We start from the raw sequence: 57,671 nt of genomic DNA, 5'->3' as shown, positions 1-57,671 counted from the left end.
TACGCCAAGCGAACTCCGGCGAGCGGCTATCCGACAAACGGCCTCGCCAGCGTCGCGACAGTCTCGTGGAGTGGCCTTCTCAACATCGGGACCTGCGTTGTCACCTCCCAGCCGGTCAAACCCAACTGGTACTATACGCAGGTCAACTACGACGTCAGCAAGTTCATCACCGGCGTGCCGGTCCCGGATCCGAGCAAGATCACCGGAACCACATCGGTTTGGCAGGGCTGCATCGAGGAACGAAACACCAACCAGGGGGCGTCGACGTTCGACCAGAGCAACCTGCCGGCGGATCTCGATCCCGATCTGGTGCCAACCAACGACGACACGCGGTGGCGGCCGATGTGGCCCGATGTGATCTATTACCGGGGCACCGGCACGACCGCGGTAAACACCGGTGTCCAGTATTCGGGCGACAGCACGACGCCTTACGGCGACTATTACGTGAAATCGACCGATCAGCAGACGACGTCCTATACGAACATGATCGCGAACCCGAACCCCGCGTGGAACAAGAATATCTCAACGGGCTACGTATCGTGCGGCAAGCGGGCGCAGCGTCTGAAGAAGCTCACGCGCGACGATGTCGACGACTATGTCAACGCGGACGACTTCAAGGCGCAGGGCGGTACCTATCATGACACCGGGATGATCTGGGGAACCCGGATGATCTCGCCGACCGGCATCTTCGCCGCCGATACCGCACCTTGGCCCGGTCGAGCGGTGCCCAACCGCTACATCGTGTTCATGACCGACGGCGACATGTCGCCGAACTACGAACTGTACGGGATGTACGGCATCGAGCGCTACGACAAGCGCGTAACCGGCGGTGATTCGACGGAGCAGCTGGACGATCACAACGCCCGGTTCCTCGCCGAATGCGCCGCGGCAAAAGCGCGCAACATCCGGGTCTTCGTCGTCGGCTTCGGGCAGACGCTGACCTCGCAGCTTTCTGCCTGCGCATCGCCCGGCCAGGCCTATTTCGCCAGCGACAACGCCGCCTTGCAGACCGCGTTCAAGACGATCGCCAACCAGGTCGCGATGCTGCGGGTCTCGAAATGAGAAAGCTCCGGTCAAACTGGCACATTGGCACCGACCGGCGCGGCGTGACGGTGGTGGAATTCGCCATGATCCTGCCGGTCATGCTGGCGATGATCATGGGTTTGGGGGAATTGATGTACCAGGCGTACGCGCAATCGATCCTGGAAGGGGCGATCCAGAAGGCGGGGCGCGATTCCGGAATCCAGGGCGGTGCCGACAATGCGGCGGCGATCGATCAGTCGGTGCTCACCATGGTGAAGGTGATCTCGTCGGGTGCGAAATTCGCGAGCGCGCCCGACAGGAAGAATTATGCCACCTTTGCCGCAGCGAAGCCCGAGCCGTTTACCGACACCAATGGCAACGGCGTGCGCGACGCGAAGGAGTGCTTCGACGACATCAACGGCAATGGCTCCTACGACACCGATCCCGGTGTGTCGGGGCAAGGCGGCGCGAACGACGTCACGCTCTACACCGTCAAGGTCACCTATCCCCGGCTGTTCCCGGTCGCGAGCTTCTTCGGCGCGTCGCCGACGCAGACGATCGTCGCCAAGACCTTCCTGAAGAATCAGCCCTATACGACGCAGTCCGCCGCGACGGTGAAGAACCTGTGCACATGACGCGCGCATCGTCCCGCCTCGCCGCCGTCCTGCGCCGGCTTCGCGACGACCGCTCGGGGCTGGCCCTGCTCGAGTTCGCCTTCACGGCACCGCTGGTCGTCACGCTCGGCCTGTACGGCGTGGAGACCGCGAACCTCGCCATCACCAACCTGCGCGTCAGCCAGGTCGCGCTCAACCTTGCGGACAACGCGTCGCGCGTCGGCGTGCAGAGTTCGCTGGTGACGCAGCAGCTTCGCGAGATCGACGTCAACGACACGTTTGCGGCGGTCAAGACGCAGGGGCAGGCCTGGGACCTGACCACGCGGGGCCGCATCACCCTGTCGAGCCTGGAAGCGGACACGACCGGCAAGCAGACGATCCACTGGCAGCGCTGTCTCGGGCTCAAATCGGGCGTGGGGTATGATTCGGGCTATGGCCGCACCACGATCGTGGCCGGCATTCCTTCCACCGCCGAGAACAGCGCCGCCGCCTATGATCCGGCCGCGGGCGTCAATACCAGCACGACCGGCGTCGACAACGCCGCGCTACACCCGGGCAGCGTGATCGTCGGTGGCATGGGGGATACCGGTGCGAAGATCGTCGCCCCGAACAATTCCGGCGTGATGTTCGTCGAGGTCAACTACGACTACAAGCCGGTGGTGAGCAGCGGGTGGCTTCCGAACGGCGCCGCGAAGATCCGCTATATCGCGTCGTTCATCGTCCGCGATCGCCGCGATTTCGGCGAGATCTACAATCCGTCGCCGGTCGCGACGCGCATGACCTGCGACAAATATACGAGCTGACGTCCAGTCGCGGCAGGGCGCCGCGACTGGACGACCGTCTCAGGCCTTGTACGTGACCTTCTTCGCTGCCTTCACGACCTTAGCGACGTCGACCAGCATCAGCTTTTCGAGGTTCGCCGCATAGGGCATCGGCACGTCTTCGTTGGTGACGCGCAGCACCGGTGCGTCGAGGTCGTCGAAGCCATGCTCCATCACTACCGACACGATTTCCGAGGCAATCGAGCAGGTTGCCCAATTTTCCTCGACGATGATCATGCGGTTGGTCTTGGCGAGGCTCTTCAGGACCGTCTCGGTGTCGAGCGGGCGCAGCGTGCGCAGGTCGATGACCTCCGCGTCGATACCCTCTTCAGCCAGCTTCTCGGCGGCTTCGAGGCTGATGCCCACGCCGATCGAGTAGCTGACGATCGTCACGTCCTTGCCCTCGCGGACGATCCGCGCCTTGCCGATAGGCAGGACGTGGTTGTCGAGCTTGGGGACGTCGAAGCTGCGGCCGTACATCAGCTCGTTCTCGAGGAACACGACCGGATCCTCGGTACGGATCGCGGCCTTGAGCAGGCCCTTCGCATCCGCTGCATCATACGGCGCGATCACGATCAGGCCGGGGACGCTGGCATACCACGCCGCGAAGTTGTGCGAATGCTGAGCACCCACGCGCGACGCGGCGCCGTTGGGACCACGGAACACGATCGGGCAGCGCATCTGGCCACCCGACATGTAGTTGGTCTTGGCGGCCGAGTTGATGATGTGGTCGATCGCCTGCAACGCGAAGTTGAAGGTCATGAACTCGACGATCGGTCGGAGACCACCCATCGCCGCGCCCGCGCCGATGCCGGCAAAGCCGTATTCGGTGATCGGCGTGTCGATCACGCGACGCTCGCCGAACTCCTCGAGCAGGCCCTGCGTCACCTTGTACGCGCCCTGATACTGCGCGACTTCCTCGCCCATCACGAAGACGCGGTCGTCCTCGCGCATTTCCTCGGCCATCGCGTCACGAAGGGCTTCGCGGACGGTCGTCTTGACCATCTCGGTGCCCTCGGGGATCGCGGGGTCGGAGATGCCGACCTTCTCCGCCGACGCGACGAGCTGCTGCGTGCCGCTCTCGGCCTTGGCGGGTGACGCACCTTCGGGAACCGGGGGTGCCTTGTCGTCGGACGGCGTTTCCTTCGGCGCGGCGTTGGCCGCATCGCCGGAGCGCGTCTCGGCCGGCTTAGCGTCGCTGGCGCTCTCGCCCTCTTCGAGGATCGTCGCGATGACGGTGCCGACCTTCACGTTGTCGGTACCCTCGGGCACGGCGATCGAGCCGATCGTGCCTTCGTCGATCGCCTCGAACTCCATCGTCGCCTTGTCGGTCTCGATCTCGGCGAGGATGTCGCCCGACTTGACACTATCGCCTTCCTTGACGAGCCACTTGGCCAGCGTGCCCTCTTCCATCGTCGGGGAGAGCGCGGGCATCTTGATCTCGATCGCCATCAGTACGACTCCACCAGAACGTCGGTATAGAGCTCGGCGGCATCCGGCTCGGGAGTCTGTTCGGCGAAATCGGCGGCTTCGTTCACGGTCTTCCTGATCTGTTGTTCGATGGACTTGAGGTCCGCCTCGGTCACGCCCTGCGCGTCGAGCAACGCCTTCACATGGTCGATCGGATCGGACTTGTCGCGGACCGCCTGGACCTCGTCGCGCGTACGGTATTTGGCGGGATCGGACATCGAGTGGCCACGATAGCGATAAGTCTTCATCTCGAGGATGATCGGACCCTTGCCGGCGCGGACCCATGCCAACGCCTCCTCGGCAGCACCGCGGCAGGCCAGCACGTCCATGCCGTCGACCTGGATGCCGGGAATGCGGAAGCTCTCGCCGCGGCGATACAGCTGGTCCTCGGCCGAGGCGCGGTTGACGCTGGTGCCCATGGCGTACTGGTTATTCTCGATCACGAAGATGATCGGCAGCTTCCACAGCTCAGCCATGTTGAAGCTCTCGTACACCTGGCCCTGGTTCGACGCACCGTCGCCGAAATAGGCCATGCAGACGCCGCCGTCGTTCGAGTATTTGTGCTTGAACGCGAGGCCGGTGCCGAGCGACACCTGCGCGCCGACGATGCCGTGGCCGCCGTAGAATTTATGCTCGGTCGAGAACATGTGCATCGACCCGCCCTTGCCCTTCGAGATCCCCGAATTGCGTCCGGTCAGCTCGGCCATGATCACCTTCGGGTCGATCCCGTAGGCGAGCATATGGCCGTGATCGCGGTAGCCGGTGATCACCGAATCGGTATCGCCGTTGAGCGCGGACTGCAGGCCGACAGCGACCGCTTCCTGGCCGATGTACAGATGGCAGAAGCCACCGATCAGGCCCAAGCCATAGAGCTGGCCCGCTTTTTCCTCGAAACGGCGGATCAGCAGCATCTGCCGATACATTTCGAGCAGTTCGTCCTTCGACGCCTCGTACGGCTTTGGTTCGGCCGGTCGTTCGCGGTTCGTAATCGGCGGTTCGGCGATTGCGCGTGCTGGTGGGGGGGTCTTGGCCACGATGTGGGAAACCTCGTTTTCCGTAGGGGAGTTGAGGGAGCCTATAGGCGCGGACGGGGCGGAACATCAATTCCCGTCTGGGGTATGTTAGTTTTGGGGGCGTGGGATGGGGTGCCTTGCGCCTGTCGGAGGCACCCGTTCCCGGTAGGCCACCACCCCGGCGAAGGCCGGGGCCCAGTTGGGAAGTCGGAGTAACGACGCGCAGTTCTCAGTTAGCGACGTTCCCCAACTGGGCCCCGGCCTCCGCCGGGGTGGTGCCGACGTAACGGACGAGTGGTGGCGACCGCACTGATGCCAAACACGTCAGCCCCCGCTTCCTTGTTCTCCCGCGAAGGCGGGAGCCCAGGCTGGGTCCCCGCCTTCGCGGGAGAACAAGCTTGCTTCGTTTATGACGCTATCCCCACCCCAAGCAAAGCTCCGGTTGCCCTCCCCTCGCACCACCGCCTAAAGCCAATCGCAATGGCCACCACCGCAGACCTCCACCAGCATCCCTTACGGATCGCCAATTTCCGCGCCTATTGGCTGTCCCGCTTCACCGGCACCATAGCCGTCAGCGCGATGTCGATCGTGATCGGGTGGCAGGTCTACAACATCGCTCGCGAGACGATGGACATCCGCCAGGCCGCCTTCATGCTCGGCATGATCGGCTTCGCGCAGTTCGTACCGCTGTTCCTGCTCACCCCAATCACCGGCCTAGTCGCGGACAGCTTCGACCGCCGCTGGATCGTCCGCGGCACGACGGCTCTGCTGGTGCTGACCGCCGCGACGCTATGGCTACTGACATGGACCGGACACCTGACGCTTGGCGTGCTGTTCGTCGCCGCAGTCGCTTTCGGCGTCGCCCGAGCCTTCTCCGGCCCGGCCTATTCCGCGCTTGCCCCCAACCTCGTGCCCCGCGCCGTTCTCCCGACCGCGATCGCGATCAGCTCGATCGCGTGGCAGGTCGGCACGATCGCCGGCCCGAGCGTCGGCGGGCTGCTCTACGCGATCCACCCCGAAGTCGCGTACGGCGTCGCGACGATCCTGTTTGTCGTCGCGCTCCTGTTCATGCTCCTCATCGGCCCGGTGCCGCAGCCTGCCGCACAGACTGATCACCGCCCCCTCGCCCGCATCATCGAGGGCTTCACCTATGTCCGCCGCAACCGCCTTGTCCTCGCGACGATCACGCTCGACCTGTTCGCGGTGCTGCTGGCGGGCGCGACATCGCTGCTCCCGGTCTACTCCCGCGACATCCTGCACGTCGGCTCGCAAGGGCTGGGCGTACTCGCTGCGGGCATGGGGATCGGCGCGGCGGTCACGGCGATCTGGTTCTCGTTCCGCCCGATGAGCACCAATGTCGGCGTGAAGATGCTGATCGCCGTCGTCGTCTTCGGGCTCGCGATCCTCACCTTCGGCATCGCGACGCCTATAGTGAACCTGTTCGGCATCGCGCCCGGCACGATCGGCGGCATCCCCGTCCAGCCCGCTTTCGTCCTCAGCCTCGCCGCACTGATCGTCGCGGGCGGTGCGGACATGATCTCGGTTTATGTCCGCCAGTCGCTGATCCAGCTCCACACGCCCGACGCGATGCGCGGCCGTGTCAGCGCGGTGTCGCAGCTCACTATTTCGGCCTCGAACGAGCTGGGCGAATTCGAGAGCGGCGTGATGGCGTCGCTGCTCGGTCCGGTCGGCGCGGTGGTGTTCGGCGGCGTCGGTGCTATTGCGATCACGATCGGCTGGGCGCGACTGTTCCCGGAACTTGGCCGCGCGAAAACCTTTGATCCCCCAGAGATCCTAGAGACCGAACCCGAACACGGAGAAGCCAAGCCATGAAGGCCAACTCGATCCTCGATACGATCGGCAACACGCCGCACGTCCGCCTGTCGAAGCTGTTCCCCGAATCCGAAGTCTGGGTGAAGTCCGAGCGCTCTAACCCCGGCGGGTCGATCAAGGACCGCATCGCGCTCGCGATGATCGAGGCGGCGGAGAAGGACGGCCACCTTCAGCCCGGCGGCACGATCATCGAGCCGACCAGCGGGAACACCGGCATCGGGCTGGCCCTTGTCGCCGCGGTGAAGGGGTACAAGATCGTCCTCGTCATGCCCGAGAGCATGTCGATCGAACGCCGTCGCCTAATGCTCGCATACGGTGCGACCTTCGACCTGACCCCACGCGAGAAGGGCATGAAGGGCGCGATCGAGCGCGCGAAGGAACTGGTCGAGCAGACGCCCGGCTCGTGGATGCCGCAGCAGTTCGAGAACCCTGCGAACATCGCCGTCCATGTCGCTACGACCGCGCAGGAAATCCTCGCCGACTTCCGCGATACGCCGATCGACGTGATCATCACCGGCGTCGGCACCGGCGGCCACATCACCGGCGTCGCCGAGGCGCTGAAGAAGGAATGGCCGTCGCTCAAGGTCTACGCGGTCGAGCCCGCCGCCTCGCCGGTCATCGCTGGTGGTCAGCCAGGGCCGCACCCGATCCAGGGAATCGGCGCGGGCTTCATCCCGGTCAACCTCCACACGCAGGCACTCGACGGCGTGATCGAAGTCGACGCCGCGGTGGCGAAGGACATGGCGCGCCGCTCGGCGACCGAAGAGGGCATGCTGGTCGGCATCAGCTCGGGCGCAACGCTCGCAGCAATCCTTCAGAAACTCCCCGATCTGCCTGACAACGTTCGGGTTCTCGGATTCAACTACGACACCGGCGAGCGCTATCTGTCGGTCCCGGACTTCCTGCCCGAACAGTGACAACAGAGCTTTCTGCGCGCGGCACGGCGGTGCTGCGCGCCACTCTCGTCGGCATCTCCGCGCTGGCGATCGTCGGGCCTGCGCTGGTCGTCGCCAACCCGCCCACGATCTTCCACGCCTCGAAGCGGGTGAAGCTGCCCGCGGGCCGGGTCGTGCCGCAAGCCGAAGTGCCTGAGGTCGAGCCGGTCAAGTTCGTCGATCTCAGCCCCGAAGACGCGCGTGCGTTCAACGCGACCGTGCCGTTCTCGACCGATCCGAATCCGGCGGCGCGGCCGTTCCGCTTCGCCGGCGGCCCGGAGGATCTGGCGCGCGCGACGGACTGCATGGCGGCGGGCATCCTCTACGAGGCCGGCGACGACACGCTTGGTGAGCGCGCGGTCGCGCAGGTCGTGCTGAACCGCCTGCGCCACCCGGCCTTTCCGAAGACCGTGTGCGGGGTCGTGTTCGAAGGGCAGGACCGTTCGACCGGCTGCCAGTTCAGCTTCAGCTGCGACGGCGCGCTCACCCGCTGGCATCCGACGGAGGACGCATGGCGTCGGGCGCGCGAAGTGGCTGCGGCGTCACTGTCCGGGGCGGTGTTCAAGCAGGTCGGCTATGCCACACACTACCATACCGACTGGGTCGTGCCGTACTGGCAGTCAAGCCTCGACAAGATCACTGCGGTGAACACGCATCTGTTTTTCCGCTGGTCGGGCTGGTGGGGCACGCCGCCTGCGTTCGGCCGTCACCCGGGGACCGTCGAGCCGGTCATCGCGCAGCTTGCCGAGCTGTCGGACGCTCACAAAACCGGCGCTGCTTTGGCTGAGGCGGATGCCGCGCTGGCAGAGGCTTCGATCGCGATGGGGTTTGGCCCTGTTACCGAAACGACGTCTGCTTCCGTGGTGCCAGTCGATGGCGATACGATCCTCGTAGCCCTTCCCCGTGGCCAGACCGCCGACGGGCTCACTGCGCTCGCGGCACAAGCGTGCGGGGACAAGCCGTTCTGCCGGTACATGGCTTGGACGGATGGCAGCAAGGCGGCGACATCGCTGCCGTTGGCACCAGCCCAGACGGCTGCGCTCGGGTTCAGCTACCTGCGCGATCGGTCGAGCAATTACGAAAAGTCGTTGTGGAACTGCCGCCAGTTCAAACGCACCGATCCGACGCAGTGCATGAAGGTTCAGGCGACGTTGACGGCTGTGCCCGTGCCTGCTGCGGCTGTGCCGACTGCTCCGGCGGCTGCCGAATTGAATGGGGTGCGGCGGAAGACGGTGGTTGCCGCGCCGCCTGTTCAAACAACCCCACCGACACCTGCCGCCACGCCTAAGTAGGAGCGCAACCTGCCCCCCTCCCTGAAAGGGAGGGGTTGGGGGTGGGTCGGCCCGCTTGAGCCACAACGGCTAGGATCCGCGGAAACCGACCCACCCCCTGCCCCTCCCTTCCTGGGAGGGGGGCAGAAGGCAGCCCCGATCAAGCCGCCATGAACATCTCGGGCGGCAGCGCCATCAGCGACTCCGCGCCACCTTCGATCTTGCGACGCAGCGCGCCGGCATCCGGCAGGATCCGCTCGGCGTAGAAGCGCGCCGTGACCAGCTTGGCGTCGAGGAACGCGGTCTCGCCCTCGCCCGCAGCCTTCAACTTGGTCGCAGCGACCGCCATCCGCAGCCACATCGCGCCGACCGCGACGATCCCCATCAGGTGCATGTAGCTGACCGCCCCCGCGCCGACGTTCTCGGGGTTCTTCATGCCGTTGGCCATGAACCACATCGTCGCCGCCTGAAGCTGGCCGTTCGCCTTCTCCAGCGCTTCGGCAAATACCGCCGTCGCCGGATCGCCCTTCGCCGCGGCGACGTCGTCCGCGATCAGCTTGAAGAACGCCTGGATCCCGCGTCCGCCATTCTGCGCGAGCTTGCGCCCGACCAGATCCATCGCCTGTACGCCATTGGTGCCCTCGTAGATCATCGCGATCCGGGCATCGCGGACATACTGCTCCATGCCCCATTCGGCGATGTAGCCGTGGCCGCCGTAGACCTGCTGCGCGTTGGTCGCGATCGCATAGCCCATGTCGGTGCCGTATCCCTTGATGACCGGGGTCAGCAGGCTGATGATGTCGCCGGCCAACTGACGCTCTTCTGCGGTCTCGGCATGATGCTCGAGATCGGCCTGGAGCGCGGTCCACAGGATCAGCGCGCGCAGGCCCTCGGTCAGCGACTTGCCCTCCATCAGCATGCGGCGGATGTCGGGATGGACGAACAGCGTGTCCGCCTTCTCCTGCGGCTCCTTAGGGCCCGTCAGCGCGCGACCCTGGCGACGGTCCTGCGCGTACTGGACTGCATTCTGGTAGGCGACTTCAGCCACGCCGAGACCCTGGAGGCCGACGCCGAGACGCGCTGCGTTCATCATGATGAACATCGCGGCGAGGCCCTTCATCTCTTCGCCGACGAGCCAGCCTGTCGCCGAATCATAGTTCATCACGCAGGTCGAATTCGCGTGAATTCCCATCTTATGCTCGATCGACCCACACGTGACGCCGTTGCGCGCACCCAGCGAACCGTCGTCCTCGACGAGGAACTTCGGCACCACGAACAGCGAGATGCCCTTCGAGCTGTCCGGCGCGCCCGGCGTCTTGGCCAGGACGAGGTGGATGATGTTCTCGGTCAGGTCATGCTCGCCGCTCGAGATGAAGATCTTCGTGCCGGTGATCGCGTACGAGCCGTCCGCCTGCGGCTCGGCCTTGGTGCGGATCAGGCCGAGATCGGTACCGCACTGCGGCTCGGTCAGGTTCATCGTCCCGCCCCATTCGCCCGACACCATCTTCGGCACGTACATCGCCTTCTGCGCGTCCGAGCCCTTGGCGATCAGCGCGGCGATCGCGCCGTGCGTGAGCCCTGGATACATCGCGAACGCCATGTTCGACGAGATCATGTATTCCTGGAACGCGGTCGACACGACGTGGGGCATGCCCTGCCCGCCGTATTCAGGCTGGTTGCCGAGCGTCGCCCAGCCGCTCTCGACATACTGCTTATACGCTTCCTTGAAGCCGTCCGGCGTCGTCACCGAGCCGTCCTCGTGCCGCGTGCAACCCTGCTGGTCGCCCGACAGGTTGAGCGGGAACAGGACTTCGGCGACGAACTTGCCGCCCTCTTCGAGCACCGCGTCGACGACGTCGGGCGAGGCCGCATCGAAGCCGGGGAGGTTATTGTAGCGATCGAGGCCGACGACATGCTCGAGGACGAAACGCGTGTCGCGGACGGGGGGCGTATACTGGGGCATGGTTTATCCTTGGTTGTCCTGGGCGCGGCTCACTTCGAGGAGGGCCACGAAACTGGTGAGTTCGTCGATGGCGAGATCGATGTCGCGCTTCTGCGCGGTCAGCAGTGCGATCCGCGCCTGGCTGCGCTCGATCACGACCTGCCGCTGCGCACGCCGACCGTCGCCGAGATCGTAGAGGTCGATCATCTCGCGGATTTCGCCGAGGCTGAACCCGACGCGCTTGCCGCGCAGGATCCAGGCGAGACGCGCGCGGTCGCGGTGCGAATAGATACGCTGAGTCCCGCGACGCTCGGGCGCGATCAGGCCCTCGTCCTCGTAGAAACGAAGCGCCCGCGCGGTCACGTCGAATTCGGCGGAGAGGTCGGAGATCGTGAAGCTTTCGCGATCATGCCGCGGCTCGATCACCGCGTAGGATTGCGGGGTCGCCTGCAATCGAGGGGATGCTTGTGTCGCCATCCCCGGAGAAATAACTCTCGTTTACGTCAACGTCAATTGCCGCAGAGCAACTTTCCCTTCGTCGACCGTAGCGTCGCAGCTTCCGATCGCGACTCGCTGAGCCGGTCGACGGTCAGTGCCGCGAGCGAGGCGCGGCCGGTGCAGAGGGACTCGCAGGCTTCGGGGACTTCGGCGGGAAAGACGATCCGATCGCCGTCGAAGCGCGCCTCGAACTTGCACGCACCGAACGCGAGCTTGAGCGCATCTCCTGCCCGCTCCACGGTTCCCGATCCGGCGCACGCCTGATCCTCGCCATAGTCGACGCTGACGCCGATCTGAGCGGTCTTCTCGGTGCCGACGACGCAGACCCGGTCCGTATCGCGCGCCCACGATCCCTGCAACGGCGCGTTCGGGTCGGGCACGATCCCCGCCGTCTCGGCCGCAGCCTCGAGCCGAGCCCCCGCGCTATCCGCCACAGGAGTCGTTGGCTCCCGTCCACACCCGCCGAGCATCAGCGCGAGCAGCAGCACCCGCTTCATTCGGCCGGCACCAGTCTGCCCCCTTCGATTCGCCGGAAGAAGCAGGTGCGCTCGCCGGTATGGCACGCCGGCCCCGCCGCATCGGCGATCACCCACACCGCATCCTGATCGCAATCGATCCGTAGCTCGGCGACACGGAGCACGTTCCCCGACGTCTCGCCCTTCTTCCAGAGCTTTTCGCGGCTGCGCGACCAGAAATGCGCCTCGCCGGTCGCCTGCGTTTCCGCCAGCGCCTCGGCATTCATGTGCGCGACCATCAGCACGTCGCCCGATACGCGATCGGTGACGACCGCGGTCAGGAGTCCGGCGGAATCGAATTTCGGATCGAGCGTGAGGCCCGTGTCGCGGCTGTTTGTCATGCGCGGGATATACCCGAAAGCCGGCCCGATGCGACCAGCGGCGCGCAATGTTATTACAAACAGGCGACAAGCCGGCGATCCGCTCGTATAGGGCAGCTTCCGCACGACGTGAGAACCGGCATGCTGACGACAAACCCTTATGATGACGACAAACTCCGCGAAGAATGCGGGGTGTTCGGCGTTTCGGCCACCGATGGCGCGGCCGCGCTCGTAGCCCTGGGGCTGCACGCGTTGCAGCACCGCGGCCAGGAAGCCGCCGGCATCACGACCTTCGACGGCGCGCATTTCCACACGCACCGCGCGATGGGCCATGTCGCCGGGAACTTCGACCGCGACGACGTGATCCGTTCGCTGCCGGGCACCGTTGCCTGCGGTCATGTCCGCTATTCGACGACCGGCGAGACGGCCTTGCGCAACGTCCAGCCGCTCTATGCCGAGCTGTCGACCGGTGGCTTCGCGATCGCGCATAACGGCAACATCTCGAATGCCATGCGCTTGCGTCGCGAACTCGTCCGGCGCGGCTCGATCTTCCAGTCGACCAGCGATACCGAGACGATCATCCACCTCGTCGCGACGTCGAACTACCGCACGCTGCTCGATCGCTTTATCGATGCGCTGAAGCAGATCGAAGGTGCATACTCGTTGATCGTGATGACGCCCGAGGGCATGATCGCCTGCCGCGATCCGCTCGGCATCCGACCGCTGGTGATGGGCAAGCTCGGCGATGCGGTGATCTTCGCCTCCGAGACGGTCGCGCTCGACGTCGTCGGCGCCACCTTCGTCCGCGCGATCGAGCCGGGCGAACTGGTCATCGTCCAGGGCTCCGAAATCCGCTCGATCCGCCCGTTCGCACCGATGGCGGCGCGGCCGTGCATCTTCGAATGGGTATATTTCTCGCGCCCCGATTCGATCGTCGACGACCACTCGATCTACTCGGTGCGCAAAGCGATCGGCGCGCAGCTCGCGATCGAATCGCCGGTCGATGCCGATCTCGTCATCCCGGTCCCCGATTCGGGCACGCCGGCGGCGATCGGCTATGCGCAGCAGTCGGGCATCCCGTTCGAGCTCGGCATCATCCGCTCGCATTATGTCGGGCGCACGTTCATCTCGCCCGGCGACAAGGTCCGCCATCTCGGCGTGAAGCTGAAGCACAACGCCAATCGCGCGTTGATCAAGGGCAAGCGGGTCATCCTCGTCGACGATTCGATCGTCCGCGGCACGACCTCGCTCAAGATCGTCGAGATGATGCGCGAAGCCGGTGCGGCCGAAGTCCATATGCGGATCGCCAGCCCACCGACGCGGCATTCGTGCTTCTACGGCGTCGACACGCCCGAGCGCGAGAAACTGCTCGCGGCCAAGCTCGATCTCGGCGGCATGACCGGCTTCATCCATGCCGACAGCCTTAACTTCATCTCGATCGACGGCCTGTACAAGGCACTCGGCGAGGCGAAGCGCGCGGATGTCCGCCCGAAATATTGCGACGCGTGCTTCACCGGCGACTATCCGACGACGCTGACCGACCATGACGAAGGCTCGGAAGTCGACCAGTTCGCGATGCTCGCCGAACGCGTCATCTGATACTCCCGGAGCGTATATGACGGACAAGCCTCTCGAAGGCCGGCTGGCGCTGGTCACCGGTGCCAGCCGCGGTATCGGCGCCGCGACCGCCATCGCACTGGCGGCAAAGGGCGCGCACGTCGTCCTGACGGCGCGCACGCCTGGCGGTCTCGAAGAGGTCGAGGCGACGATCCACGCGGCCGGCGGCTCGGCGACGATTGCGCCTCTCGACTTGGCCGAGAGCGAAGCCATCGCGCGCTTGGCGACCGCGATCGGCGACCGCTGGGATGCGCTCGACATCCTGGTGCTTAACGCGGGCATGCTGGGCTCGCTGTCGTCTGTGCCGGCGATCGATCCGAAGGAAATGGCGCAGGTACTGACTTTGAACGTCAGCGCGCAAGCGGCCATGATCGCGGCGTTCAACACGATGCTCAAGAAGTCCAAGTCGGCCCGAGTGATCGGCGTGACCTCCAGCGTCGGCCGCAAGCCTCGCGCGTATTGGGGCCTCTACGGCGCTTCGAAGGCTGCGTTCGAAACGCTGCTCGGTGCCTATGGCGATGAGATGGCCGAGATCAGCGCAATCCGTACCGCGATCGTCGATCCCGGCGCAACGCGAACCAAAATGCGCGCGCGAGCGTATCCGGGCGAGGATCCGAACTCGGTCAAGGAACCGACTGTCGTGGCCGACCGCATCGTCGCGCTGGCGATCGAGGGTTTTGAAGCCGGTCACTTCGAGCGAGTAGCGTAAGCTCTACTCCGTCATTCCCGCGGAGGCGGGAACCCATATTGGCTAGCCGGGCGGCTTATTCACTAAACTTTGCCAATATGGATCCCCGCCTGCGCGGGGATGACGGTTGGGTGATAATGCGCGCTTACCGCTTTATCAGCGTAACCTGTGCCACGTCGATCCCGCCGCCGAGAAACCCGCCCTCGCAATACATCAGATAGTAGCGCCACAACGCCACGAACCGCGCATCGAACCGCGCCGGCAATCGCCCTTCCGCGACCGCCACATCGAACGCAACCCGCCACCGCCTCAGAGTCTCGGCATAGTGCAGTCCGAACCCGCGCCGATCTTCCCACGCCAGCCCACGCGCCTCGGCCAGTGCGCGAAACCGTGGTTCGGACAACAGCATCCCGCCCGGAAACACGTAGCGCTGGATGAAGTCGACGCTCCGCGAATAGGAGTCGAAGATCGCATCGTCGATCGAGATATACTGCAACGCCGCACGCCCGCCCGGCTTCAACGCGCGCGCGATCGCGTCGAGATAGATAGGCCAATATTCCTCACCAACCGCCTCGACCATCTCGATGCTCGCGACCGCATCATAGGTGCCGGTGACGTCGCGGTAATCGGTCAGCGCCACCTGCACCCCGTCGAGCCCCGCCGCCGCGATCCGGTCGTCGACCTGCCGTTTCTGCTCGACCGACAGCGTCAGCGCATGCACGCCAACCCCCGCGCGCGCCGCCATCTCGGCGAAAGATCCCCAACCGCAGCCAATCTCGAGAATCGTATCACCCGCCCGCGCGCCGGTCCGGTCGAGGATCGCGCGCAGCTTGGTCGCCTGCGCCGTCTCATGCGGTTCGGCATCGTCGAACGGCTCGGCGAAAATCGCACTCGAATAGGTCAGGCTCGGGTCGAGCCACGTCTCGTAGAAGTCGTTGCCGAGGTCATAATGCGCGGCGATGTTCTTGCGCGATCCGGTGAGGTCGTTCCGTCGCATCCGGTGCCACGCCCGCGCCGCCAGCCGCACCATGCCCCCCGACCGTGCCGAACTCCCGAGCGAGCGGCGGTTGCGCATGAACAGGTCGAACAGCGGTACCGGATCGGGGCTGGACCAGTCGCCCGCCGCCCAGCCTTCGTACCAGCCGACCGACCCCGCGGTCGCGAGCCGAACCAGCGCGCGCCAGCGATGCACGGTAACGACGGGCAAAGGCCCCGTCGCGCGCCCGCCGATCAGCCGCCGCGTACCGTCGGGCAGTCGTGCATCAATCCCGCCGCTCTCCAGCCCCGCGTCGATCCGGTCGAGCAGCCGGTGAAAAACCGGCGCGACGAGACGCGCGACCGTGGAACCTTGCGCGGTGGGCACATCATCGAAAGCGGGAACGGCGGTCATCGCGGCGCTCCATGCAACACGGGCGGCGGCTAGGAAAGAGTTGTCGACGTCGAAACGGTTGGAACGCGATCCGAGACCACAACGCGCTCCCCTTCCTGGAAGGAAGGGGCCGGGGGTGGGTAGGCCGGCTCGGGCCAATGACGGTCGACCAAGCGGAACCCGACCCACCCCCAACCCCTCCCTTCCAGGGACGGGAGCCGATCCTAGCGTGCGTGTCGCCCGGCCTCGAGCGCGCGCTCGCGGCCTTCACGGTGGCCGACGATCTTTGCCGGATACGCCTTCGGCCGGCAGCCCGACTCGTCCGGATCATGGACCGCTACGCCGGTCACCTTCGCCAGTTCAGGCACCCACTCGCGGATATAGTCCCCCGCATCGAACTTCTCCGATTGCGTCAACGGCGCCATGATCCGCCCGAACATGTTCGAATCCACCCCGGTCCCGGCGACCCATTGCCAGTTCACCGAATTATTCCCGTAATCCGCGTCGACCAGACAGTCCCAGAACCAGCGCTCGCCCTCGCGCCAGTCGATCAGCAGATGCTTCACCAGGAAGCTCGCCGTGATCATCCGCACGCGGTTGTGCATCCAGCCGGTCGCCCAAAGCTGTCGCATCCCGGCATCGACGATCGGATAGCCGGTCTTGCCCTCCTGCCACGCCTTCAGGTCCGCCTCGGCGTCCTTGCCCGAGCGCCAGGGGAGCCTGTCGAACTTGGGCCGACCGTTCGTATCGCCGTAGTCCGGCATCGTCAGCACGACGCCATCGGTGAAATCGCGCCACGCGAGTTCCTTGCGAAACGTCGTCGCATCGCCGTGACCATCGACCGCATGCCAGACCGCACGCGGCGAGATCTCACCGAAATGCAGATGCGGCGACAGGCGCGAGGTGCCCTCGATCGATGGCATGTTGCGGTCGACGTCGTAGGCCTCGACGATCGGCGCCATCGCCTTCGCGTTTTTCAACGCCTGCGCCTCGCCCGGCGTCCAGTCGCCGAATCCGGTCGACCAGTCCGGCTTGGTCGGCAGCAGGTCCCAGTCCGCCAGTTTCTCGCTCTCCGGCCATTTCGACGGCGCAGGGATCGTGCGCGGCACCGGTTCGGGATCGCCGGGCGGCATCATCTGGTTCAGCGCCTTCCAGAACGAGGAATATACCTTGAACTGCCCGCCCGACCCCGTCTTAACGTCCTCCACTCGGGCCAGATGGTTACCGTCGTGCAGGCACAATCGATCGCCAAGCGCCACCTCGGCCTTGCGCCACCAAGGCTCGTAATGCCGGATCGCATGGACCTGCTCTGCACCGGTTTCCTCCATCAGCGCCGTTAGCACCTCGACCGCATCACCGCGTCGCAGCACCAGCTTCGACCCCTTGTCCGCGAGCGCCTTGCCGAACGCGTCCAGCGTGTGGTGCAGCCACCACCGCTGCGCACCGCCCATTGTCCATTTCCCCGGCGCGTCGTCGTCGAGCACGTAGACCGGGATCACCGGCCCGGCATGCGCGGCGGCGATCAGCGCGGGGTGATCGTGAAGGCGGAGGTCCTGGCGCAGCCAGAGAAGCGTTGGAGTCGTCATCGCATCCCCAACGCAGCAAGCCGCCATCCAGCATCACGCCGCTGCGAAAGTTTCCCCCAGCGTCATGATCGCCGCCACGTGCCGCTCGGCGATCACGAGCGCATCCTCGCCATAACCACCACCCACCGTGCTCGCGAGCGGCACGCCGCGCGCAATCGCAAGGCCCGCGACCAGCCGCTCCCGCCTTGCCAGACCGTCCAAGGTCAGCGCCAACCGCCCAAGCCGATCGCCCTCGAACGGATCTACGCCAGCCTGGTACAGGATCAACTCCGGCCGGAACTCGTCGAGCAAAGGCACCAGCGTCGCTTCCAGCGTCGCCAGATACGCCTCGTCGCCGACCTTGTCCGGCAACGGCACGTCGACCGTCGAACGCGCCTTCCGCACCGGGAAATTCTTCTCAGCATGGATCGAATAGGTCGCGATCTCCGGCCGCCCCGCCAGCAGTGCCGCGGTGCCGTCCCCCTGATGCACGTCGCAATCGACGACGAGCACGCGCGCCACCCGCTCCTCGTCGATCAGCCGCGCTGCCGCCACCGCGAGATCGTTGAACACGCAAAACCCCGCGCCGGTGTTCGCCAGCGCATGGTGGCTCCCACCCGCCGTGTTCGCCGCGAACCCGTGCTCCAGCGCGAGACACGCCGCGAGCCACGTCCCGTGCGGGACGATCGCCGCGCGCGACGCCACCGCTGCAGTCACCGGAAAGCCGATCCGCCGCTCCTTCTCCTTCGGCACGTCCGCCCGGAGAACCTCGGCGACGTAGTCCTCGTCATGCACCGCTTCCAGCCACGCGGTCGGCGTCGTCTCGGCGCGGTGCCACGCGACAGCATCACCCTTTTCGAGCAGCAGGTCGCGGATCAGCCCGTTCTTGTTCCAGCGATAGGTCGAGCGCGCTGGCGCGGGCGTGACATAGTCGGGATGGTGGACGACATGGATCATGCTCCGTAGGTAGGAGCGCGACCGCCGACCCCCAAGTTGCCCGAGCCCCAAGCCCCTGCGTTGCGGAGATTATTTTGACCGACGTTTCGACCCTGCCCTACCGTCCCTGCGCCGGCATCATGCTCATGAACGCCGAGGGCAAAATTTTCGTCGGTCAGCGCAACGATTCGCCGCTGGAGGCGTGGCAGATGCCGCAGGGCGGGATCGACCCCGGCGAGGACGCCGAAGCCGCCGCGCTGCGCGAACTCGGCGAGGAAACCGGAGTCATGCCGGACAAGGTCGAACTGATCGCCGAAGCCCCCGGAGAGTTCGTCTACGACCTCCCCCCCGAATTGCTCGGCAAGGTTTGGAAAGGCAAATGGCGCGGCCAGACGCAGCGCTGGTTCCTGTACCGCTTCCTCGGCGCCGACGCCGACGTGAACATCGCCACCGACCACGAGGAATTCCGTGCATGGCGCTGGAGCGATCCCGCCGACCTGCCGCGGTTGATCGTGCCGTTCAAGAAGGCGCTCTACGAACAGGTACTCGCCGCCTTCGCGCCACATCTCGGCGCAACCGGAGCGCGCTGAGCAGTTCCCAATATGCTGCACTGCCGCTACGGAACGGCTGTGCGCCGCTTAGCCCCTTTCCTTTTCGCTCCGTTGCTGCTGGCGAACGCGCCCGATCCGCAATCGGTCATGATCCCCGAGACGATCCGCGCAATGCTCGACGCCGCGCTCGAGTCGGGCAACGAGGCCGACGTCAACACAGTCGCCAAATACGCGCGCGCCGCCGATCCGCTCAGCGGCGACGCGGTGCTGGCGATCGCCGAGAAGTGGAAGGCCGATCGCGCCGCGCAGCGCACGCAGGTCATCCGCCAAGCCAGCTTCCTCGACCTGTGGAGCGGCAAGGCCGAGATCGGCGGGTACCTGACCACCGGCAATTCCGACACGGCGGGCGGCACCGCCGTGCTCGATCTCAACCGCGAAGGCCTTCGCTGGCGCCAGAAATTCCATGCGCAGGCCGACTATCAATCGAACCTCAACATCACGACGCGCGAGCATTACCTCGCCTCGTACGAGCCCAATTACAAGGTCGACGACCGCGCCTACATCTACGGTGTCGCACAGTACGAAGGCGATCGGTTCCTCGGCTATTTCAACCGCTATTCGACCTCGGTCGGTGCAGGCTACAGCGTGATCAAGACCGCGGGGACCAAGCTCGATCTCGAGCTTGGGCCGGCATATCGCTACACCGAATTCACCGACGACACCGTGCAGAGCAGCATCGCCGCGCGCGGCACGGCGAACTTCAGCGTGCGGATCCTCAGCGGACTGTCGATCAGCCAGGTCGCCTCCGCCTATGTGCAGCGCTACAACAGCACGCTCAGCGGGACGACGTCGCTCAACGCCAAGCTGATCGGGCCGCTGTCCGCTGCGCTGTCGTACAGCGTCCAATATGAAAGCGAACCGCCGGTCGGCTCGGTCTCGACCGACACCACCAGCCGCGCATCGCTGGTCTACAGCTTCTGACTCTGTTCCCACGCGCGCCCGGTCTCGCTAGGGTTGCGCGATGAGGGGACTTTCACCGATAGAGCGCGATGCCGTCGACACGGCGGGCGCTGCACCGATGCTGGCGCAGGTCGAGGCGTGGGCGGCCGTCAACAGCGGCACGCGCAATCTTGCGGGCCTCGCGACGATGGCCGGGTTGCTAACCGACGCATTCGCCGTCCTGCCGGGCGAGATCACGCTGGTCGATCCGACCCCGGTCGACAGCGTCGGTGCGGACGGCGCGGTGTCGGCGATCGAGCACGGCAAGCATCTGCACCTCGTCGTTCGCCCGGATGCTCCGGTCCGCATGGTGTTCACCGGGCACATGGACACGGTCTATCCGGTCGATCACGCGTTCCGGTCTCTGCAATGGCTAGACGACGGTCGGCTCAACGGGCCAGGCGTCGCGGACATGAAGGGTGGGCTGGCGGTGATGCTCGCAGCACTCCGGGCGGTCGAGGCCAGCCCCCTCGCCGCGCGGATCGGCTATGACGTGGTCATCAACTCTGACGAGGAAACCGGCTCCTTCTCGTCCGCCGCGCTGCTCGCCCGCGCCGCGCACGGCAAGGTCGCCGCGCTGACTTACGAACCCGCGCTTGCCGACGGCACGCTCGCGGGGGCGCGTGGCGGCACCGGCAACTTCTCGATCATCGTCCACGGTCGCAGCGCGCATGCCGGCCGCAACCCCGAGGACGGCCGCAACGCGTTAGTCGCGGCGGCCGACATAGCGGTGCGGCTGTCGAAAGTCCGCGGGCCGCGCCTAGCGGTAAATCCGGCAAGGATCGACGGGGGCGGCCCCAACAACGTCGTTCCCGACCTCGCCATCCTGCGCATCAACTTCCGCCCCGCCACGCTCGACGAGATCACGCGGGCGCAATCGCACATCGATGCGGCGATCGCGATGGTCGCCGCAGAGCACGACGTCCGCGTCGAGGTTCACGGCAGTTTCAACCGCCCCCCGAAACCGATCGACGACGGCGCCGCGCGCCTGTTCGAACTGGTCAAGGCGTCCGGCGCGGACCTCGGCCTCGACATCGCCTGGAAAGCCACCGGCGGCGTCTGCGACGGCAACAATATCGCGGCCGCCGGCGTGCCGGTCGTCGACACGATGGGCGTCCGCGGTGGCGCGATCCATTCGACCGACGAATTCATGATCCCCGACAGCCTCGCCGAACGCGCGGCGCTGTCGGCGGTCACCATATTGCGTATCGCGGAGGGCCGCTTGTGAGCTTCAGGATCCGGGCCGCGGTCGACGAGGACCTTCAGCACCTTTACGAAATGGCCAAGCTGACCGGCGGTGGCTTCACCAATCTGCCGCCCGATCGCCGTGCGCTGACCGCCAAGCTCGAGCGCAGCCATGCCGCGTTCGCGCGCACCGACGGCCCGGTCCAGGACGAGCTGTTCGTGCTGATCCTCGAGAATACCGAGACGCGCGAAGTCCGCGGTACCTGCCAGATCTTCACGCAGGTTGGACAGAGCTATCCGTTCTACAGCTACCGGATCGGCCAACTCACGCAGCATAGCCGCGAACTGAACCGCACCTTCCGCGCCGACATGCTCACACTCGCCACCGATCTGGAAGGTGCGAGCGAGGTCGGGGGATTGTTCCTCCATCCTGGCGAACGCGCCGGCGGCCTCGGCCTTTTGCTCGCGCGCAGCCGCTACCTCTTCATCAAGATGCACCGCGCGCGCTTCGCCGACCGCATCCTCGCCGAACTGCGAGGGGTAATCGACGAGGCCGGCGGATCGCCGTTCTGGGATGGCCTTGCCGGGCGGTTCTTCGGGATGAATTTCCAGGATGCGGATCAGTTCAATGCGATCAACGGCCATCAATTCATCGCAGACCTGATGCCAAAGCATCCCATCTACACCGCGATGCTCACCGAGACGGCGCGCGCCGCGATCGGCCTGCCGCATCCCTCGGGTCGCGCTGCGATGCGGATGCTGGAGAACGAAGGCTTCGCGTTCGAGAATTATGTCGACATCTTCGATGGCGGCCCGACGATGACCGCCCGCACCGACCAGGTCCGGTCGATCGCCGACGCGCGTACCAGCAACGTGGTCGCGATCGGCGGCAACGACGGCAACGATGCCTTGGTCGCGACGGGACACCTCGCCAACTTTCGCGCGGTGTTCGGCAAGGTTCGCGAGACCGAGGGCGGCGTCATGCTGGCCGAGGATTGCGGACGGGCACTGCAGATCCGCGAGGCGGATCGCGTCACGCACGTTGCTCGACTCTGACGGTTCGGGACAACACGATATCGTCGGGTTAATTTACATTTAACCACGTTCTTGACAGTTTAAACGACGGGGATCGGCCACTGGTACGCATCTTGCTAAGTCGCTCGCATGTGGACTCGCTTTGCTCGCCTCTTCATCATCAAGACCAAGTTCGAGGCCTTCCTCGTCATCTACGGGCTCGCCTTGGGAGCGGTCGAACGCGGGATGCACTATCTCCAGCAATATCCCGGATACGGTGGCTGGATGCTGTTCGCAGCGTGCCCGATCGCGGTCTTCATGGCCGGGGGGCGGATCATCGACTCCGTCGATCCGGCGCTGAGTTCCTAGAGCTTCTGCTGCGCCAGATGCAGATATCGGGTTGAAAAGTCGGCGAGTTCCCGCAACGCGTCCCACTGCGGAAACCCGATCCGGCGCCGGTTGCGGTTGATCAACCCGTCCTGTTCGAGCGACTTGATGGTGCGATTGACGTGGACCGCGGTCAGGCCAAGCGCGTCGCCCAGCTGTTCCTGGCTCATCGGCAGCTCGTACCCGTCGGCACCGGTCAGTCCCTGCATGTCCAGCCGTATCGCGAACTCGCACAGGAAGTGCGCGAGCCGTGATCGTGCGTCGCGGCGCCCGACATTCAGGATCCACTCCCGAAAGATCGAGCCTTCGACGAGTGTATTGATAAAGATCGCGTTCCCGATCGAGGCCCGTTTACGGGCGAGCTCCCGCAACGCCGTACGCGGGATCGTCGCGACATCCGCGCGCGTCAGGGTCTGGACGTTGTGGTCGGCCACATCGAGAAACAGGTGCTGAAAATCGAGCGGTTCACCGGGAATATGCAGCGAAACGATCTGTCGCATCCCGCTACCCGTCAATTTCTGGCGATAGGCAAATCCGGTCAGCAAGACAGCGCATTGCTCGGGCGCGTCCCCCTCACGCACGAGGTAGGAGGAGGGATCGTACGTCCGGAGCGTATAGGGAAGTGCCAGCAACGCAGCACGGTCGCCGGCATCCAGAACGGCATGCGTTTCGAGCTTTCGTACGAGCAATGCCAAGGGGCTAGAAGGTGATGTCACACTGTATTCCCGCAATATCGGGGCGGGAGCACATGCCTCTCTCGGTCGTCAGTGCCCATAAATTGGCTGGCGATGCCGCATAATAACATAACCGCGCAACGATCGTTCAGATTTTTATTGTGGCGGATCAGCAACGATAGATTAAAACGATTTGCTAAAATTCGCTCGATAGCCAGTAAAATCTTGCGAGACCGATACGGTAATTGAGTTTCCACCCGGAGCTCATTGAGAAAGGATTATTGGCCGATGGTCTGGCGGCCACGCTGATCCGTTCCAGACGGCCCCTTCCACCGCTGCACGAGCCCCGCCGCGACCATGTCGACGGACTCGACCTGCGCCGCGATCCGCTGATGCAGAAATCCCGCGGCATCCCTGAACCGACGCGCGAGGGCATTATCGGGCACGATCCCGAGCCCCACCTCATTGGAGACGAACACGATTTTTCCGTCGAGCCCAGATATCGCCGCGAGCAGCATCTCGGTCTGATGCGTGATATCCAGATCGGCCAACAGCAGGTTCGACAGCCAAAGGGTCAGGCAGTCGACGAGAAGGACCATGTTTTCGCCATCCGCCATGGCGATGGCTTCGGCGAGCGCGATGGGCGCCTCGACGGTCCGCCAACGCGTATCCCGATCCGCACGGTGGCGAGCGATACGGTTGCCCATTTCGTCATCGAACGCCTGGGCCGTTGCGATATATACGAGCTGCCCATGCGCTCCGACCGTCTCGGCGGCGGCCTGTGCATGGCGGCTTTTGCCCGACCTCGCGCCCCCCAGCACGAAGAGACTCTTGCCGAACGACGCTTCAACCGATTGCATCCGCCCATCTCCTTCGTACTTGCCGGCCGCACCCGGAATGACGATGACGCCGGGAAGATCAAGAGAAAGCCTGCAGGTTCGAGTGAATGACGCTATGAAGGCCTTGCGGATCCACGGCGGACGGATCGATCTTGCCGCCACCCACTACCCGCGTGCGCCGCAACCGTGGCTCGACCTGTCGACCGGTATCAATCCCTGCGCGTGGCAAGCCGAACCCTTCCCGCCGCTCGACCTGCATAGACTGCCCTCGCCGACCGCCATCGGCGATCTCGAAGCCGCCGCCGCGACCATGTTCGGCACCAGCGCGGATCGCGTCGTCGCCCTGCCCGGCAGCGAACTCGGCCTGCGGTCGCTCGATGTGCTTGGTTTGCCGTCGCCGGTCAGGTTCGTCACGCCCAGTTACGGAACGCACGCGGAAGCGATCACGCGAGCAACACCGATCGCACGCGATGCGATCGATGCGATCAGCGAAGGCACGCTCCTGCTTGCCAACCCGAACAATCCCGATGGCGACATCGACTCTCCGGACCGCCTGTTGCGGATCGTGCGGCGCGGCGTGTGGCTGGTCGTCGACGAAGCGTTTGCCGACGCCGTACCGGCGCGAAACCTGATACCGTGCCTCGCCTCCGAAGACCCTGCGATCGTTTTCCGCTCGTTCGGCAAATTCTTCGGGCTCGCAGGCGTGCGCCTCGGCTTCATGATCGCTCCTGCCACGCAGGCCGCCGCGATGCGTCGTCGCCTCGGTAGCTGGCCGATCTCCGCCCTCGCAGTCGCGTACGGTACCGCCGCCTATCGGGACGTCGCCTGGATCGCTAAAGCCCGGCGATCGATCGTAGAACGCGCCGATCGGCTCGACATGCTGCTCGCACGCCACGGCCTGCGCGGCAGTGGCGCTTGCCCGTTGTTCCGGCTGGTGCAGTGCGACGATGCGGCGGCGGTGTTCGAACGCCTGGCGCAATCCGGCATTCTCACGCGTCCGTTCGACACTGCGCCACGCTGGCTCCGGTTCGGCGTGCCGGGGGACGATGCCGCGTTCGAGCGCCTCGATCGAGCACTCTCCCGTGGCTGAACCGATCGCAGTCCTGGCGATCGTCGTGGACCTGGCGATCGGCTGGCCGGCGGCGGTCTACGCCCGGATCGGTCATCCGGTCGGCGGGTTCGCGCGGCTGATCGGTTGGGCGGAAACCCGCTGGAACACGCCCGCCGCGTCCAGCACGTACCGTCGCATCGCCGGCGTCGTGACGTTGGTCCTGATCGTCGCAGTCGCGATCGGGATAGCGTTGGCGGCCACCTGGCTCGCCCGGCGCGCACTCGGTCCCGTAGCGTGGATCGCGATCGCGCTGCTGGCCACACCGGGCCTCGCGATCCGCAGCCTGTACGACCATGTCGTCCCCGTCGCCCGAGCCCTCCATGCGAACGATCTCGACACCGCCCGCGCCCGTGTCGCCATGATCGTAGGCCGTGACGTCGCCTCGCTCGACGACGCTGGCGTCGCGCGCGCGGCGATCGAGAGCCTTGCCGAGAGCGTGTGCGACGGCGTCGTTGCGCCACTGTTCTGGCTGATCATCGCCGGGCTGCCGGGACTTTGGGCGTACAAGGCGATCAATACCGCCGATAGCCTGATCGGGCATCGCGAGGAGCGATGGCGCGCGTTCGGCTGGGCCGCGGCGCGAACCGACGATGTGGCCAACTTCGTCCCCGCGCGGATCGGCGGCGTGCTGCTCTGCGTCGCAGGGCTCGGCGGGTGGCGGACGATGTGGCGCGATGCCGGCAACCATGCCTCGCCCAACGCCGGCTGGCCCGAAGCCGCGATGGCAGGTGCGCTTGGTCTGAAGCTCGCGGGCCCGATCGCCTATGACGGGGTGAGCGTCGCCAAACCATACATCGGCGATGGCCGCCCAGATGCGACCGCAAACGATCTTCGCGCCGCGCTCGGCATCTATCGACGGGCGTGCGCTCTACTTCTCGTCATCGCCGGAGGGGTCGCATGGGCGCTCTGATGCTACAGGGGACCGGTTCGGACGTCGGCAAGTCGGTCTTGGTCGCGGGATTATGCCGGGCCTTTGCCAACCGGGGACTGTCGGTGCGGCCATTCAAGCCACAGAACATGTCGAACAACGCCGCCGTCACTGCCGATGGCGGCGAGATCGGCCGTGCGCAGGCAACGCAGGCTATCGCTTGTCGCGTCGCGCCGAGCGTCGACATGAACCCGGTGCTGCTCAAGCCGCAGGGCGACCGCACCTCGCAACTGATCGTCCGCGGACAGGTGCGCGGCACGCTCGCCGCCGCCCGCTGGCGCGAAGGGCGCGAAGGGTTGCTGGTCGACGTGCTAGATAGCTTCGAGCGGCTGTCGGCAGGCTGTGACATCGTCGTCGTCGAGGGCGCGGGCAGCCCGGCGGAGATCAACCTGCGCGCCGGTGACATCGCCAACATGGGGTTCGCGCGCGCGGCAGACGTGCCCGTGGTGCTGGTCGGCGATATCGACCGCGGCGGGGTGATCGCGGCGATCGTCGGCACGCGTGCGGTGATCGATCCAGCCGACGCGGCGATGATCCACGGCTTCCTGATCAACAAGTTCCGCGGCGACCCGGCGCTGTTCGACGACGGCTATCGCGCGATCGAGGCGCGGAGCGGATGGCGCGGGTACGGCGTCGTGCCATGGCTCGCCGACGCGGTGCGGCTGCCGAGCGAGGACGCGGTGATCCTCGAACGGCCGGTTGCCTCTTCGCAGCGGCGCGTCACGATCGCCTGCCCGATCACGCCGCGGATCGCCAATTTCGACGACCTCGATCCGCTTCGGCTCGAACCCGGCGTCGCGCTGGTGATGGTACCGCCGGGGACGCCGATCCCGGACGTCGACATGATCGTCCTCGCCGGGTCGAAGGCGACGATCCCCGATCTCGCCTTCGTCCGCGCGCAGGGCTGGGACATCGACATCCATGCGCATTGCCGTCGCGGCAAGCCGGTGCTGGGGCTTTGCGGCGGTTACCAGATGCTCGGTCGCAGCATCGCCGATCCTGACGGCATCGAGGGGCCGGCGGGTCGCGTCGAAGGGCTCGGGCTGCTCGACGTCGATACGGTCCTCACTGGCCGCAAGACGCTCGACCGGGTTTGCGGCCAGGCACAAGGCGCCGCGTTCGAGGGCTACGAGATGCACATGGGCGCGACCACCGGGCCGGCCACCGCGCGCCCGGTCGGGCACCGCGCCGATGGCAGTCCCGAAGGCGCGACGAGTGCGGACGGACTGGTAGCGGGCAGCTATGTCCACGGCCTGCTCGCCCTCGCGGAGCAGCGTGCGGTGTGGCTGGCGCGTCTCGGCGTCGCCGCCAGCGGGCCCGATCATAGTGCGTCGATCGACGCCGCGCTCGATGCGATCGCTGCGACGCTGGAACGCCATGTCGATCTCGATGCGCTGCTGGCGCTAGCCGAGCGCGCCGGCCACCGCGAGCGCGACTAGCAGCCCGGTCTCGACGATCTCGATCCCGGCACCGTGCGCATCGCCCGTCACGCCGCCCAGCGTCCGCCGCAACCACGCCGCGACGCCCAGCACGAGCAGCGGGAGGACGAAAAGCGCTGGCATTGCGACGGCGGCGAGCGCGAGCAACAGTCCCCACCCCAGCAGATCGTGCGCTCGGACCGCGCCGGCAACCGCGGCGCCGAGCCCGCCCGGCCGCAACGGCGGCAACAATTTCGCCCAGACGAGCGGTCCCGTCCTCGCTGCGAACGGTACGAGGATCAGTCCCCAGCTCATCCCGATCGCATGCAGCAGCACGAGCTTGGCGAGCATCTGACCGACGATCGCGACGACGCCGAAGCTGCCGATATGCGGATCGGCCATCACCGCGAGCAGCCGCGTCCGATTGCCATGCGCCGCGCCCAGCCCATCGGCGAGATCGGCAAGCCCGTCGAGATGCAGCGCCCCCGTCACCGCGATCCAGGCAAGCAGCGCGGCACAGGCACCCGTCCAAGGATCGACGAGCGCACCCAGCCATCCGGCCGCCGCGACGAGCGCACCGATCGCGAGGCCAACGATCGGATAAAAACGGATCGCCGCCGCGAAATCATCGGCGCTGACGTCGACCCGGGGCATCGGCAAGCGCGTCAGGAACCCGAACGCGACGATCAGCCGTTTCATGTCGCCAGCCCTACGATCTGGACGGTCCGCGGCTGGCCCGGCCAGATCCGCAGCGAGACGACCGCGGCGCAGGGCAGGTCGAACGCCCATATCTGTCGTCGATCGAACCCGCACAATGCCGCGAGCGCCGCCCGGATCGTGCCGCCATGCGTCACGACCAGCGTCGGAACCGGCGGCATCCCCGCCAGTGCGCGCGCGACACGGTCCTGCAACGCCGACCAGCGTTCGCCACCCGGCGGTGGTGACGCGTCGGGGTCGTCATAGAACGCCGTCAGCTCGGCGGTATCGATCGCGGTGGGCGGCAGGCCGTCCCAAGCGCCAAAATCCAGTTCCTGCCAGCGTGGATCGACCTCGACCGAAACGCCTCGCGGGCCACCGATCGCTTCCGCGCAGGCGCGCGCGCGGACCAGATCGGATGTCTCGATCCTTTCTATGGCAAGGCCCTCGGCGCGCGCGACGCAGGCGGCAATGCCGGCCGCGGTTGCCGGATCGTCCGTCCGCCCGAGCAGTCGTCCCGCCACTTCGGGCGCACCATGCCGCATGAGATACAGCCTGTGTGCGCTCACCCCGCGGAAACACCTGCCTCGGCGAAGGTCGCCATCTCGACATGCGCCGCCAGCGCGGCTCGGACGAGCAGCGTCGCCGTCGCCGCACCGCTCGCCTCGCCCAGCCGCATCCCGAGTGACAGCAGGGGCTCGAGACCCATGCGGTCCAGCAGGAGCCGATGCCCCGGTTCGGCCGAGACATGCCCGGCAAGGCAATGCGCGAGAACATCGGGACACGCGGCCGCCAACGGCGCGACCGCCGCGCAACAGATGAACCCGTCGAGCATGACCGGAACGCCTCCCAATCGTGCGGCGACCACCGCGCCGGCAATCGCCGCCAACTCGCGCCCGCCGAGCCGCCGCAGGATGTCGAACGGCGTGGTCAGCGCATCCCGGTGCAACGCGACCCCGGCTTCGACGACCGCGATCTTCCGCGCGATGCCATCGTGATCGACCCCGGTGCCGGGCCCGACCCAGTCGCTCGCCGACCCGCCGAAGCTCGCCAGACACAGGGCGGCAGCGGTCGTCGAATTGCCGATCCCCATCTCGCCGAGCACGACCAGGTCCGGCAAGTCCGCAACCGCCGCTGCGCCGGCGTTGATCGCGGCGAGGCACTCGTTCTCCGACATTGCCGGCGCCTCGGTGAAGTCCGCAGTCGGCCGGTCGAGATCGAGCGATACGATCCTGAGATCGAGGCCGGCCGCGCGCGACAGCGCGTTGATCGCCGCGCCGCCATGCTCGAAATTGGCGACCATCTGCGCGGTGACGGACGCGGGAAACGCGCTGACGCCGCGCGCGACGATGCCGTGATTGCCCGCGAACACGACTGCGCTTCCACGATCGAGCCGGGGCAGCGGGTTGCCCTGCCATCCGGCCATGAAGACGGCGATATCCTCAAGCCGACCGAGCGATCCCGATGGCTTGGTCAGTTCTTCCTGCCGCGCGATCGCCGCGGATCGCGCGGCAGCGTCGGCCTGCGGCAAACCGCGCAAAGCCGCCAGAAACGCAGCGGGCGTAGCGAACGCGGTCACTCGACGACAAACCCGGCGGGCGGCGTGCGCGTGATGAAATGTCCCTTCACCCCTTGCGGCCATTGTTTAAACGGCACCTGCCCGAACGCGCTCTCGCCGTAGAGCCGCGCGTAATCGAGGATCGCGCGCGCGGCATCTTCGGTGGGTTCGAACCGGCCCAGCACATAGCCGACCTTGGCGGGTGCCCGCAGGTGGATCGTGCAGAAATCCTGGCATGCGAACAGGCACGGCATCTCCTGCACCGCGACTTCGGCATAGGCGGGATCGCTCGCCTGCACCGTCTTCAGCGCGTTGACCAGCCGCGCGCCGCCACGCTGGCCCTGCTCGTCGTCGCGTGCGTCGGTGGAATGGCGACACGTGTTGCACGCGACTACAGCGACGCCGTCTTCGACTGGCTTCAGCATGTCCGTTCCCGGACGATCTCGTAACGTTGTAAACTTGGCATAGGAACCCCTTCGGACAGTCGGTTCCGCACCGCGCGAAGGGCGAGAGGCGCACGCCTCCAGCCTCCGCGAGACGCGAAGCGATGTCGTCGCTCGGGGTGTTACCCGTCCGTTCGGCGCACCCTGGCCGGACGAAAGACGACCGCGACGGGCAGGTCTCCTGGCTCGCGGGTCAACGCCGGCCGCGCCGCCTTCTCGGGAACATCCCAATGGCATGAGGCACGATGGCTCGCCGCGTACAGTTGCAGGGGCAGCCGGGTGTTTCCCGTTCCCATTTTCATTTCCCTACGCGTTGCCGCCTCGGGAAAACCTGTCGCGGGTGGAGCGATACGCGTACGATCGATCGTAGACAAGCAGCCTCTAATCCTCTCCCTTGCAGGGGAGGTGGCAGCCCGTTTGCGCTGACGGAGGAGTGACCCGCCATCGAGATCGCAACACACCTCCGTCTGGCAAGTGCCAGCCACCTCCCCTGCCAAGGGAGGATCAAGAAGTCAGAACTCCACGCCCGCCTGCGCCTTCACGCCCGAACGGAACGGATGCTTCACCTGCGTCATCTCGGTCACAAGGTCCGCCATCTCGATCAGCGCATCCGGCGCATTCCGCCCGGTCACCACGACATGCGTCATCTCGGGCTTCGCCGCCAACACGGCCACGACCTCGTCGACCGGCAGATACTCGTACCGCAGCACGATGTTGAGTTCGTCCGCGACCACCATCGCATAGGACGGATCCGCGATCATCCGCTTCACCTCGTCCCACGCCTCGCGCGCCACCGCGATATCGCGCGCGCGGTCCTGCGTATCCCAGGTGAACCCCTCCCCCATCGGTTTGAACTCGCACAGGTCCGTGAACGCGTCGAAGATCGCCTTCTCGCCGGTCGCCATCGCGCCCTTGACGAACTGGACCACGCCGACCTTGCGCCCATGCCCGATCATCCGCACCGCCATGCCGAACGCGGCGGTCGACTTGCCCTTGCCCTTGCCGGTGTGGACGATGATCAGCCCCTTCTCGATCGTCTTGCTCGCGACGATCCGGTCCTGGACCTCCTTGCGCTTGGCGCTCTTGGCATTCTGCTCGTCGTCGGTCCGCATGATCATGTCCTCTCCCGCACCCGATGGCGGATCGCGCCGCGCGGCGCTAGAGCGACCGACATGCTCCGCATCACCGACCTCAAGCTGCCGCTCAACCACGCCGACGAAGCGCTCCCCGCCGCGATCCGCGACCGCCTGCGCGTCACCCCGCGCGACCTGATCCGCTACACCATCGCCAGACGCGCACACGATGCCCGCGACAAGATGGACATCCAGCTCGTCTATTCGGTCGACGTCACGCTGAAGAACGAGGACACCGTCCTCCAGCGCTTCCGCAAGGATCGCCACGTCCAGCGCACACCGGACACGGGGTATCGCTTCGTCACCAAGGGCGGCCCGAACTACACCGGCCCCCGCCCGGTGGTGGTCGGCGCGGGCCCCTGCGGCCTCTTCGCCGGCCTGATCCTCGCGCAGATGGGGTTCCGCCCGATCATCCTCGACCGCGGCAAAGTCGTCCGCGAACGTACCAAGGATACCTGGGGCCTCTGGCGCAAGAGCGTCCTCAACCCCGAATCCAACGTCCAGTTCGGCGAGGGCGGTGCCGGCACTTTCTCCGACGGCAAGCTCTGGAGCCAGATCAAGGACCCGCGTCATCTTGGACGGAAAGTCCTGACCGAGTTCGTCAAGGCCGGCGCGCCCCCGGAAATCCTGACCGAAGCGCACCCGCATATCGGCACCTTCCGCCTCGTCACGATGGTCGAGAGCATGCGCGAGACGATCGAGGCGCTCGGCGGCGAGTACCGCTTCTCGACGCGCGTCGATGGTCTCGACATCGTCGAGGAAGCCGGCACGCGCCAAGTCCGCGGGCTCCATCTCAGCACCGGCGACTATCTCGAAGCCAACCACGTCGTCTTCGCGGTCGGCCACAGCGCGCGCGACACGTTCGAGATGCTCCATGCCAAGGGCGTGCACGTAGAAGCCAAGCCGTTCTCGATCGGCGTCCGCATCGAGCATCCGCAGTCGTGGATCGACGAAGCCCGGTTCGGGCCGTGCGCTGGCCATCCCGATCTCGGCGCAGCGGCATACAGCCTGTCGCACCACTGCAAGAACGGACGGACCGTCTACAGCTTCTGCATGTGCCCGGGCGGCACCGTCGTCGCCGCGACCTCGGAAGAGGGCCGCGTCGCCACCAACGGCATGAGCCAATATTCGCGCAACGAACGCAACGCGAACTCGGGAATCGTCATCGGCATCGACCCCGAGCGCGACTATCCCGGCCACCCGCTCGCCGGGATCGAGCTGCAGCGCCACTGGGAAACGCGCGCCTATGTCGCCGGCGGCTCGAACTACAAGGCACCTGCGCAACGCATCGGCGACCTCCTCGCGGGCCGCGCGTCGATCGCGCTCGGTTCGGTTATCCCGTCGTACAAGCCCGGCGTGCACATGACCGACTTGTCGGAGTGTCTGCCGGAGTTCGCGATCACCGCGCTACGCGAGGCACTGCCGGCGTTCGGGCGCGAAATCCCGGGCTACGATCACCCCGATGCGGTGCTCACGGGTGTGGAGACGCGGACGTCATCGCCGGTGAGGATCACGCGGGGTGACGATTTCATGAGCCTCAACACGGCCGGCCTGTTCCCGGCGGGAGAAGGCGCTGGCTATGCGGGGGGCATTCTGTCCGCCGCAGTCGACGGTATCAAGGTCGCGGAAGCGGTTGCGCTTAGCTTGATCGCGTAACGGGCTCTAGCTTGTTCCCCTGCGAAGGCGGGGGCCCAGGAGCCACAGGCACCGGCGATCGTTACCCTGGGCTCCCGCCTTCGCGGGAGAACAGAAAGGGTTGCGGCGCCGAAGTTTGAAACGTGATTGTCAGAACCAAATCTTGGTGCCCCACCCCGGCGCAGGCCGGGGCCCAGTTGGGGGACAGTAGTAACTGCGCGCAGCGTCCATTTACTCAGGCTTCCGCAACTGGGCCCCGGCCTTCGCCGGGGAGGTGCGTGGGCGGGACGGCGATTGTGTTCGAAGGCTGCTAAGTCGTTCGCGGGCAAGAACCGTGGTGTTCCCGGTACGCTTGAAATAAAAGTTCGCGCTCCACCCCTCACCTCCGCCGCTGCGGCTCCGTCTCGATCAGCCACGCCCGCGGCAGCCCCGTCGGCTTGGCAACGCCATCCAAACGCCGCGCACTCACAAGCGCCACGCGCTTCAAGATCATCTGGTCCTTGAACGCGTCCATCCCGCCGCCGGTCGGCTTGGCAAGGATCCGCTTCACCACGTCCATCCCCGCGACGACATGCCCGAACGCGGCATAGCCCGGATATCCCGCGCGCGCGTCCATCGCGGGTGCGGGCCCAACCGTGATGAAGAAATTCCCGCCAGCCGACGCCGGCGTCATGCCACGTGCCATCGAGATCGTCGCGTCGAGATGCTTGATGCCGGTCATCGCGGTGGTCTCAAGCGGAAACGGCGGCAGGATCCGCCGTGCATCGGTGCGGATGCCCGCCTGGATGAAGCCGAGCTTTGGCGCGGACTTCTGGCGGCTCGCGCGGTAGAAATCGGTGCCGTCGAACCGGCCGTCATCGACATAGGCGAGGAAATTCGCGGTCGTCTTCGGTGCGTGCCGCGCGTCGAGCGCCAGCAGGATCGGGCCCTCGGAGGTGGACGATGCGGACGCGTACCAAGCCGGGCTTCGGTCCCGGTTCGGCGCGCTGCACCGACCTCCATGCCGGCTGTGCCGTTCCTGCGGACGCCAAGGCCGCAATGGCCACGAAGCCGATCATCAAACGCCGCATCTCGATCACTCACGCCTTTACCGATGGCGTCGGCTACCTGTCCGTTTACGGCGAGGCAAGCGCGGAGGGGTATGTGGTGACGTGGAGTAAACCGGTGATCACCGTTGGTACCAACGTCAGTTTGCAGCGCTCAACATGCACCAGCGAGCGCGTCGGCTTAGTTCGATTCTTCCGAGTAGGCACCTCCCCGGCGGAGGCCGGGGCTCAGTTGGGAAACGTCGGTGATGTAGGTTTGCGCTTTGTCACTCAAGCCATGCCAACCGGGCCCCGGCCTTCGCCGGGGTGGTGTACCTGTGAGCAGTTCGTCCTAAACTTCCTTGTACGCGGGGTTAGCTCGTAATGCCGAATCAAACCGCTACGACCACACTCCCGTCCCCTCAAACATAGCGCGGGATCGGCCCCACCTGCGGCGTTTGGTCCGGCATGTCCACCATCGTCTCGTCCACGAAGCACCAGCCCCAGCCTTCCGGCGGGTCATAGCCCTCGATAATCGGATGCCGCGTCGCGTGGAAGTGTGCGGTCGCGTGGCGGCGCGGGGAGTCGTCGCAGCAGCCGACATGACCGCATTCCCGGCACAGCCGGAGATGCACCCACTCGCTGCCGATCCGGAGGCACTCCTCGCATCCCTTCGCGCTCGGCGTTACGTCACGGATCGTATCCATATGCGTGCAACCGTAGCTCATTCCGCGTACCTTTCCGCCATGTCGGCCAAAACCGTGTGGATCTGCGCGACCACCGCCGCGCCTTCGCCGACCGCCGCGGCGACGCGCTTGGTCGAACCGGCGCGGACGTCGCCGATCGCGAATACGCCGGCGCGGCTCGTCTGCAACGGCAGCGCGGCGGCACCGGTGACGATGAACCCCTTCTCGTCGGTATCGACGCAGCCCTTCAGCCAGCCCGCGTTGGGGTCTGCGCCGATGAACAGGAACAGGTGTCGCATCGCGCAGCGCGTCTCCGCGCCGTCGCTGCGGTGGCGGAAGATCGCTGCCGTCAGTCCGGTGGCACGCTCGCCCTCCAGCCCGACGACCTCGGTGCCGACGCGGATCGTCACGTTGGGCAGCGCCGCGATCCGGTCGATCAGATATTTCGACATCGTCGCGGCCAGCGGGCGGCGCACGATCAGGTGCAGGTGCTTCACGCGCGGCGCGAGGAACACAACCGCCTGCCCGGCCGAGTTGCCGCCGCCGACCAGCGCGACTTCCTCGCCCTCGCACAACCGCGCCTCGATCGGCGATGCCCAGTAGGATACGCCGGCGCCCTCGAACTCAGCCAGGTCGGGAATGTCCGGCCGCCGATACCGCGCGCCAGACGCGACGATCACCGTCCGGGACTGGACGCGCCGATCGCCCGGCAGTTCAAGCGCAAGCGGGTCGCCCGCGGGCCGATCCTCGTCGCAATCGAGATGCTCGACGGTCAACGGGATCGCGATCTCCGCCCCGAACTTCAGCGCCTGGTTGAACGCGCGCCCCGCCAGCGCCTGCCCCGAAATGCCGGTCGGGAAGCCCAGGTAATTCTCGATCCTAGCCGACGCCCCCGCCTGCCCGCCGATCGCACGCTCGTCGAGCACGATCACCGACAGTCCTTCGGATGCGGCATACACGGCCGCCGCCAGCCCCGCCGGCCCCGCGCCGACGATCGCGACGTCGTAGACGATGTCGGGATCGAGTTCTGGCGTGATGCCGAGGCACGCCGCAACCTCGATATCCGACGGCCTTTTCAGCACCGTACCGTTGGGGCAGACCACCAGCGGCAGGTCGCTCGACGCGACGCCGGTCCGCTCGACCAGTGCACGCCCCTCGTCGTCGGCTGCCGCATCGAGGACAATGTTTGGATAGCCCGACCGCGTGAGAAATCCCTGTAGCCGGACGACGTCGGGACTGTCCGGCAGGCCGACGATCACCGTCCCCCCGCTGCCCTGCTCGATAAGCCCCACGCGGCGCAGGATCAGCGCGCGCATCACGATCTCGCCGACGTCCGCGGAGCCGACCATCAGCGCGCGCAGGTGCGCCGGGTCGAACGGCAGCGCAGTGCAGCCGGCGGGGCCAGCGGTGCCGCCCGCGATCGTCGGGCGCCCGGCAAGCTGGTTGACCTCGCCCGTCAACTGCCCCGGGCCGTGCGTGGTGATCGGTGCCTCGTCGCTCAGCCCGTCGCGACGGACGACGTCGATCGTGCCTTCGAGCACCAGCCAGGCCGCGACGCCGTGCTCGCCGATCGCATAGACCTGCTCGCCCGCGGCAAATACGCGCGCCGGACCACTCGCGAAGCGCTTTGCCGTCTGAAGCTGTTCCGCGTTGAGCACCGGGAACATCTGGTGGTCGCGCGCGCCGAGATCACTCATGCGCGCGACACCGGTTCGAGGCCGAGGAGCAGCGTCGGGATCAGTTCGGATACGGTCGGGTGAATCGGCACCGCCCAGCGCAGCGCGGACACCGGCTGATCGGCGTTCATCATGTCGAGGATTCCGTGGATTGCCTCGTCGCCGCCGGTGCCGAGGATCGCCGCTCCCAAAATCCGCTGTGTTTCCGCATCCGCCACGATCTTCATGAATCCCTTCGTCTCGCCCTTCTCGACGGCACGACCCACCCGAGTCATCGGCCGCTTCGAGACGAGGATCGGCCGCCCCGTCTCCTCCGCCTGTGCTTGCGTCAACCCGACACGGCCGAGCGGCGGATCGGTATAGAGCGCGTAGCCGGCCAGCCGCTGGCTCAGCGTCCGGTCGTCGCCCTCGAGCAGGTTCGCGGCGACGATCTCGAAGTCGTTATACGCGGTGTGCGTGAAGGCGCCGCGGCCGTTGCAATCGCCCAGAGCCCAGATGCCGGGAACGTTGGTCTGCAAAAGATCGTCGACGATCACATAGCCCTTCGCATCGGTCGCGATCCCCGCGAGATCGAGCCCCAGATCGTCGGTGTTGGGACGTCGTCCAACCGCGAGCAAGACGTGGCTACCGACCACCGCCGGATCGCCCGCGCGACAATCGACCGACACCGCGACGCCCGATGCGTGGCGCGCAAAGGCTATGCAGTTGGCGCCGGTACGGACCACGATCCCCTCATCCTCAAGGATCGCGCGAACCGCGTCGGACACGTCGGCGTCCTCGTGCGGGATCAACCGTTCGCTGCGCTCGACGACCGTCACCGCAGCACCGAACCGCCGATACATCTGCGCGAATTCCAGACCGACATAGCTTCCCCCGACGACCACCAGATGTTCGGGGACAGCCTCCAAAGCGACCATGTCGGTATTGTCGAGATGCGGCACGTCGTCGACGCCAGGCATGTCGGGTACGCTCGCGCGGCCGCCGACGTTGAGGAATATGCGCGGTGCCGTCAGTTCCTCGCCGTCGACCGCGAGCGTCGCGGGCCCGGTGAAGCGCGCATGGCCACGCAGGAAGGTCAGCCCGGCCATAGACTCCAGCCAGCGTTCGTTACCCGTCCGCGCGTCGGTCACGACTTGCCTCGCACGCGCGGCGACCGCAGGCATGTCGACGACGACGTCGCCGGTCACGATACCGAACTCCGGGCCACGCCGCGCCAGATGCGCAGCATAGGCGCTGGCGACGAGCGTCTTGGTCGGCATGCACCCGGTGTTCACGCAGGTGCCGCCGACGAGCTTGCGCTCGACCAGCGCAACGGTCATCCCCGCCGCGGTCAGGCGCCCGGCGAGTGGCGGCCCCGCCTGCCCCGCGCCGACGATGATCGCATCGAAACGGCGCACTAGAGCGACGACACCACCAGCACCGCCCCGAGGATGGCAACCGCATCCTCGATCAGCGCAGCCGGGCGATCGTTGCCGAACGCGGTCGCCAAGCGTGCGCGCGCCGCGGCACCGACATAGATCCCGATCACCGCGCCGACGACGCCGAGGACGATCCCCTGCAACGGCAGGCCGACCGCACAGCCGACCGCGGCCCCCGACAATCCGCCCGACAACAGCCGGGCGATGAATTGCGGCGGCACCTTGCGGCTAGGGGTCGACGGCAGTTGATCGGTGACGAGCTCGGTGGCGGCGAGCACGGTCAGGATCCACGGCGTGAACCGCCAGCCGAGAAACGCCAGCCACGTTTCCCGCAACGGAAGCGCGCCGCGTGTAGCCGCCCAGGCGACGGCGGCGGGCGCCAGCATCGCCCGCAACCCTGCGACGATACCGATGACCAGGGCGAGTGTCAGTCCGTGGACGAGCGGTGGAACGAGCATGGCAGTCTCCGATCCGATGGTTCACGAACGTCCCATGCCGAGCGGCGACCGTCAAATCGTTACGCCTCCGATATGGAGAACAATTCCAGCCATATCGCCGCGCGCCCGATGTCCCGTCCTGCAAGCCCCTCTGATTCCAGCTGAACCTACCACCGCCCGACGACAGTGTTATTTCGCCGCGGTGGCTTCGATTTCGACGAGGAATGCCGGCCCCGCCAAGGCCGCGACCTGAACGGTCGATCGCGCGACCGTGTTCGGGTTCTCCGCGGTGCCGAAGAACATCTTGAAGGCATCGTTCATGCCGGCAAAGTCCATCTTCCCGCCAAGCTTCGGGTCGCCCGCGACGAACACGGTGAGCTTGACGATGTCGCTCATCGCATAGCCTTGCGCGGCGAGGATCGTCTTGATCTTCGTGAACACGCTGATCGTCTGCGTCTTCGTGTCACCGAAATCGGCGATCGTCAGTTGCGCCGGCGGCGTCTTAGCCGCCGGGTCGATCGGGGCCGCCAACTGTCCGCTGAGATACAGCATCTTCGCGCCCGCCGGCACGGTGACCCCTTGAAGGATCAGGCCGGGCGGGGTGTTGGCATGCCGAACGATCGCCACCTTGTTCTCGGCAGCGATCGCCACGCCGGGCACTGCGAGCATCGCACAGGTCGCCACGGCCAGCGCGACGGTCTTGGTCTTGGCTTTTATCGTCATATGTCTCTCTCCCGGTGGTTCATGCGAATGGTTCGGGCGCGGCGAGTGTGACGCCGCGCCCGATCTCTCAGAAGCTCACGTTCATGCGCGCATAATAATAGCCGCCGTTGATCCCGTAGGGGCTGAACGTCAGCGGCGCGTCGAGCTGGTTGCCGCCGCCGACCAAGGTAGCATTGGTCGTACCCGGCACCAGGCCGAGTGTCGGCGACTTCTTGTTGAAGACGTTGTTCGCACCGATCGACAGCTCGAGGTCGTCGGTCGCCTTGAAGTTCAGTTCGACGTCGCCGATGAACGCGGTGCCGATCGTCTGCTTATAGAAGGTGCCGCCGTCCGGGCTGTACCTCGCCGAGCTCTTTCCGTAGACCGTACCGCGCAACGTCATCGAGAACTTGTCGATCGAATAGAAGGTCGAACCGATGACTTTGACCCGCGGCGATGCGGTCTCGATATTGGCGCGGGCGCCTTCGTCGAACAACGGCACCGTGATCGTCTGTCCGAGCACGTTGACCAGCGGCGGTGCCGACATGACCTTGGTGATCTTGGTCTGGTTGTAGTTGCCCGACAGGGTCCAGGTCGCCTTGCCATAGTCGCCGAAATCGCTCGCGTAGCTGGCGACGAGATCGACGCCGCGGGTCCGGGTATCCGCGCCGTTGGTGAAGATGTTGATGCCGGTCTGCGTCACCGTCGGATCGAGCACGTTGCCGTTCGCGCGGATCGCCGCCGTCACCACGGGGAAGTTGACGTTGACCGGCGAGGTGGCGCCGCCGCCACCGAACAACGACCCCGTCCCGAGGATACGATCCTCGATCTTCACCTGATAGGCATCGATCGTGATCGTCAGCCGCGGAACCGGGCGAATGACCGTGCCGAAGCTGTAGTTGGTCGATTTCTCGGGCTTCAGGTTCTCGAAGCCGAGCAGTTTCGCCGCCGCCGAATTGGCGGGCAACTGGACGAACGCGGCAGTCGGCGAGACGTTGGTGGCGGAGTAATAGGATTCCGCCAGCGTCGGCGCGCGGAACCCGGTCGAGAAAGTGCCGCGCAGGGCGAACGCGTCGGAGAAATCGTAGCGCCCGGTGCCCTTGTAGATGAACTTGCTGCCGAAATCGGAATAATGCTCGTAACGACCGGCGACATCGACCTTGAGGCCTTCGACCGGCATCAGGGCGACGTCGATATAGCCCGCCTGTGACGTTCGGCCGTTCACGCCGGCATCCGAGGCTCGGAAACCGGGATAGGACTGGCCGCCCTCCTTGTAGGTCGAGGCGGCATCGCCCGCGCCGATCTCATAGACGTTCTTGCGATACTCGCCGCCGAAGGCGAGGTTGATCGGCGCGGCCATCCCGGCTTCGATCTCGTGCGTGATGTCCGCGTTGACGGTCAGTTCGCTCGACTTGAAGAACCCGTTGTAGAAGGTCGTCGGGGTGAAGCCGGTATCGGCGTAGAGCGAGGCGTTCGCCGAATCGACCGTATAGATCTCGTTCTTGTCCTGGCCGAACGTGCTCGACAGGTCGTAGTGGAAGCCGTTGGTCGTGCCGCGCACGCCGCCGGTGAACGCCATGTCCTCCTCGCGGATCTTCTCGCGCGGGCTGAAGCCGTTGGACGGCGAGTCGCCATCGGGATCGAAATAGGTCGTCACACCGGCCACGGTGCGCGAGATGCGGGTCGGTACGCGGACGTTCTCGTAGGCGCTGGCGATGCGTCGCGAATAGGTGCCGAAGCTGTACGCCTCGATACCACCGAAATCATAGGCCGAGTTATATTGCAGATTGATCAGGCGCGATTGCGCATCGCCGCTGATCTTGTTGACGTAAGGAAAGTCCGCCATCGCCGGATAGAGCTGTTGCTGGATCGCGTTGATCGACGGGGTCGTCGTGCTGCTCAGCAGATTGCCGTTGGCGTCAGTGACGCGCCGGTCGAGCCCGCCGACCTGCGTGAAGTCGTGGTAGCGATAGAAGCCGGTGACGTTGATGAAGCCGTTCTCGCCGACCTTGGTCGCAAGGTGCAGGCTGCCGCCGTACGTGCGGCCGCCGGTGTCGTAATTCTCGCCCGCGGTCATCGAGGCGTCGCCGCCTTCCTTGTCGTCCTTGAGGATGACGTTGATGACGCCGGCGATCGCGTCGGAGCCATATTGGGCTGCGGCGCCGTCCTCGAGCACTTCGATGCGCTTGATCGACGAGGGCGAGATCAGGTCGAGATCGGCGGTCGCTGCGCCCTGATAGGGTCCGCCGAGGACCGCGAGGTTCGAGGTGCCGTGGCGGCGCTTGCCGTTGATCAGGACGAGCGTGTGGTTCGGGCTCAGCCCGCGCAACCGTGCCGACAGCGTGAGGTTGGCGGTGTCGCCACCGAATGCCTGCGCCGTGAACGACGGGACAAGTTGCGTCAGCACCTGGTTGAGGTTCGGCTGGCCGACATGGCTCATGATCTCGGCGTCGAGCACCTTGATCGGGGCCGCGCTTTCGGCCGCGGTAATCCCCGTGGCGCGCGTGCCCGTGACGATGATGTCGTCGGGGATTTCCGAGGTTCCGGTCTGGGGGTCGGTCGCGGTGACCGACGCGGTCTGCGCCGAGGCGGTCATGGATCCAGCGCTGGCGAGCGCCACGATGAAGGCACTACGTGAAATACTGTTGACGATCTTCATAAGGTTTCCCCCCTTATTGTTGAGCGCCTTCAGCCATCCTCTTAATATATTCGATGATCTGACGTCACCGTGTCACGACTACCCTCTCTGCGAAACGAGGTTTCGCAGGATATAATTAGAGTTTTCCGCTTTCCTAACCTTAGTCATGATTGTCCGCGTTACGCACGGAGACAACCGATTCGGTGCTATTTACGGATCGTTTCTAAACTATTGTTCACACTGTCACCGAAATGCAACGTTTTGCTCGACGTCATGCCGCGCGTCGTGCGCCGGCCGAACCCTGTGCTGCCCGGGGCGTGCCTTGCGCCGCGACGCGTCTGGCCAGCGCGACCACCTGACCTTGCGCGGACTGGATGCCGCCTTCCTGCCAGCCCGGCGTCTGACTGAGTGCGGCGGAGGCGAAATAGACGCGACCGTCGGGTTTCTGGAGCAGGCGGAACTCGGGCGTGTCGATATGCCCCTCCTGCCGCCCATTCGCGCTGCCCGCATTCCAGTCGGGCCACGGCCCAAGGCTGTACGGGATCTTATGCCAGTTCACCGCGATGCCGTTGACCAGATCGGCGCCATGCCCCGGATGCAGGCGATCGATCACGCCGCGCGAGAAGGCGATCTGCTCGGCGATCGGACGCTTGGCGAATTCGGCAGCATTGGGTCCGGACGAATAACAGCCGAGGATCATGCCGCGCGCGGAGTGCAGCCCGGCCGACGGGTACCAGACCAGCGTCGTCGGACCGCCGACGAACGAGATGCCGCCATAGATCTGCTCGCGTTCCCAGAAGCGCGGACTCTCGAACGCGACCTTGTTCGAGTGATCGTAGACGACCCCGGCGATCGTCTTCTTCATCGCGGGCGTAAAGTCGGTATCGATCGTCGCGAGCACCGGGAACGGGATCGTGCAGATGATGTAATCCGCCGTCACGGTGTCGACCACGTCGCTCGCCTTGTCGCGGTAGACCACATCGACGCCGCGCGCGGTGTGACGGATCTTGGTGACCTCGGCGCCACGGATCGCCGGACGGCGCAGGTTGCGATCGAACCCGGCATGGATGCGGTCCATCCCCCCGACCGGCTCGAACATCGTCGCCTGCATGTAGAGATTGTCCTCGAACAGCGTCATCGGCAGCCGTTCGTTCGCCAGCAACTGGTCCATCGGCACTGCGCTGCCCGCCGAGGAGAAGGTGACACCCGCCCCCGGTGCGGTCCCGAACCCCGATCGCTCGGTGCCGGCAAACGCATAGTCGGTGCCGAGATCGCCATAGGCCTTCAGGAACGGCAGCAGTTTCTGCTTGTCCGCCGCCGTCACCGACTGATCGAGCGCACCTTGGTTGATCGCCTTCGCCAGCAGTTCGGCGATGTGGCCGCGCATGTCGTTGATCGCGGTGCGCATCCGGATCTTGCTGCCGTTCTCGCCCATCACATAGGCCGAGCGGCTCGAGTTGACTTCGACCTCCAGCGGCACGTCGAACTTCTTCGCGTACCCGATCAGCCCCTGGTGGAAGCTGGGAATGCGTGCCGGTCCGGCGTTGAAATAGATGCCGTCGGAGAATTTGGCGGTCTGCGTCTGTTCCCCGATCATTTCGATCTTGTCGCCGTCGCGCACCGTCCAGGCCCGCCCGCCGACCCGCTCGCGCGCTTCGAGCAACGTCACCTGGAAGCCCGCCTGTTCGAGTTCGTACGCGGCGGTCAACCCGGCGATCCCCGCCCCGAGCACGACGACGTGCGTTCCCTTACCGACCCCGGGCGGCAGCATCGCCAGCTCCTCCGCCTGCGAGGTGCCGATCAATCCATTGGTAAGACCCAAAGCCTGCATCGCGCCGAGCGTCGCGCTCAGCCCTCCCATCAGGCCAAGCCGGCCCAACAAGGTCCTGCGTGTCATCACACCGTGTATAGTCATCAAGGCCCCCCGAAACGGCACCCCCCTGGGTTTGCCGAACATCAGAATTACCGGCGGGTCGAACCCGTCAGCAGCCTTGCAGGATCATCGTCCCCCGCCAGCCACGATGAACGTCGGACATCGATCGCAAAAGAACACATCGTTCCTTTGCGCGTAACATCTCGACACGTTGCATCTTTTGACTGGACGATTCGGATTGAACATTGCTTTGGCATGTAACGCAAATGAAATCTTTAACGCCGCGGTGACGATCTTGTGGCGACGACGGACCCGGCGGACCGGGCCTTGAATTCCGATCGTGGTCCGGCCAATTCTCCGACTGATCCTTTTACCAAGAGACCTGCCACATCCTATGACCACCGAACCCGCTCCCGTTCCCGAGACCGCTGCGCCTGCGACCCATGCCTTCGAGGCGGACGTCGCGCGCTTGCTCCACATGATGGTGCACTCGGTCTATTCGGATAAGACCGTATTCCTGCGCGAACTGATCTCGAACGCAGCCGATGCGTGCGAGAAGCTGCGGTACGAAGCGTTGAGCGCGCCCGAGTTGCTCGGCGACGAGACGCGGCTGGCGATCTCGATCACGCTCGATCCCAATGCGCGGACGCTGACGATCGAGGATAACGGCATCGGCATGACTGCCGAGGACATGGGCGAGGCGCTTGGCACGATCGCGCGATCGGGCACCAAGGCATTCATGGACCGGATCGCGGCATCGAGCGGTTCCGATGGCGCGCAGTTGATCGGCCAGTTCGGCGTCGGCTTCTATTCCGCGTTCATGGTCGCGTCGAAGGTCGACGTGATCTCGCGTCGCGCAGGCGCCGACATCGCCTCGCTCTGGTCGTCGGACGGCCTCGGCACCTATACGATCGCCGACGTGCCAACCGCCGACGTGCCAACCGCCGACGTGCCAACCGCCGACGTGCCAACCGCCGACGCCCCTGCCCGCGGCACTCGCGTCGTGCTCCACCTGCTCGAAGACGCGACCCAATATACCGACCGCTTCACCGTCGAACGCCTGATCAAGGACCAATCGGGGCACGTCCCGGTGCCGATCACGCTCCGCGAAAAGCCCGACGCAGAGCCGGTCGACATCGCCGACGGTGCTGCGCTCTGGACCAAGCCGAAGGCGGATATCTCGGCCGAGGACTATGCGGATTTCTATCGCAGCGTGTCCGGCCAGTATGACGAACCCGCGCTGACGCTCCACTACCGCGCCGAAGGACTGCACGAATATACGGTGCTCGCCTATGTGCCCGGAGCGAAGCCGTTCGACCTGTTCGATCCCGACCGTAATGGCCGCATGAAGCTGTACGTGAAGCGCGTCTTCATCACCGACGATGCCGAAGTCTTGCCGCGCTATCTCCGGTTCATGCGCGGGCTGGTCGATTCGTCCGACCTGCCGCTGAACGTCTCGCGCGAGATGATCCAGGAAAGCCCGATGCTCGCCGCGATCCGCAAGGGCGTGACCGGCCGCGTGCTGGCCGAACTCGACAAGCTCGCGACGCGCGATGCCGACGCCTATGCGAAGATCTGGGAGAATTTCGGCGCAGTCCTGAAGGAAGGGCTGTACGAGGATTTCGAACGGCGTGACGCCCTGCTGAAGCTAGCGCGCTTCAAGACCACGACGTCCGGCGGCGCATGGCGTTCGGTTACCGACTATGTCGCAGCGATGAAGGACAACCAGACTGCGATCTATTACGCGGTCGGCACCGATCTCGACCGGCTCGAAGCCTCCCCGCAGCTCGAGGGGTTCCGCGCGCGTGGAATCGAAGTGCTGCTGCTGCCGGACTCGGTCGACGGGTTCTGGGTGACGGCTGGCATCGATCACGACGGCAAGCCGTTCAAGTCGGTCACGCAGGGCGCGGCCGATCTCGGGCTGATCCCGCTGGTCGACGGCGCCGAGCAGCCAACCGCCGTTGCGACGCCCGAAGTGGCGAACTTCATCGCGTTCGTGAAGACGACGCTAGCCGATGCCGTGTCCGAAGTCCGCGCGTCGGAGCGTCTGACGGATAGCGCGGTCTGCCTCGTCGCGGCGGACAGCGGGATGGATCGCCAGCTCGAACGCATTCTCGCGGAGAGTGGCCAGGCGATGCCGGCGGCCAAGCCGGTACTTGAGATCAATCCGCGCTCGGCCTTGATCGCCAAGCTGGCGGCGCTCGGCGAGGACGAGACGGCGCTGCGCGAGGACGCGGCGCATCTGTTGTTCGACGAAGCGCAGATCGCCGATGGCGAGCGTCCGATCGATGCCCGGGCGTTCTCCGCTCGGCTCACGCGGCTGTTTACGCGGGCTCTGGGGTGATGCTTGGGGTTGGCGTGGGCGCTTCCCAAGCGGCCTACCCACCCCCACCCCCTCCCTTTCCGGGAGGGGAGCAGGTCTGTCGCGTTGCCGGCGGCGCTCTCGGTTTCAGCGGCGTCTTCGGAGCCGGACGTAGCCGCGAGTACGCGCTTCCCTTCCCCCCTCCCTGAAAGGGAGGGGCCGGGGGTGGGTTGGCCCGTTGGCGGGAACACCGTTCGACCAATGCCCTCTAAAGACTCGCCCTCACATCCGCACCACGCGCGTCCCGATCCGCTCCGCCTCGGACGGGTCATGCGTCACGATCAGGATCGGCAGCTTCAGCACGTCGCGGACGTGTTCGATCGCGACGAGCACCTCCTCGCGTCGGGCGCGATCCAACGACGACAGTGGTTCGTCGAGGAGCAGGAAACGCGGGCGGCTGAGTAGCGCACGGCCGATCGCGACGCGTTGCGCTTCGCCGCCCGACAGCGTGCGCGGCCAACGATCGAGCAGATGGCCGATGCCGAGGAACCCGATCCGGTCCTCGAACGCGGCCTGCTCGTGACCGGCGCCGTAGAGGAGGTTCGCCCGTACGCGCATGTGGGGGAACAGGCGTGCGTCCTGGAAGACATAGCCGGCGCGGCGACGGTCGGGGGGGATGTCGACGCCGCCGGGGCTGACGGCGTCGAACAGCGTTTCGCCATCGACCGCGATGCGACCACGGTCGGGACGGAGAAGCCCGGCGACCATGTTCAGCACGCTCGACTTGCCGATACCGGATGGGCCGAACAGCACCGTCGCGCCCTCGCCTGCCTCCAGAGTCAACGCGATGTCAGCGTCGCCGAGACGCTTCTCGATATCGATCTCAAAGGACATGGAGCCCCCGGCCGGCACGCCGCGTCAACAGTTCGGATGCGATCAGAGCGACCAGCGACAAGCCTACGGATACACAGGACAATCGCCACACGAGAGCGTCGGCGCCGGGTTGCTGGAGCGCGGAGTAGATCGCCAGCGGCAAGGTCTGCGTTTCGCCGGGCACGTTGGAGACGAAGGTGATCGTCGCCCCGAACTCGCCGATCGATCGCGCAAAACCGAGTACCGCCCCCGCCAGTACGCCGGGTATGCTGAGTGGCAGGGTGAGTGTCCAGAAGACGCGCCATGGTCCCGCGCCGAGCGTCCGTGCGGCATTCTCAAGCCGCCGATCGACCGCCTCGATCGAGATCCGCATCGCGCGCACCATCAGCGGCAGCGCCATGACGCCCGCGGCGATCGCTGCCCCGGTCCAACGGAACAGGACCGTGATGCCGAACCAATCCCGCAGCCACGCGCCGATCGGGCCATTGGGCCCGAACGCGAGCAGGAGGAGCCAGCCTGTCACGACCGGCGGCACGACCAACGGCAGATGGATCGCCGCATCGACGACGACTTTGCCCGGAAAGCGGACGCGCGCGAGCAGCCATGCCAGTGCGAACGCGATTGGCAGCGTTACCAGCATAGCGACACCGCCGACCTTCAACGACAGCGCGACGATCCCCCATTCGGTCGAATCGAGCATCTAGCGCGCGGAGAACCCGTACCGCACGAAGATCGCCTTGCCCTCGCGCGAGACCAGGAAGCGGCGGAAGCCCTCGGCATCGGCATTCGTCGACGTCTTCAGCCGTGCGATCGGATAGGTGATCGGGGGATGCGTATTCTCCGGGAAGACGCCCGCGATACGGACCTTGGCCGACGCCTTGGCATCGGTCGCGTAGACGATCGCCAGCGGCGCCGCGCCGCGCTCCACCAGTGCGAGAGTCGCGCGGACGTTCTCCGCGCGCACCACTTTGGGCGACACCTGCGACCAGACGCCGAGTTTCTCCAGCGACGCCTGCCCGTATTTGCCGGCGGGCACCGCGCCATCCGCCATCGCCAGCGGCCCGGCCGTCAGTACGCGGACGAGGGCCGCGGGCGGCCGCACGGGGATCCGCACCTTGCTGCCCGCGGGCGATGCGACGACCAGACGGTTGCCAAGGAATGTAACGCGGGTCGACGTCACGATCAGGTTCTTCGAGGCCAGTGCGTTCATCCAGTCCTCGTCCGCCGAGACGAACAGGTCCGCGGGCGCGCCGGACTCGACCTGTCGTGCCAGCGCGGACGAAGCCGCGAACGAGATGGTCGGCCTGGCATGGCCCTTCTTGGCCCACGCATCCGCAGCCGCGGTCAGCGATTCCTGCAACGACGCCGCAGCGAGCACCAATGGCGGACGCTGCGCCTGCGCGCCTCCGGCGACAGCGACGCTCGCCGATATTGCCATCGTCATGATTAGATACCGCATTGGCCTACCTCGCTGATTTCCTGTCCAACGATATACACCGATATACAGCACTTGGTCATAACGCCATCGATGCCGATACGTTGCGCCAGTGCCGGCACGGAGCGAAGGTCGAACCGTTCACCGTCCACCGTCGGACCCTTCCCCCTGCCCAGGGAAAGCGTTCGACGATCCGGCAAACTTGTTCAGTTCGCCGTCACGCGACCGGTCCGGGCGAGCTTGCCCCAGCCGACCAATGGCCCCCGCAGTGCCTGCGCGATCGCCTTCAGCACGACGTAATACATCACCTGTCGATAGCCGATCCGTTGCGGGATCAGCAGCCAGAGCAGTCGCCAGCGTTCCTTGCGCTCGAGCGCGAACGCGATCGTCGCGGCCAGCAGGTCGATCGCGGTGAAGATCAGCCAGTACGCCAGCATCGTATAGACGTCGTGGCTGGTCTGCTCCCAGCCATGTGCCTGCACCGCGAGGTAGGTCGAGGCGAAGCTCACTAGCAGCGCCAGATCGATGATCGGCGAGATCGAGGCAAGGACGATCTGGAACACGATCGCCTGCGGCAAACCGACCCAGCCGAGCCCGCGCGGATGCGACCGGCCGATCGCCGAGCGGTGCTTGTAGAGGCACTGCAACGTGCCGAACGCCCAGCGGAAGCGCTGTTTGGCGAGCGCACGCATCGTCTCGGGTGCCTCGGTCCAGGCGATCGCGAACTGGTCGTACTGGACCGTCCAGCCGTGCCGCTGAATGGCGATCGTCAGGTCCTGGTCCTCGGCGAGCGTATCGTCGGGATAGCCGCCGACGCTGCGAACCGCCTCCAGCCGCCATGCGCCGACCGCCCCCGGCACGACCGTCATCGCGTTCAGTCGTGCGAGCGCGCGCCGCTCGAGATTCTGCGCTGTGATATATTCGAGCGCCTGCCATTTGGTGATCAGGTTCACGCGGTTCCCGACCTTCGCGTTGCCCGCAACCGCACCAAGCTTGGGATCGTCGAACCACCGGGCGAGACGCGCGATCGTCATCGGTTCGAACTGCGTATCGGCATCGAGCGCGATCACGATCTCGCCGCGCGCGAGTTCGAGCCCACGGTTGAGCGCGCGCGCCTTACCGCCGTTCTCCAGCGTCAGCAGGCGGACGCGGTCGTCGCCGGCGAATGCGTCGGACACGACCTGGCTGGTGCCGTCGCTCGAGCCGTCGTCGATCACGATCACCTCGATCACGACGTCGGCGGAGGCGAGCACGCCTTGCACCGCGCGCACGATGACGCGCTCCTCGTTGAACGCGGGGATCATCACCGTCACGAACCGCGACGGATCGATCGCCGGGAACACCGTCTTCAACTCGCGTCGGGCCTGGATCAGCGCCAGCGCCGACAAGGCCAGGGCGCGGATGATGCCGATCGTGATCGCGATGCCGAATATCCAGCGGAGCGCGACGACGATGACACCGAGCGTGCTGAACAGCGCGAGATCCGCGACCGCCGCGACCCGATCGCTGGACGAGATCACCGGCATCGACTGGTTTCGCGACAACCCCGCGAGGGTCGAGACGGGGACGAAGCTGTACCCCATCCCCCGCAGCCGCTCGATGATGATCGGCAGCGCGGCGACGGTCTCCGCGCGGTTGCCGCCCGCGTCGTGAAGCAGGATGACGTTGCCGCTGCGTTCGGGATTGCCCGCCTCGACGCCGGCAATGGTCCGATCGATGATCGCCTGGACGCCGGGCCGTTTCCAGTCGTCGGGATCGACGTGGAGACCGACCGAGATATAGCCGCGCTGCTGTGCTTCGAGCGCGGGCAGGATCTCGTCCGCGGTGCTCGGCTCGGCATCGCCAAAATACGGGGCGCGGAACAGGCGGAGCGAGCGCCCGGTGAACGCCTGGAACAGGCGTTGCGTGGTGTTCAGCTCGTACTTCACCTGCCGCTGCGAGACGTTGGCGAGGTTGGGATGGGTATAAGTGTGGTTGCCGATCTCGTGGCCTTCGTTGACCATCCGCTCGAGCAGCGGCCGCTCGGTCAGCGCGTTTTCGCCGATCACGAAGAACGTCGCCGGCGCATGTTCGCGCTTGAGGATGTCGAGGATCTGCGGGGTCCATTCGGGATCGGGACCGTCGTCGAAGGTCAGCGCGAGCTGTTTCGGGCGATAGCCGGTCCGCACCACGACATAGGGCGACGGCATCCGCGTGAAGTTGACGTCGGCGATCGTCCCGTCCTTGGCCGGCACGGCGTCGCGAATGCCGGTAACGGGCTCGGCGGCGATCTTCAGGATCTCGCCGCTGCCCTCGATATCGACGTTCGTGCCGGCCGGCATGTTGTCGATCGAGTCGGGGATCGGCAATTTGCGGTGATCGCGACCCCAGATCGACCAGAGGCCTGGATCTTCCGACCCGAGCCGCCACAGCGCGACGCTACCCAGACCAGCCTTTTGCAGGAACGCGATCTGGTTGTAGGCGGATGCCGCGTCGAGCAGCCAGACCTGATGCTGCACGCCGCCCTCGGAATAGGCGAAGCTGCTGTTGCCGCTCGCCTTGTCGAAGGTCGGCATCGTGCCGGAGTCGGCGGCGTTCTGCCACGCCTCCTCGACGTCGAGCGCATCGCCGTTGCCACTGTCCGCCCCGGCATGCCAGTCATAGGCATAGGAGCCGATCGCGACGACCAGCTTCGACGGCGGGATGCCGCGCGCCGCGTCTGCGACCATGCGGGCGAACCAGCGCTGCGAGGCGATCGGACCGGGCGCGCCGCTCGTCTCATGCTCGTCATACGCCATCAGGAAGACCTTGTCGGTCACCTTGGCATAGGCGGGCAGGTTCCAGTCCGGATTGGCGACCGGCGCCGCGATCGCGACGACCCAGCCGTGCGGGGCGAACCGCGCACGCGTCTCGGCGAGGAACGCGCGGTAGTTGGGTTGGGCCGACGCGGGCAAGTCCTCGAAATCGTAGAACACGCCGCCGGCATGGTTTGCGCTGAGGAACGGTACGAGCTTGTCGAGGAATGCGGCGCGGGCCTTCGGGTCGGCGAACAACGCTGCACTGCCAGCGCCGTCCCAGTTTCCGTCGACGGCGTTCTGCACCATCGGCAGGATCATCGGCCGGTGGACTGCCTTGTTGAGGATATCGCGACCCGCCTGATCGCGGAATACGGTGATCTGATGATCCTTGCCGGTGATCGACACCCAGCCCGGGATCAGCCAGTCTAGCTGTTCGACGTGGCGCGCGAGGCTGGCCGTGCTCGCCTCGTCCCACGGTGCGTGGAAGGCGATCGCGAGCGGCGGGCTGGCGCCATTGCCGACGCCGGGCTTGGCCGCGCTCGTCCCGAACAGTTGCTTGGCATAATAATCGAGATCGCGCCGGGTCTCGCGAAGGATGCTGCCACGCGGCGCCGGTAACTTGCGGAGCGCGGGGTGCTCGGGCTCGATCGGCAACAGAGGCGCGGTCGGCACCGCACCGATCGACACCGCGATCACTGCGATCGACAACAGCAGCAACGCGACGAACGCGGCGACGCCGAAGGTGAACCGCCGGCGCCGGCGGCCGCTTGCATCGTAGAATACAGGATTGAGCGACATGGGCGGAGTATCAACCGGTCGAAGGAAAACGGCAACTCGCCGTAATGATTCGCTACAATGCCGTTGGCGGGAACGCTGCTGAAAAAAACGTCACGCGTGGTTTAGGAGCGGACACAGACCTCACTGCATCCCCTCTCGCAAGCGGGAGGGGACCGAGGGGTGGGCGCATGGCCCGAACACTTGCTGCGCTTGACGATAGCGCGAGCCCACCCCCGGCCCCTCCCGCTTACGGGAGGGGGGGAAGAGAAGCCCCCTCCCGCTCGCGGAAGGGGGGAAGAGAAGCCCCCTCCCGCCTGCGGAAGGGGGACGTCAGATCAGCGGAACTTGCCGCTGAGCGATACGCCGATGATCCGCGGTTCGTTGAACACCGCGGCCATGTAGTTCTCGATCACGCCCTTGAGGTTCTTCTCGCCGGTGATGTTGCGCGCGAATACCGCGAACTCATACGCATCGTCCGGTGCGGCGTAACCGATCTTCAGGCCGCCCTCGAAGTTGCCGTTCGAAGTGAACTCCTTGGTCTTGTACAGCACGAACTGCGTATAGCCCTGGATGTTGAAGTCCCCTGCGATGAACGCACGACCGCCATTGCCGAGCGGCTGGTCGTAGCGCGCGGTGAGGTCGACGTTATACTCTGGCGCATTCGGCAGCGGGTTGCCGTCGATCTGCGCGAACGTGTTGGCGCCCACCTTGATCGTCGGATCCTCGACCGTGCAGACCACGACGCCGTTCAGGATGCAGACCTGTGCGTAGACGTTCTTGTCGCGGATCTTGCTGTGCAGCAGGCTGAGGCCCGCACCGAGCGTCAGGTTCGGCACCGGCTTCCAGTTGGCCTCGGCTTCCATGCCGTACGCATCCGCCTTGTCGGCGTTGAACAGCACGCCGTTGCCGTTCACGTCGTTGCCGTTCAGCTGGATGTCCTTGACGCGGTAGGCGAAGACCGTCGCGTTCAGGCTCAGCGTGTTGTTCAGCAGGCGGCTCTTGACGCCACCCTCCCACGACAGGATCGTCTCCGACTTGGCGGTCGTGAAGTCCGAATTGAACACCGCCGACCGGCCCTGGATCGTCGGCCCGCGGAAGCCCTCGGCTACGCGCGTGTACAGGCTGACGTCCGGGCTCGCCTGATACAGAAGGCTCGCATCCCAGCTCGGCTTGGTCGCCTTCAGGGTGACGTCGGTGCGGCCGCGATACGTGACGACGCCCGCCGCGGTGTCCGCAGTCTTCAACAGCTGCGTGCGCTTCTTGTCCTCGGTGATACGGCCACCAACGGTGAAGGTCAGCTTGTCGACCAGTTCATAGCTCAGCTGGCCGAAGCCCGCCCAGGACGTGTTGACGTCGTGCAGGCGAACCCAGTTGTTGGGGTTGCGTGCTGCGGTCGTTAGGAAATAGCCGCGCTGATAGAAGTCGGTGATGTCGCGCGTATCGAAATACAGGCCGCCGACCTGCCAGTTGAAGCGACCGCCGGGGGTGCCCGCAAGCCGGACTTCCTGCGACCATTGATCGAGATCGCGGATCTGGCCCTGCGACTGCCCGAAGCCGTTCGCGACGCCGCCGACCGGGAAGTTCGCGCCCGCACCGCCATCGGTGTCGCCGCGGCTGAACCCCGAAGTCGTCTCGTACGCGGTGATCGAGGTCAGCGCTGCGGGACCGAAGTCGTAAGTCGCGCGGGCCGAACCACCATAGGTGTTGTAGCTCTGCGGGTTGTCGTTGGCTTCGTCGTACGACACCACGTTGCGCGGCTCGGCCGACACGTCGTTCGAACCCTTCTTGAGCGCGCCGCGGTGGAACAGCGTCGAGGTGCCGTCATACCAGCGGGCATGGCCCGACAGGTCCAGCGTGAAACGCTCGCCCGGCGTCAGCGCGAGCTGCACGCGGACGTTGCGATCGTCGAAGCCACCCATTGCGTCCTTGCGCGGCGTCGCGGTGTTGTCGGCACTGACGCCGGCGAACCGGTTGTCGACATAGTTCTCGCGGTGCTGGATCAAAGTCGACAGGCGGATGGCCAGCAAGTCCTTGATCAGCGGGCCACCGACACCGGCGTCGAGGCTGACGCTGTTGTACGAGCCGACCGAGGCCGACGCGCGGCTCTCGAAATCGTTGGTCGGCTTGTTGGTGTCGAACTTGATGATGCCGGCGGTGGTGTTGCGGCCGAACAGCGAGCCTTGCGGACCGCGCAGCACTTCGACCTGGCGGACGTCGAAGACCGGGTTCGACTTCAGCACGACATGCTCGAGGATCACGTCGTCCTGGATGATCGTGACCGGCTGCGAGGCGCCGAGGTAGAAATCGATGTTGCCGAGGCCGCGGATGTAGAAGCGCGGGAAGATGCGGCCGGTCGTCGATTCGACGTACAGGCCGGGGACGCGACCCGACAGCGCGAGCAGCGTGTCGTCGCCGCCAGCGGTGTACGCGCGCAGGGCGTCGCCCGATGCGACACCGACCGAGAGCGGCACTTTCTGGAGGTTCTCGGACCGGCGCTCTGCGGTGACGACGATATCGCCGAGCCCTTCCTCGGGAGCAGCCTGCTCCTGGACCGGCGCTGCCTGCGCGAACGCGGCCGAGCCAACCACAACCGACCCAAACGCGACGCCAAGCATCAGCGCCGACTTAACGACCGAAATCTTCAAAATTCTATTCCCCAATAGTGCAGCGACGTCCCTGACGACCGGCCACACATCCCAAGATACAACGCCGCGGCTTGTCCTCGACCGCCCTCCCCGGACGGCTCGACGACGCCTCGCGACGCTCACTCCCCGATCCGGCGGTTAGGCGGCGATTGTGTTGGTATGATGACAGTTGGTTACGGCGTGTTTTGGTGCGCGGCGGTTTGCAAAATAGTGCGATATTTTTGCCGCTCGCTACTGGCGGATAGGCCATGCTAGCACCGCGATTTGGACTTGCCGATGCGGTTCTGGATGTCGATCCGAGGCTCGGGCTGGTTCGACGCTTGGACTCTAGAAACCAGGGTAGCATGCTTCCCCGCGAAGGCGGGGATCCAGACTGGGCTCCCGCCTTCGCGGGAGAACAAGGAAGGGCGGACTGTCATTCGACCGCGCGTGAATCGCGCCGCGGCAAAGCCGCGTCGTCGGACGTCACGACCGAGGACGAGCTCGGCCGGTCGCCGTCCAGCTTGGCGCTAGCCTCGGCTAAGCCGCTACGCCGCTTACCCTTGGGCGCCTACGCGTCGTCGCCCATCCTCAGCGCCGCGATAAACGCCTCCTGCGGGATGCTGACAGACCCGTACTCGCGCATCTTCAGCTTGCCCTTCTTCTGCTTCTCCAGAAGCTTCTTCTTGCGGCTCGCGTCGCCACCGTAACACTTCGCGGTCACGTCCTTGCGCATCGCACTGATCGTCTCGCGCGCAATCACCTTGCCGCCGATCGCCGCTTGGATCGGGATCTTGAACAGATGGCGCGGGATCAGCTCCTTCAAGCGCTCGACCATGCCGCGACCGCGCACTTCGGCGGTGCCGCGGTGGACGATCATGCTGAGCGCGTCGACCGGCTCCTCGTTGACCAGGATGCCCATCTTGACGAGGTCGCCCTCGCGGTAGCCGATCTGGTGATAGTCGAAGCTCGCATAGCCCTTCGACATCGACTTCAGTCGATCGTAGAAATCGAACACGACCTCGTTCAGCGGCAGTTCGTAAGTCGCCTGCGCGCGACCGCCGACATAGGTAAGGTTCTTCTGGATGCCGCGGCGGTCCTGGCAGAGTTTGAGCACGCTACCGAGATACTCGTCGGGGACGTAGATCGTCGCCTCGATCCACGGCTCGCTGATCGTCGCGATCTTGTTCGGCTCGGGCATGTCGGCAGGGTTGTGCAGCTCGATATGCGTCGTGCCGGACGGATCGGGGTGGGTCAGCTCGATCTCATAGACGACGGACGGCGCGGTGGTGATCAGGTCCAGATCATATTCGCGTGTCAGCCGCTCCTGGATGATCTCCAGATGCAACAGCCCGAGGAACCCACAGCGGAAGCCGAAGCCAAGCGCCGCCGACGTCTCCATCTCGAACGAGAAGCTCGCATCGTTCAGCCGCAGCTTCGAGATGCTCTCGCGCAGCTTCTCGAACTCGGCGGCATCGACCGGGAACATCCCGCAGAACACGACCGGCTGGACTTCCTTGAAACCCGCGAGCGCTTCGAGCGCAGGCCGCTTGGCGTCGGTGATCGTGTCGCCGACGCGCGTCTGCGCGACCTCTTTGATCTGCGCGGTGATGAAGCCCATCTCGCCGGTGCCGAGTTCGGTCAGCTGCTCGATCTTCGGACGGAAACAACCGACCCGGTCGACCAGATGCATCGTGCCGGTCTGCATGAACTTGATCTGCTGGCCCTTTTTCAGGACCCCGTCGATCACGCGCACCAGGATGACGACGCCGAGATACGGATCGTACCAGCTGTCGACGAGCATCGCCTTCAGCGGCGCCTCCGGATCGCCGCTGGGCGGCGGGATCTTGGTGACGATCGCCTCGAGGATCTCGACGATGCCGATCCCCGACTTCGCCGACGCCAGTACCGCCTCGGACGCGTCGATGCCGATCACGTCCTCGATTTCCTTGCGCACCTTCTCGGGCTCGGCGGCGGGCAGATCGATCTTATTGATCACCGGCACGATCTCGTGGTCGTGCTCGATCGACTGGTAGACGTTGGCGAGCGTCTGCGCCTCGACGCCCTGCGCGGCATCGACCACCAGCAGCGCGCCTTCGCACGCGGCCAGGCTGCGGCTTACCTCGTACGCGAAGTCGACATGGCCCGGCGTGTCCATCAGGTTGAGGGCGTAATCGAGGCCGTCCTTGGCGTGATACGCGAGGCGCACGGTCTGCGCCTTGATCGTGATCCCGCGCTCCTTCTCGATATCCATGTTGTCGAGCACCTGCTCGGACATTTCGCGCGCGGTCAGGCCGCCAGTTTCCTGGATCAGCCGGTCGGCAAGCGTCGACTTGCCATGGTCGATATGGGCGATGATGGAAAAATTGCGGATGCGGTCGAGCGGAGTCATGGCGCGCTCCTAGCAGCGACGCCGCGTGCGCGATAGATCGCGGACACACTCCATAATTGTCTTGAACGTTCGGGATGTCGCGGCTAGGGCGCTCACCGGCAATGTTGTCGGGGCGTGGCGCAGTCTGGTAGCGCACTGGTCTCGGGGTCCAGGGGTCGTAGGTTCGAATCCTATCGCCCCGACCATTGCCGATTTAGCGGAGCGCGGCCTCCGCATTTTCCCCGAAGTTCATCGTGGCAGTCGGCGCATCCCGGTGGATGCGCCGCCACGCCGCCCCGTCAGAACAGGCGCTTCAACAACCCGACATTGGTCTTGCCCAGCTCGACCACTTCGTCGCCGCGGCCGCTGATGATCGCCTTCGCCATGTACAGCGTGAAGCCCTTCATCTGCTCCAGCGTGATCTTGGGGGGCATCGACAGTTCGGTCCGCGCGGTGACCGCGTCGAGCAGCGCCGGCCCCGGATGCGCCAGCACGTCGCGAATACCCGCCTCGACTTCGCCCGGATCGGTGACCCGCACGCCGTGCAGCCCGATCGCGCGCGCCATCGCGGCGAAGTCCGGATTGTCGAGCGCAACGCCCGTCTCGACCAGTCCCGCCGCCTTCATCTCCATCTCGACGAAGCCGAGCGTGCCGTTGTTGAAGACGATAATCTTCACCGGCAGGCCGAGTTGCCGCACCGTCAGCAACTCGCCCATCAGCATCGCCAGGCCGCCATCGCCGGACAGCGTCACGACCTGCCGCGCCGGATAGGCCGCCTGCACGCCGATCGCCTGCGGCAAAGCGTTTGCCATCGAACCGTGATTGAACGATCCGATCAGGCGACGACGGCCGTTCATCTTGAGATAGCGCGCGGCCCACACCGTCGGCGTGCCGACGTCGCAGGCGAAGACCGCATCGTCCGCCGCCTGCTCGCTGAGGACGCGCGCGACGTGCTGCGGATGGATCACGCCGCTGCCGGGCGTACCATCGGCGAGATCGTCGAGCCCCTCGCGCGACTTCGCGTAATTGTCGAGCGCAGTTTTCAGGAAGCTGCCG

Annotated in this window: 48 protein-coding genes, 1 tRNA gene, 1 pseudogene and 1 riboswitch (2 of these 51 only partly in view); of the genes and pseudogenes, 19 read left to right on the top strand and 31 right to left on the bottom strand. The window is 65.8% G+C overall.

Features of this window, described 5'->3' with window-relative positions; translation table 11 throughout:
* The 3 genes in view from BM244_RS03725 to BM244_RS03715 are tightly spaced (each overlapping or abutting the next) and all read left to right on the top strand, a layout consistent with a single transcriptional unit that may run on beyond the window.
* Nucleotides 1–1,062, top strand: partial view of a TadE/TadG family type IV pilus assembly protein gene (locus BM244_RS03725; RefSeq protein WP_093397445.1) — the 3' portion only. Its footprint begins 861 nt before the window's first position; 1,062 of the gene's 1,923 nt are visible here — the last part of the coding sequence; the start codon falls outside the window, past its left edge; the stop codon is at nt 1,060–1,062.
* Entirely contained in the window at nt 1,059–1,658 is a 600-nt protein-coding gene (locus BM244_RS03720; protein ID WP_093397443.1) for a TadE/TadG family type IV pilus assembly protein, read from the top strand. The genes BM244_RS03725 and BM244_RS03720 overlap by 4 nt, the downstream gene beginning before the upstream one ends.
* Complete coding sequence (locus BM244_RS03715; RefSeq protein WP_093397442.1) at nt 1,655–2,440, top strand: TadE/TadG family type IV pilus assembly protein; 786 nt, start codon at nt 1,655–1,657, stop codon at nt 2,438–2,440. The genes BM244_RS03720 and BM244_RS03715 overlap by 4 nt, the downstream gene beginning before the upstream one ends.
* Nucleotides 2,441–2,479: 39 nt before the next feature.
* Here the strand turns inward: BM244_RS03715 and BM244_RS03710 are convergent, their stop codons facing one another.
* On the bottom strand, nt 2,480–3,910 hold the full coding sequence (locus tag BM244_RS03710; protein WP_093397440.1) for a pyruvate dehydrogenase complex E1 component subunit beta: 1,431 nt from the start codon (nt 3,908–3,910) through the stop codon (nt 2,480–2,482).
* The gene (gene pdhA / locus BM244_RS03705; RefSeq protein ID WP_093398094.1) at nt 3,910–4,917 is read right to left on the bottom strand and encodes a pyruvate dehydrogenase (acetyl-transferring) E1 component subunit alpha; all 1,008 of its coding nucleotides are present in this window, start codon (nt 4,915–4,917) and stop codon (nt 3,910–3,912) included. The genes BM244_RS03710 and pdhA overlap by 1 nt, the downstream gene beginning before the upstream one ends.
* Before the next feature lie 504 nt (nt 4,918–5,421).
* On the opposite strand from pdhA, the gene BM244_RS03700 reads away from it, so the two are divergent.
* Genes BM244_RS03700 through BM244_RS03690 form a run of 3 tightly spaced genes read left to right on the top strand, consistent with a single transcriptional unit; the run spans nt 5,422 to nt 9,001 of the window.
* On the top strand, nt 5,422–6,774 hold the full coding sequence (locus BM244_RS03700; protein WP_093397439.1) for an MFS transporter: 1,353 nt from the start codon (nt 5,422–5,424) through the stop codon (nt 6,772–6,774).
* A complete protein-coding gene (gene cysK / locus BM244_RS03695) occupies nt 6,771–7,691 on the top strand; it encodes a cysteine synthase A (protein WP_056048760.1) in 921 nt (306 codons plus the stop codon). Before BM244_RS03700 ends, cysK begins: the two co-directional genes overlap by 4 nt.
* A complete protein-coding gene (locus BM244_RS03690) occupies nt 7,688–9,001 on the top strand; it encodes a cell wall hydrolase (protein ID WP_254784253.1) in 1,314 nt (437 codons plus the stop codon). The genes cysK and BM244_RS03690 overlap by 4 nt, the downstream gene beginning before the upstream one ends.
* Before the next feature lie 139 nt (nt 9,002–9,140).
* Here BM244_RS03690 and BM244_RS03685 read toward each other — a convergent pair whose 3' ends face one another.
* From BM244_RS03685 to hisI, 4 genes are read right to left on the bottom strand one after another with little or no spacing between them, the layout of a single operon-like run.
* Nucleotides 9,141–10,943 (bottom strand): acyl-CoA dehydrogenase C-terminal domain-containing protein, encoded by a 1,803-nt coding sequence (locus tag BM244_RS03685; protein ID WP_093397437.1) that lies wholly within the window; start codon nt 10,941–10,943, stop codon nt 9,141–9,143.
* Between the two features lie 3 nt (nt 10,944–10,946).
* Complete coding sequence (locus tag BM244_RS03680) at nt 10,947–11,399, bottom strand: MerR family transcriptional regulator (RefSeq protein WP_056049049.1); 453 nt, start codon at nt 11,397–11,399, stop codon at nt 10,947–10,949.
* A 32-nt stretch (nt 11,400–11,431) separates the two neighbouring features.
* Nucleotides 11,432–11,917: a hypothetical protein gene (locus tag BM244_RS03675; protein WP_093397436.1), complete on the bottom strand. Its 486-nt coding sequence runs from the start codon at nt 11,915–11,917 to the stop codon at nt 11,432–11,434.
* Nucleotides 11,914–12,276 carry a phosphoribosyl-AMP cyclohydrolase gene (gene hisI / locus BM244_RS03670; RefSeq protein ID WP_093398092.1) on the bottom strand — a complete coding sequence of 121 codons (363 nt, stop codon included), beginning with the start codon at nt 12,274–12,276 and terminating at the stop codon, nt 11,914–11,916. The genes BM244_RS03675 and hisI overlap by 4 nt, the downstream gene beginning before the upstream one ends.
* A gap of 120 nt (nt 12,277–12,396) precedes the next feature.
* Here hisI and purF point away from each other — a divergent pair, with 120 nt between their 5' ends.
* Both purF and BM244_RS03660 read left to right on the top strand, forming a co-directional pair.
* Nucleotides 12,397–13,854, top strand: coding sequence for an amidophosphoribosyltransferase (gene purF / locus BM244_RS03665; RefSeq protein ID WP_056058607.1), 1,458 nt, complete (start codon nt 12,397–12,399; stop codon nt 13,852–13,854).
* A 16-nt stretch (nt 13,855–13,870) separates the two neighbouring features.
* On the top strand, nt 13,871–14,581 hold the full coding sequence (locus BM244_RS03660; RefSeq protein ID WP_093397434.1) for an SDR family NAD(P)-dependent oxidoreductase: 711 nt from the start codon (nt 13,871–13,873) through the stop codon (nt 14,579–14,581).
* 124 nt (nt 14,582–14,705) lie between these two features.
* Here BM244_RS03660 and BM244_RS03655 read toward each other — a convergent pair whose 3' ends face one another.
* The 3 genes from BM244_RS03655 to BM244_RS03645 form a co-directional block, all read right to left on the bottom strand.
* Complete coding sequence (locus tag BM244_RS03655) at nt 14,706–15,950, bottom strand: SAM-dependent methyltransferase (protein WP_093397432.1); 1,245 nt, start codon at nt 15,948–15,950, stop codon at nt 14,706–14,708.
* Between the two features lie 203 nt (nt 15,951–16,153).
* Complete coding sequence (locus BM244_RS03650; RefSeq protein ID WP_093398091.1) at nt 16,154–17,515, bottom strand: cryptochrome/photolyase family protein; 1,362 nt, start codon at nt 17,513–17,515, stop codon at nt 16,154–16,156.
* A gap of 33 nt (nt 17,516–17,548) precedes the next feature.
* Nucleotides 17,549–18,451 carry a histone deacetylase family protein gene (locus BM244_RS03645; protein WP_093397431.1) on the bottom strand — a complete coding sequence of 301 codons (903 nt, stop codon included), beginning with the start codon at nt 18,449–18,451 and terminating at the stop codon, nt 17,549–17,551.
* 74 nt (nt 18,452–18,525) lie between these two features.
* On the opposite strand from BM244_RS03645, the gene BM244_RS03640 reads away from it, so the two are divergent.
* From BM244_RS03640 to BM244_RS03620, 5 genes are all read left to right on the top strand, one after another.
* Complete coding sequence (locus BM244_RS03640) at nt 18,526–19,020, top strand: RNA pyrophosphohydrolase (RefSeq protein ID WP_093397429.1); 495 nt, start codon at nt 18,526–18,528, stop codon at nt 19,018–19,020.
* 39 nt (nt 19,021–19,059) lie between these two features.
* Nucleotides 19,060–19,962 carry a DUF481 domain-containing protein gene (locus BM244_RS03635; protein ID WP_254784252.1) on the top strand — a complete coding sequence of 301 codons (903 nt, stop codon included), beginning with the start codon at nt 19,060–19,062 and terminating at the stop codon, nt 19,960–19,962.
* 40 nt (nt 19,963–20,002) lie between these two features.
* A complete protein-coding gene (locus BM244_RS03630; RefSeq protein ID WP_093397426.1) occupies nt 20,003–21,208 on the top strand; it encodes a hydrolase in 1,206 nt (401 codons plus the stop codon).
* The gene (locus BM244_RS03625; protein ID WP_093397424.1) at nt 21,205–22,221 is read left to right on the top strand and encodes an arginine N-succinyltransferase; all 1,017 of its coding nucleotides are present in this window, start codon (nt 21,205–21,207) and stop codon (nt 22,219–22,221) included. Before BM244_RS03630 ends, BM244_RS03625 begins: the two co-directional genes overlap by 4 nt.
* Nucleotides 22,222–22,329: 108 nt before the next feature.
* Nucleotides 22,330–22,548, top strand: coding sequence for a hypothetical protein (locus BM244_RS03620; protein ID WP_093397423.1), 219 nt, complete (start codon nt 22,330–22,332; stop codon nt 22,546–22,548).
* Here the strand turns inward: BM244_RS03620 and BM244_RS03615 are convergent.
* Nucleotides 22,545–23,282, bottom strand: coding sequence for a Crp/Fnr family transcriptional regulator (locus BM244_RS03615; RefSeq protein WP_254784251.1), 738 nt, complete (start codon nt 23,280–23,282; stop codon nt 22,545–22,547). The genes BM244_RS03620 and BM244_RS03615 overlap by 4 nt on opposite strands.
* 236 nt (nt 23,283–23,518) lie before the next feature.
* A complete protein-coding gene (gene cobU / locus BM244_RS03610) occupies nt 23,519–24,100 on the bottom strand; it encodes a bifunctional adenosylcobinamide kinase/adenosylcobinamide-phosphate guanylyltransferase (protein WP_093397420.1) in 582 nt (193 codons plus the stop codon).
* A 94-nt stretch (nt 24,101–24,194) separates the two neighbouring features.
* On the opposite strand from cobU, the gene BM244_RS03605 reads away from it, so the two are divergent.
* The 3 genes from BM244_RS03605 to BM244_RS03595 are packed head-to-tail and all read left to right on the top strand — an operon-like array spanning nt 24,195 to nt 27,557.
* A complete protein-coding gene (locus BM244_RS03605; protein WP_093397419.1) occupies nt 24,195–25,169 on the top strand; it encodes a threonine-phosphate decarboxylase in 975 nt (324 codons plus the stop codon).
* Nucleotides 25,162–26,100, top strand: a complete 939-nt coding sequence (gene cbiB, locus BM244_RS03600; RefSeq protein ID WP_254784250.1) for an adenosylcobinamide-phosphate synthase CbiB — start codon at nt 25,162–25,164, stop codon at nt 26,098–26,100. Before BM244_RS03605 ends, cbiB begins: the two co-directional genes overlap by 8 nt.
* Nucleotides 26,088–27,557 carry a cobyric acid synthase gene (locus tag BM244_RS03595; RefSeq protein WP_093397417.1) on the top strand — a complete coding sequence of 490 codons (1,470 nt, stop codon included), beginning with the start codon at nt 26,088–26,090 and terminating at the stop codon, nt 27,555–27,557. The genes cbiB and BM244_RS03595 overlap by 13 nt, the downstream gene beginning before the upstream one ends.
* Here the strand turns inward: BM244_RS03595 and cobS are convergent.
* The 5 genes from cobS to cobO all read right to left on the bottom strand — a co-directional run bounded on the left by cobS (nt 27,522) and on the right by cobO (nt 31,351).
* Entirely contained in the window at nt 27,522–28,235 is a 714-nt protein-coding gene (cobS, locus tag BM244_RS03590; RefSeq protein ID WP_093397415.1) for an adenosylcobinamide-GDP ribazoletransferase, read from the bottom strand. The genes BM244_RS03595 and cobS overlap by 36 nt on opposite strands.
* Nucleotides 28,232–28,801, bottom strand: coding sequence for a histidine phosphatase family protein (locus tag BM244_RS03585; protein ID WP_093397414.1), 570 nt, complete (start codon nt 28,799–28,801; stop codon nt 28,232–28,234). The genes cobS and BM244_RS03585 overlap by 4 nt, the downstream gene beginning before the upstream one ends.
* Nucleotides 28,798–29,811 carry a nicotinate-nucleotide--dimethylbenzimidazole phosphoribosyltransferase gene (gene cobT / locus BM244_RS03580; protein WP_093397412.1) on the bottom strand — a complete coding sequence of 338 codons (1,014 nt, stop codon included), beginning with the start codon at nt 29,809–29,811 and terminating at the stop codon, nt 28,798–28,800. The genes BM244_RS03585 and cobT overlap by 4 nt, the downstream gene beginning before the upstream one ends.
* Nucleotides 29,808–30,215 (bottom strand): DUF1636 domain-containing protein, encoded by a 408-nt coding sequence (locus BM244_RS03575; protein WP_093397411.1) that lies wholly within the window; start codon nt 30,213–30,215, stop codon nt 29,808–29,810. Before BM244_RS03575 ends, cobT begins: the two co-directional genes overlap by 4 nt.
* A gap of 171 nt (nt 30,216–30,386) precedes the next feature.
* Nucleotides 30,387–30,583: riboswitch (cobalamin riboswitch) on the bottom strand.
* Between the two features lie 162 nt (nt 30,584–30,745).
* A complete protein-coding gene (gene cobO, locus BM244_RS03570; RefSeq protein ID WP_093397409.1) occupies nt 30,746–31,351 on the bottom strand; it encodes a cob(I)yrinic acid a,c-diamide adenosyltransferase in 606 nt (201 codons plus the stop codon).
* 54 nt (nt 31,352–31,405) lie between these two features.
* Here cobO and BM244_RS03565 point away from each other — a divergent pair, with 54 nt between their 5' ends.
* Nucleotides 31,406–33,022, top strand: a complete 1,617-nt coding sequence (locus BM244_RS03565) for an NAD(P)/FAD-dependent oxidoreductase (RefSeq protein WP_093397408.1) — start codon at nt 31,406–31,408, stop codon at nt 33,020–33,022.
* Nucleotides 33,023–33,380: 358 nt separating this feature from the next.
* Here BM244_RS03565 and BM244_RS03560 read toward each other — a convergent pair.
* The 8 genes and pseudogenes from BM244_RS03560 to BM244_RS03520 all read right to left on the bottom strand — a co-directional run bounded on the left by BM244_RS03560 (nt 33,381) and on the right by BM244_RS03520 (nt 43,480).
* Nucleotides 33,381–34,059 (bottom strand): annotated as a pseudogene (locus tag BM244_RS03560) (peptidylprolyl isomerase).
* Between the two features lie 389 nt (nt 34,060–34,448).
* The gene (locus BM244_RS03550; protein ID WP_254784249.1) at nt 34,449–34,733 is read right to left on the bottom strand and encodes a UBP-type zinc finger domain-containing protein; all 285 of its coding nucleotides are present in this window, start codon (nt 34,731–34,733) and stop codon (nt 34,449–34,451) included.
* Between the two features lie 17 nt (nt 34,734–34,750).
* A complete protein-coding gene (locus BM244_RS03545; RefSeq protein ID WP_093397403.1) occupies nt 34,751–36,409 on the bottom strand; it encodes an FAD-dependent oxidoreductase in 1,659 nt (552 codons plus the stop codon).
* Complete coding sequence (locus tag BM244_RS03540) at nt 36,406–37,785, bottom strand: FAD-containing oxidoreductase (RefSeq protein WP_093397402.1); 1,380 nt, start codon at nt 37,783–37,785, stop codon at nt 36,406–36,408. Before BM244_RS03540 ends, BM244_RS03545 begins: the two co-directional genes overlap by 4 nt.
* A complete protein-coding gene (locus BM244_RS03535; RefSeq protein ID WP_093397400.1) occupies nt 37,785–38,264 on the bottom strand; it encodes a DUF4126 domain-containing protein in 480 nt (159 codons plus the stop codon). The genes BM244_RS03540 and BM244_RS03535 overlap by 1 nt, the downstream gene beginning before the upstream one ends.
* Nucleotides 38,265–38,432: 168 nt before the next feature.
* Nucleotides 38,433–38,966, bottom strand: a complete 534-nt coding sequence (locus tag BM244_RS03530) for a RidA family protein (protein WP_254784248.1) — start codon at nt 38,964–38,966, stop codon at nt 38,433–38,435.
* Nucleotides 38,967–39,033: 67 nt separating this feature from the next.
* Nucleotides 39,034–41,604: a TonB-dependent receptor plug domain-containing protein gene (locus BM244_RS03525; protein WP_093397398.1), complete on the bottom strand. Its 2,571-nt coding sequence runs from the start codon at nt 41,602–41,604 to the stop codon at nt 39,034–39,036.
* Nucleotides 41,605–41,854: 250 nt separating this feature from the next.
* Nucleotides 41,855–43,480 (bottom strand): flavin monoamine oxidase family protein, encoded by a 1,626-nt coding sequence (locus BM244_RS03520; protein ID WP_175518031.1) that lies wholly within the window; start codon nt 43,478–43,480, stop codon nt 41,855–41,857.
* A 370-nt stretch (nt 43,481–43,850) separates the two neighbouring features.
* On the opposite strand from BM244_RS03520, the gene htpG reads away from it, so the two are divergent.
* The gene (htpG, locus tag BM244_RS03515) at nt 43,851–45,800 is read left to right on the top strand and encodes a molecular chaperone HtpG (protein WP_093397395.1); all 1,950 of its coding nucleotides are present in this window, start codon (nt 43,851–43,853) and stop codon (nt 45,798–45,800) included.
* Between the two features lie 240 nt (nt 45,801–46,040).
* On the opposite strand, the gene BM244_RS03510 is transcribed toward htpG, so the two are convergent.
* From BM244_RS03510 to lepA, 6 genes are all read right to left on the bottom strand, one after another.
* Entirely contained in the window at nt 46,041–46,652 is a 612-nt protein-coding gene (locus tag BM244_RS03510) for an ATP-binding cassette domain-containing protein (protein WP_093397394.1), read from the bottom strand.
* Entirely contained in the window at nt 46,642–47,331 is a 690-nt protein-coding gene (gene modB, locus BM244_RS03505; protein ID WP_093397392.1) for a molybdate ABC transporter permease subunit, read from the bottom strand. The genes BM244_RS03510 and modB overlap by 11 nt, the downstream gene beginning before the upstream one ends.
* The gene (gene modA / locus BM244_RS03500) at nt 47,332–48,090 is read right to left on the bottom strand and encodes a molybdate ABC transporter substrate-binding protein (protein ID WP_093397390.1); all 759 of its coding nucleotides are present in this window, start codon (nt 48,088–48,090) and stop codon (nt 47,332–47,334) included.
* Nucleotides 48,091–48,272: 182 nt separating this feature from the next.
* Entirely contained in the window at nt 48,273–51,641 is a 3,369-nt protein-coding gene (locus tag BM244_RS03495) for a polysaccharide deacetylase family protein (protein ID WP_093397389.1), read from the bottom strand.
* Between the two features lie 314 nt (nt 51,642–51,955).
* Nucleotides 51,956–54,235: a TonB-dependent receptor gene (locus tag BM244_RS03490; protein ID WP_093398088.1), complete on the bottom strand. Its 2,280-nt coding sequence runs from the start codon at nt 54,233–54,235 to the stop codon at nt 51,956–51,958.
* A 580-nt stretch (nt 54,236–54,815) separates the two neighbouring features.
* A complete protein-coding gene (lepA, locus tag BM244_RS03485; protein WP_093397387.1) occupies nt 54,816–56,636 on the bottom strand; it encodes a translation elongation factor 4 in 1,821 nt (606 codons plus the stop codon).
* A gap of 108 nt (nt 56,637–56,744) precedes the next feature.
* Between lepA and BM244_RS03480 the strand changes: the two genes are divergently transcribed.
* A tRNA-Pro gene (locus tag BM244_RS03480) sits at nt 56,745–56,821 on the top strand.
* A 93-nt stretch (nt 56,822–56,914) separates the two neighbouring features.
* Here BM244_RS03480 and poxB read toward each other — a convergent pair.
* On the bottom strand, nt 56,915–57,671 hold the 3' end of the coding sequence (poxB, locus tag BM244_RS03475) for a ubiquinone-dependent pyruvate dehydrogenase (RefSeq protein ID WP_093397385.1). The gene runs 992 nt beyond the window's last position; 757 of the gene's 1,749 nt are visible here — the last part of the coding sequence; its start codon lies off the right edge, out of view; the stop codon is at nt 56,915–56,917.

The organism is Sphingomonas sp. OK281 (genome assembly GCF_900115295.1).
In the GTDB taxonomy this organism is placed as follows: Bacteria; Pseudomonadota; Alphaproteobacteria; order Sphingomonadales; family Sphingomonadaceae; genus Sphingomonas.
The sequence above is the reverse complement of the archived record's forward strand: the minus strand, read 5'-3'. Positions and strand labels throughout refer to the sequence as shown.

Excerpts from the sequence above, each read along its gene's own strand:
- cobU (WP_093397420.1), bottom strand. The coding sequence starts at position 24,100 with ATGCAATCGGTTGAAGCGTCGTTCGGCAAGAGTCTCTTCGTGCTGGGG.
- BM244_RS03645 (WP_093397431.1), bottom strand. The coding sequence starts at position 18,451 with ATGATCCATGTCGTCCACCATCCCGACTATGTCACGCCCGCGCCAGCG.
- BM244_RS03700 (WP_093397439.1), top strand. The coding sequence starts at position 5,422 with ATGGCCACCACCGCAGACCTCCACCAGCATCCCTTACGGATCGCCAAT.
- BM244_RS03710 (WP_093397440.1), bottom strand. The coding sequence starts at position 3,910 with ATGGCGATCGAGATCAAGATGCCCGCGCTCTCCCCGACGATGGAAGAG.
- BM244_RS03565 (WP_093397408.1), top strand. The coding sequence starts at position 31,406 with ATGCTCCGCATCACCGACCTCAAGCTGCCGCTCAACCACGCCGACGAA.
- BM244_RS03525 (WP_093397398.1), bottom strand. The coding sequence starts at position 41,604 with ATGAAGATCGTCAACAGTATTTCACGTAGTGCCTTCATCGTGGCGCTC.
- BM244_RS03620 (WP_093397423.1), top strand. The coding sequence starts at position 22,330 with ATGTGGACTCGCTTTGCTCGCCTCTTCATCATCAAGACCAAGTTCGAG.
- BM244_RS03520 (WP_175518031.1), bottom strand. The coding sequence starts at position 43,480 with ATGACACGCAGGACCTTGTTGGGCCGGCTTGGCCTGATGGGAGGGCTG.
- BM244_RS03595 (WP_093397417.1), top strand. The coding sequence starts at position 26,088 with ATGGGCGCTCTGATGCTACAGGGGACCGGTTCGGACGTCGGCAAGTCG.
- BM244_RS03685 (WP_093397437.1), bottom strand. The coding sequence starts at position 10,943 with ATGCCCCAGTATACGCCCCCCGTCCGCGACACGCGTTTCGTCCTCGAG.
- BM244_RS03510 (WP_093397394.1), bottom strand. The coding sequence starts at position 46,652 with ATGTCCTTTGAGATCGATATCGAGAAGCGTCTCGGCGACGCTGACATC.
- BM244_RS03530 (WP_254784248.1), bottom strand. The coding sequence starts at position 38,966 with ATGACGATAAAAGCCAAGACCAAGACCGTCGCGCTGGCCGTGGCGACC.
- BM244_RS03490 (WP_093398088.1), bottom strand. The coding sequence starts at position 54,235 with ATGCTTGGCGTCGCGTTTGGGTCGGTTGTGGTTGGCTCGGCCGCGTTC.
- htpG (WP_093397395.1), top strand. The coding sequence starts at position 43,851 with ATGACCACCGAACCCGCTCCCGTTCCCGAGACCGCTGCGCCTGCGACC.
- BM244_RS03655 (WP_093397432.1), bottom strand. The coding sequence starts at position 15,950 with ATGACCGCCGTTCCCGCTTTCGATGATGTGCCCACCGCGCAAGGTTCC.
- hisI (WP_093398092.1), bottom strand. The coding sequence starts at position 12,276 with ATGACAAACAGCCGCGACACGGGCCTCACGCTCGATCCGAAATTCGAT.
- BM244_RS03680 (WP_056049049.1), bottom strand. The coding sequence starts at position 11,399 with ATGGCGACACAAGCATCCCCTCGATTGCAGGCGACCCCGCAATCCTAC.
- BM244_RS03660 (WP_093397434.1), top strand. The coding sequence starts at position 13,871 with ATGACGGACAAGCCTCTCGAAGGCCGGCTGGCGCTGGTCACCGGTGCC.
- BM244_RS03650 (WP_093398091.1), bottom strand. The coding sequence starts at position 17,515 with ATGACGACTCCAACGCTTCTCTGGCTGCGCCAGGACCTCCGCCTTCAC.
- purF (WP_056058607.1), top strand. The coding sequence starts at position 12,397 with ATGCTGACGACAAACCCTTATGATGACGACAAACTCCGCGAAGAATGC.
- BM244_RS03715 (WP_093397442.1), top strand. The coding sequence starts at position 1,655 with ATGACGCGCGCATCGTCCCGCCTCGCCGCCGTCCTGCGCCGGCTTCGC.
- BM244_RS03545 (WP_093397403.1), bottom strand. The coding sequence starts at position 36,409 with ATGAGTGATCTCGGCGCGCGCGACCACCAGATGTTCCCGGTGCTCAAC.
- modA (WP_093397390.1), bottom strand. The coding sequence starts at position 48,090 with ATGCGGTATCTAATCATGACGATGGCAATATCGGCGAGCGTCGCTGTC.
- BM244_RS03495 (WP_093397389.1), bottom strand. The coding sequence starts at position 51,641 with ATGTCGCTCAATCCTGTATTCTACGATGCAAGCGGCCGCCGGCGCCGG.
- BM244_RS03630 (WP_093397426.1), top strand. The coding sequence starts at position 20,003 with ATGAGGGGACTTTCACCGATAGAGCGCGATGCCGTCGACACGGCGGGC.
- modB (WP_093397392.1), bottom strand. The coding sequence starts at position 47,331 with ATGCTCGATTCGACCGAATGGGGGATCGTCGCGCTGTCGTTGAAGGTC.
- BM244_RS03605 (WP_093397419.1), top strand. The coding sequence starts at position 24,195 with ATGAAGGCCTTGCGGATCCACGGCGGACGGATCGATCTTGCCGCCACC.
- cobO (WP_093397409.1), bottom strand. The coding sequence starts at position 31,351 with ATGATCATGCGGACCGACGACGAGCAGAATGCCAAGAGCGCCAAGCGC.
- BM244_RS03575 (WP_093397411.1), bottom strand. The coding sequence starts at position 30,215 with ATGCTGAAGCCAGTCGAAGACGGCGTCGCTGTAGTCGCGTGCAACACG.
- cobS (WP_093397415.1), bottom strand. The coding sequence starts at position 28,235 with ATGAAACGGCTGATCGTCGCGTTCGGGTTCCTGACGCGCTTGCCGATG.
- BM244_RS03720 (WP_093397443.1), top strand. The coding sequence starts at position 1,059 with ATGAGAAAGCTCCGGTCAAACTGGCACATTGGCACCGACCGGCGCGGC.
- BM244_RS03535 (WP_093397400.1), bottom strand. The coding sequence starts at position 38,264 with ATGCTCGTTCCACCGCTCGTCCACGGACTGACACTCGCCCTGGTCATC.
- BM244_RS03550 (WP_254784249.1), bottom strand. The coding sequence starts at position 34,733 with ATGGATACGATCCGTGACGTAACGCCGAGCGCGAAGGGATGCGAGGAG.
- lepA (WP_093397387.1), bottom strand. The coding sequence starts at position 56,636 with ATGACTCCGCTCGACCGCATCCGCAATTTTTCCATCATCGCCCATATC.
- BM244_RS03675 (WP_093397436.1), bottom strand. The coding sequence starts at position 11,917 with ATGAAGCGGGTGCTGCTGCTCGCGCTGATGCTCGGCGGGTGTGGACGG.
- cysK (WP_056048760.1), top strand. The coding sequence starts at position 6,771 with ATGAAGGCCAACTCGATCCTCGATACGATCGGCAACACGCCGCACGTC.